Annotated in this window: 55 protein-coding genes (2 of these 55 running past the window's edge); 34 read left to right on the forward strand and 21 right to left on the reverse strand. The window is 63.1% G+C overall.

Going from position 1 to position 56,485, the window contains the following annotated elements; all coding sequences use genetic code 11:
- The 7 genes from V3587_RS15695 to tsaD form a co-directional block, all read left to right on the forward strand.
- Positions 1-381, forward strand: partial view of an NAD(P)H-hydrate dehydratase gene (locus tag V3587_RS15695; RefSeq protein WP_283376901.1) — the 3' end only. 1,053 nt of this gene lie to the left of the window's left edge; the window shows 381 of its 1,434 coding nt (coding positions 1,054-1,434); the start codon falls outside the window, past its left edge; the stop codon is at positions 379-381.
- A 55-nt stretch (positions 382-436) separates the two neighbouring features.
- On the forward strand, positions 437-1,639 hold the full coding sequence (gene alr / locus V3587_RS15700) for an alanine racemase (RefSeq protein ID WP_283376902.1): 1,203 nt from the start codon (positions 437-439) through the stop codon (positions 1,637-1,639).
- A complete protein-coding gene (locus tag V3587_RS15705) occupies positions 1,636-2,688 on the forward strand; it encodes an alpha/beta fold hydrolase (protein WP_235171745.1) in 1,053 nt (350 codons plus the stop codon). The genes alr and V3587_RS15705 overlap by 4 nt, the downstream gene beginning before the upstream one ends.
- On the forward strand, positions 2,678-3,169 hold the full coding sequence (gene tsaE / locus V3587_RS15710) for a tRNA (adenosine(37)-N6)-threonylcarbamoyltransferase complex ATPase subunit type 1 TsaE (protein ID WP_095968918.1): 492 nt from the start codon (positions 2,678-2,680) through the stop codon (positions 3,167-3,169). The genes V3587_RS15705 and tsaE overlap by 11 nt, the downstream gene beginning before the upstream one ends.
- Before the next feature lie 78 nt (positions 3,170-3,247).
- The gene (gene tsaB / locus V3587_RS15715; RefSeq protein WP_283376903.1) at positions 3,248-3,931 is read left to right on the forward strand and encodes a tRNA (adenosine(37)-N6)-threonylcarbamoyltransferase complex dimerization subunit type 1 TsaB; all 684 of its coding nucleotides are present in this window, start codon (positions 3,248-3,250) and stop codon (positions 3,929-3,931) included.
- Between the two features lie 10 nt (positions 3,932-3,941).
- Positions 3,942-4,436 carry a ribosomal protein S18-alanine N-acetyltransferase gene (gene rimI / locus V3587_RS15720; RefSeq protein WP_124566599.1) on the forward strand — a complete coding sequence of 165 codons (495 nt, stop codon included), beginning with the start codon at positions 3,942-3,944 and terminating at the stop codon, positions 4,434-4,436.
- Positions 4,433-5,470, forward strand: a complete 1,038-nt coding sequence (tsaD, locus tag V3587_RS15725; protein WP_200315738.1) for a tRNA (adenosine(37)-N6)-threonylcarbamoyltransferase complex transferase subunit TsaD — start codon at positions 4,433-4,435, stop codon at positions 5,468-5,470. The genes rimI and tsaD overlap by 4 nt, the downstream gene beginning before the upstream one ends.
- A gap of 18 nt (positions 5,471-5,488) precedes the next feature.
- Here the strand turns inward: tsaD and V3587_RS15730 are convergent, their stop codons facing one another.
- Complete coding sequence (locus V3587_RS15730) at positions 5,489-7,078, reverse strand: Hsp70 family protein (protein ID WP_166810881.1); 1,590 nt, start codon at positions 7,076-7,078, stop codon at positions 5,489-5,491.
- Between the two features lie 161 nt (positions 7,079-7,239).
- Between V3587_RS15730 and V3587_RS15735 the strand changes: the two genes are divergently transcribed.
- The gene (locus V3587_RS15735; RefSeq protein WP_095968922.1) at positions 7,240-7,800 is read left to right on the forward strand and encodes a potassium channel family protein; all 561 of its coding nucleotides are present in this window, start codon (positions 7,240-7,242) and stop codon (positions 7,798-7,800) included.
- A gap of 55 nt (positions 7,801-7,855) precedes the next feature.
- Here V3587_RS15735 and V3587_RS15740 read toward each other — a convergent pair whose 3' ends face one another.
- Positions 7,856-9,571, reverse strand: coding sequence for a TIGR03767 family metallophosphoesterase (locus tag V3587_RS15740; RefSeq protein WP_124566535.1), 1,716 nt, complete (start codon positions 9,569-9,571; stop codon positions 7,856-7,858).
- A 233-nt stretch (positions 9,572-9,804) separates the two neighbouring features.
- Between V3587_RS15740 and groES the strand changes: the two genes are divergently transcribed.
- Positions 9,805-10,104 carry a co-chaperone GroES gene (groES, locus tag V3587_RS15745; RefSeq protein WP_003940763.1) on the forward strand — a complete coding sequence of 100 codons (300 nt, stop codon included), beginning with the start codon at positions 9,805-9,807 and terminating at the stop codon, positions 10,102-10,104.
- 86 nt (positions 10,105-10,190) lie between these two features.
- The gene (gene groL, locus V3587_RS15750; protein ID WP_003940715.1) at positions 10,191-11,801 is read left to right on the forward strand and encodes a chaperonin GroEL; all 1,611 of its coding nucleotides are present in this window, start codon (positions 10,191-10,193) and stop codon (positions 11,799-11,801) included.
- Between the two features lie 76 nt (positions 11,802-11,877).
- Here groL and V3587_RS15755 read toward each other — a convergent pair whose 3' ends face one another.
- The 4 genes from V3587_RS15755 to V3587_RS15770 form a co-directional block, all read right to left on the reverse strand.
- Positions 11,878-12,615 carry an anti-sigma factor gene (locus V3587_RS15755; protein ID WP_095968924.1) on the reverse strand — a complete coding sequence of 246 codons (738 nt, stop codon included), beginning with the start codon at positions 12,613-12,615 and terminating at the stop codon, positions 11,878-11,880.
- A gap of 1 nt (position 12,616) precedes the next feature.
- A complete protein-coding gene (locus tag V3587_RS15760) occupies positions 12,617-13,285 on the reverse strand; it encodes a sigma-70 family RNA polymerase sigma factor (RefSeq protein WP_283376904.1) in 669 nt (222 codons plus the stop codon).
- 88 nt (positions 13,286-13,373) lie between these two features.
- The gene (locus V3587_RS15765; protein WP_007728616.1) at positions 13,374-14,039 is read right to left on the reverse strand and encodes a fasciclin domain-containing protein; all 666 of its coding nucleotides are present in this window, start codon (positions 14,037-14,039) and stop codon (positions 13,374-13,376) included.
- A 165-nt stretch (positions 14,040-14,204) separates the two neighbouring features.
- Positions 14,205-14,501: a WhiB family transcriptional regulator gene (locus V3587_RS15770; protein ID WP_003940939.1), complete on the reverse strand. Its 297-nt coding sequence runs from the start codon at positions 14,499-14,501 to the stop codon at positions 14,205-14,207.
- Positions 14,502-15,269: 768 nt separating this feature from the next.
- On the opposite strand from V3587_RS15770, the gene V3587_RS15775 reads away from it, so the two are divergent.
- The 3 genes from V3587_RS15775 to V3587_RS15785 all read left to right on the forward strand — a co-directional run bounded on the left by V3587_RS15775 (position 15,270) and on the right by V3587_RS15785 (position 17,644).
- On the forward strand, positions 15,270-15,968 hold the full coding sequence (locus V3587_RS15775; protein WP_080961146.1) for a hypothetical protein: 699 nt from the start codon (positions 15,270-15,272) through the stop codon (positions 15,966-15,968).
- Between the two features lie 175 nt (positions 15,969-16,143).
- A complete protein-coding gene (locus V3587_RS15780; protein WP_003940953.1) occupies positions 16,144-16,722 on the forward strand; it encodes a sigma-70 family RNA polymerase sigma factor in 579 nt (192 codons plus the stop codon).
- Positions 16,706-17,644: an anti-sigma-D factor RsdA gene (locus V3587_RS15785; protein WP_283376905.1), complete on the forward strand. Its 939-nt coding sequence runs from the start codon at positions 16,706-16,708 to the stop codon at positions 17,642-17,644. Before V3587_RS15780 ends, V3587_RS15785 begins: the two co-directional genes overlap by 17 nt.
- Positions 17,645-17,747: 103 nt before the next feature.
- Here V3587_RS15785 and V3587_RS15790 read toward each other — a convergent pair whose 3' ends face one another.
- Positions 17,748-18,152 (reverse strand): DUF5319 domain-containing protein, encoded by a 405-nt coding sequence (locus V3587_RS15790; protein WP_095968927.1) that lies wholly within the window; start codon positions 18,150-18,152, stop codon positions 17,748-17,750.
- Positions 18,153-18,396: 244 nt separating this feature from the next.
- On the opposite strand from V3587_RS15790, the gene guaB reads away from it, so the two are divergent.
- From guaB to V3587_RS15805, 3 genes are all read left to right on the forward strand, one after another.
- Positions 18,397-19,920, forward strand: a complete 1,524-nt coding sequence (gene guaB / locus V3587_RS15795; protein WP_020723641.1) for an IMP dehydrogenase — start codon at positions 18,397-18,399, stop codon at positions 19,918-19,920.
- Between the two features lie 27 nt (positions 19,921-19,947).
- The gene (locus V3587_RS15800) at positions 19,948-21,087 is read left to right on the forward strand and encodes a GuaB3 family IMP dehydrogenase-related protein (RefSeq protein ID WP_124566532.1); all 1,140 of its coding nucleotides are present in this window, start codon (positions 19,948-19,950) and stop codon (positions 21,085-21,087) included.
- A 173-nt stretch (positions 21,088-21,260) separates the two neighbouring features.
- Entirely contained in the window at positions 21,261-23,015 is a 1,755-nt protein-coding gene (locus tag V3587_RS15805) for a GMC oxidoreductase (RefSeq protein WP_124566531.1), read from the forward strand.
- A gap of 85 nt (positions 23,016-23,100) precedes the next feature.
- Here the strand turns inward: V3587_RS15805 and V3587_RS15810 are convergent, their stop codons facing one another.
- Entirely contained in the window at positions 23,101-24,858 is a 1,758-nt protein-coding gene (locus V3587_RS15810) for an Ig-like domain-containing protein (RefSeq protein ID WP_283376906.1), read from the reverse strand.
- Positions 24,859-24,909: 51 nt separating this feature from the next.
- Positions 24,910-26,679, reverse strand: coding sequence for an Ig-like domain-containing protein (locus tag V3587_RS15815; protein WP_283376907.1), 1,770 nt, complete (start codon positions 26,677-26,679; stop codon positions 24,910-24,912).
- 367 nt (positions 26,680-27,046) lie between these two features.
- Between V3587_RS15815 and guaA the strand changes: the two genes are divergently transcribed.
- The gene (guaA, locus tag V3587_RS15820; RefSeq protein ID WP_020969072.1) at positions 27,047-28,618 is read left to right on the forward strand and encodes a glutamine-hydrolyzing GMP synthase; all 1,572 of its coding nucleotides are present in this window, start codon (positions 27,047-27,049) and stop codon (positions 28,616-28,618) included.
- Positions 28,619-28,671: 53 nt separating this feature from the next.
- Here guaA and V3587_RS15825 read toward each other — a convergent pair whose 3' ends face one another.
- Positions 28,672-28,905 carry a hypothetical protein gene (locus V3587_RS15825; protein ID WP_020906937.1) on the reverse strand — a complete coding sequence of 78 codons (234 nt, stop codon included), beginning with the start codon at positions 28,903-28,905 and terminating at the stop codon, positions 28,672-28,674.
- Positions 28,902-30,296: a PspC domain-containing protein gene (locus V3587_RS15830; protein WP_283376908.1), complete on the reverse strand. Its 1,395-nt coding sequence runs from the start codon at positions 30,294-30,296 to the stop codon at positions 28,902-28,904. Before V3587_RS15830 ends, V3587_RS15825 begins: the two co-directional genes overlap by 4 nt.
- Positions 30,297-30,532: 236 nt before the next feature.
- On the opposite strand from V3587_RS15830, the gene V3587_RS15835 reads away from it, so the two are divergent.
- From V3587_RS15835 to V3587_RS15845, 3 genes are read left to right on the forward strand one after another with little or no spacing between them, the layout of a single operon-like run.
- Positions 30,533-31,813, forward strand: a complete 1,281-nt coding sequence (locus V3587_RS15835; RefSeq protein WP_283377081.1) for an ATP-binding protein — start codon at positions 30,533-30,535, stop codon at positions 31,811-31,813.
- Positions 31,810-32,469: a response regulator gene (locus V3587_RS15840; protein WP_003940972.1), complete on the forward strand. Its 660-nt coding sequence runs from the start codon at positions 31,810-31,812 to the stop codon at positions 32,467-32,469. Before V3587_RS15835 ends, V3587_RS15840 begins: the two co-directional genes overlap by 4 nt.
- A gap of 49 nt (positions 32,470-32,518) precedes the next feature.
- Positions 32,519-33,973, forward strand: a complete 1,455-nt coding sequence (locus V3587_RS15845) for an MFS transporter (protein ID WP_283376909.1) — start codon at positions 32,519-32,521, stop codon at positions 33,971-33,973.
- Here the strand turns inward: V3587_RS15845 and V3587_RS15850 are convergent.
- The 6 genes from V3587_RS15850 to V3587_RS15875 all read right to left on the reverse strand — a co-directional run bounded on the left by V3587_RS15850 (position 33,970) and on the right by V3587_RS15875 (position 39,549).
- On the reverse strand, positions 33,970-35,178 hold the full coding sequence (locus V3587_RS15850; protein WP_283376910.1) for an MFS transporter: 1,209 nt from the start codon (positions 35,176-35,178) through the stop codon (positions 33,970-33,972). The two genes, V3587_RS15845 and V3587_RS15850, sit on opposite strands and share 4 nt — an antisense overlap.
- 189 nt (positions 35,179-35,367) lie before the next feature.
- Positions 35,368-36,762, reverse strand: coding sequence for an ATP-binding protein (locus V3587_RS15855; protein ID WP_283376911.1), 1,395 nt, complete (start codon positions 36,760-36,762; stop codon positions 35,368-35,370).
- Positions 36,759-37,457, reverse strand: coding sequence for a response regulator transcription factor (locus tag V3587_RS15860; RefSeq protein ID WP_095968937.1), 699 nt, complete (start codon positions 37,455-37,457; stop codon positions 36,759-36,761). The genes V3587_RS15855 and V3587_RS15860 overlap by 4 nt, the downstream gene beginning before the upstream one ends.
- A gap of 75 nt (positions 37,458-37,532) precedes the next feature.
- Positions 37,533-38,174 (reverse strand): phosphatase PAP2 family protein, encoded by a 642-nt coding sequence (locus V3587_RS15865; protein ID WP_095968938.1) that lies wholly within the window; start codon positions 38,172-38,174, stop codon positions 37,533-37,535.
- 2 nt (positions 38,175-38,176) lie between these two features.
- Positions 38,177-38,761 carry a M15 family metallopeptidase gene (locus V3587_RS15870; RefSeq protein ID WP_283376912.1) on the reverse strand — a complete coding sequence of 195 codons (585 nt, stop codon included), beginning with the start codon at positions 38,759-38,761 and terminating at the stop codon, positions 38,177-38,179.
- Between the two features lie 110 nt (positions 38,762-38,871).
- Positions 38,872-39,549 (reverse strand): winged helix-turn-helix transcriptional regulator, encoded by a 678-nt coding sequence (locus V3587_RS15875; RefSeq protein ID WP_095968940.1) that lies wholly within the window; start codon positions 39,547-39,549, stop codon positions 38,872-38,874.
- 135 nt (positions 39,550-39,684) lie between these two features.
- On the opposite strand from V3587_RS15875, the gene V3587_RS15880 reads away from it, so the two are divergent.
- On the forward strand, positions 39,685-40,521 hold the full coding sequence (locus tag V3587_RS15880) for a class I SAM-dependent methyltransferase (protein WP_200315712.1): 837 nt from the start codon (positions 39,685-39,687) through the stop codon (positions 40,519-40,521).
- Positions 40,521-41,909: an FAD-binding oxidoreductase gene (locus V3587_RS15885; protein WP_283376913.1), complete on the forward strand. Its 1,389-nt coding sequence runs from the start codon at positions 40,521-40,523 to the stop codon at positions 41,907-41,909. Before V3587_RS15880 ends, V3587_RS15885 begins: the two co-directional genes overlap by 1 nt.
- 27 nt (positions 41,910-41,936) lie before the next feature.
- Here the strand turns inward: V3587_RS15885 and V3587_RS15890 are convergent, their stop codons facing one another.
- Complete coding sequence (locus V3587_RS15890) at positions 41,937-43,136, reverse strand: serine/threonine-protein kinase (protein ID WP_235171762.1); 1,200 nt, start codon at positions 43,134-43,136, stop codon at positions 41,937-41,939.
- Positions 43,137-43,363: 227 nt separating this feature from the next.
- Here V3587_RS15890 and V3587_RS15895 point away from each other — a divergent pair, with 227 nt between their 5' ends.
- The 7 genes from V3587_RS15895 (at position 43,364) to V3587_RS15925 (ending at position 50,681) form a co-directional block, all read left to right on the forward strand.
- Positions 43,364-44,242, forward strand: coding sequence for a hypothetical protein (locus V3587_RS15895; RefSeq protein WP_283376914.1), 879 nt, complete (start codon positions 43,364-43,366; stop codon positions 44,240-44,242).
- Positions 44,239-45,792 carry a DNA polymerase Y family protein gene (locus V3587_RS15900; RefSeq protein ID WP_095968945.1) on the forward strand — a complete coding sequence of 518 codons (1,554 nt, stop codon included), beginning with the start codon at positions 44,239-44,241 and terminating at the stop codon, positions 45,790-45,792. The genes V3587_RS15895 and V3587_RS15900 overlap by 4 nt, the downstream gene beginning before the upstream one ends.
- 165 nt (positions 45,793-45,957) lie before the next feature.
- On the forward strand, positions 45,958-46,803 hold the full coding sequence (locus V3587_RS15905; RefSeq protein ID WP_283376915.1) for an alpha/beta hydrolase: 846 nt from the start codon (positions 45,958-45,960) through the stop codon (positions 46,801-46,803).
- Positions 46,790-47,545 (forward strand): alpha/beta fold hydrolase, encoded by a 756-nt coding sequence (locus tag V3587_RS15910; RefSeq protein WP_124566516.1) that lies wholly within the window; start codon positions 46,790-46,792, stop codon positions 47,543-47,545. Before V3587_RS15905 ends, V3587_RS15910 begins: the two co-directional genes overlap by 14 nt.
- Before the next feature lie 67 nt (positions 47,546-47,612).
- Entirely contained in the window at positions 47,613-47,954 is a 342-nt protein-coding gene (locus tag V3587_RS15915) for a DUF6292 family protein (RefSeq protein WP_283376916.1), read from the forward strand.
- Positions 47,955-47,999: 45 nt separating this feature from the next.
- A complete protein-coding gene (locus V3587_RS15920) occupies positions 48,000-49,637 on the forward strand; it encodes a sulfatase-like hydrolase/transferase (RefSeq protein ID WP_283376917.1) in 1,638 nt (545 codons plus the stop codon).
- A gap of 87 nt (positions 49,638-49,724) precedes the next feature.
- A complete protein-coding gene (locus V3587_RS15925; protein ID WP_095968950.1) occupies positions 49,725-50,681 on the forward strand; it encodes a R2-like ligand-binding oxidase in 957 nt (318 codons plus the stop codon).
- A 9-nt stretch (positions 50,682-50,690) separates the two neighbouring features.
- Here V3587_RS15925 and V3587_RS15930 read toward each other — a convergent pair whose 3' ends face one another.
- Positions 50,691-51,329, reverse strand: a complete 639-nt coding sequence (locus tag V3587_RS15930; RefSeq protein WP_206029500.1) for an HD domain-containing protein — start codon at positions 51,327-51,329, stop codon at positions 50,691-50,693.
- Positions 51,330-51,454: 125 nt separating this feature from the next.
- Between V3587_RS15930 and V3587_RS15935 the strand changes: the two genes are divergently transcribed.
- Entirely contained in the window at positions 51,455-52,411 is a 957-nt protein-coding gene (locus V3587_RS15935; RefSeq protein ID WP_283376918.1) for a GlxA family transcriptional regulator, read from the forward strand.
- Here the strand turns inward: V3587_RS15935 and V3587_RS15940 are convergent.
- Positions 52,408-53,241, reverse strand: a complete 834-nt coding sequence (locus V3587_RS15940; RefSeq protein ID WP_095968952.1) for an alpha/beta hydrolase — start codon at positions 53,239-53,241, stop codon at positions 52,408-52,410. The two genes, V3587_RS15935 and V3587_RS15940, sit on opposite strands and share 4 nt — an antisense overlap.
- Positions 53,242-53,530: 289 nt before the next feature.
- Between V3587_RS15940 and V3587_RS15945 the strand changes: the two genes are divergently transcribed.
- Genes V3587_RS15945 through V3587_RS15960 form a run of 4 tightly spaced genes read left to right on the forward strand, consistent with a single transcriptional unit; the run spans position 53,531 to position 56,118 of the window.
- Positions 53,531-54,091: a TetR-like C-terminal domain-containing protein gene (locus tag V3587_RS15945; RefSeq protein ID WP_200315696.1), complete on the forward strand. Its 561-nt coding sequence runs from the start codon at positions 53,531-53,533 to the stop codon at positions 54,089-54,091.
- A gap of 8 nt (positions 54,092-54,099) precedes the next feature.
- The gene (locus V3587_RS15950) at positions 54,100-54,603 is read left to right on the forward strand and encodes a hypothetical protein (protein ID WP_283376919.1); all 504 of its coding nucleotides are present in this window, start codon (positions 54,100-54,102) and stop codon (positions 54,601-54,603) included.
- A 9-nt stretch (positions 54,604-54,612) separates the two neighbouring features.
- Positions 54,613-55,185 (forward strand): YdeI/OmpD-associated family protein, encoded by a 573-nt coding sequence (locus tag V3587_RS15955; protein WP_283376920.1) that lies wholly within the window; start codon positions 54,613-54,615, stop codon positions 55,183-55,185.
- Positions 55,186-55,215: 30 nt separating this feature from the next.
- Positions 55,216-56,118: a sucrase ferredoxin gene (locus V3587_RS15960; RefSeq protein ID WP_411742238.1), complete on the forward strand. Its 903-nt coding sequence runs from the start codon at positions 55,216-55,218 to the stop codon at positions 56,116-56,118.
- Positions 56,119-56,132: 14 nt separating this feature from the next.
- Here V3587_RS15960 and V3587_RS15965 read toward each other — a convergent pair whose 3' ends face one another.
- Positions 56,133-56,485 carry the 3' portion of a GNAT family N-acetyltransferase gene (locus tag V3587_RS15965; RefSeq protein ID WP_283376921.1) on the reverse strand. The gene runs 181 nt beyond the window's last position, so the window shows 353 of its 534 coding nt (coding positions 182-534); its start codon lies beyond the right edge, outside the window — the gene reads right to left on this strand; it ends in the stop codon at positions 56,133-56,135.

The raw sequence follows: 56,485 nt of genomic DNA on the forward strand, positions 1-56,485 counted from the left end.
CGATTCACACCCCTGGGCGACGACAGAATCGCGTCCACACGTGCTCTCGCCGAGCGCCTCGGAGTCACGGTTCTGCTGAAGGGCCGCACGACGGTGATCTCGGATCCCGGCGGTGAGGTCCTGGTCAACGACGCCGGCGGCTCCTGGGCGTCGACCGCAGGCTCGGGCGACATCCTCTCCGGTGTGATCGGCGCGTTGCTGGCGGCGGGACTGAGCCCTCTCGAAGCCGGGGCCGTCGGGGCGCGGGCTCACGCGTTGGCTGCGAATATCGCCGCTGCCGGCGATCAGAGCGATGTCGCCGGAGCACCGATTTCGGCTTCGCCCCTGCTGGGAGGTCTGCGCGAGTCGGTGCGGGTGCTTCGCTCTTTTGCCCTTGATTGAGGGTGTTCAAACCCGAACACGTGTCCGATTCTGCGTGGGTGGCAGGATTGTCGCCATGACGCTTGCCCAGGGAAGAGCACCGAAGGAGCCTGCCGAGGGGAAGGCGAGCCGACTCGAAGACGCAGTAGGGCCGCAGACGGAGGCAGTCGTCGATCTGGACGCGATCGCGCACAACGTGCGTGTTCTGCGTGAATTTGCCGGGGAGGCCGCGTTGATGGCGGTCATCAAGGCGGACGGATACAACCACGGCGCAGTTGCGGTGGCGCGGACGGCGCTCTCGGCCGGAGCCCGGGAACTCGGCGTCACCACCATCGCGGAGGCATTGGTTCTTCGCGAGGCAGGCATCACCGCTCCTGTCCTGGCCTGGCTGCATGGCGTCGACGCCGATTTCTCCTCGGCGATCCGATCCGATGTCGAGATCGGCGTGTCCTCGCCGCGACACCTGGCTGCTGTCGTCGACGCGGCACGGGTTCTGGGACAACCAGCGACGGTGACGCTCAAGGTGGACACCGGTCTCAATCGCAACGGCGTATCGAGAACCGAGTGGCCGAAGATGCTCGACGACCTCGCAACTGCCCGGGACGAGGGCACGATCAGGCTGCGCGGAGTGTTCTCCCATCTTGCGCACTCGGACGAACCGCATCACGACGTCATCGACATGCAGAAGCAGCGTTTGATCGACGCGGTTGCCGACGTCCGCGCTCGCGGATTCGAACCCGAAGTGGTTCATCTTTCCAACTCCGCCGCGACAGTCACCCGTCCTGACCTGCAATTTGACATGGTTCGGCCCGGAATTGCGATATATGGATTGTCTCCGGTGCCCGAACTCGGAGATTTCGGTTTACGACCGGCGATGACGCTGCGAGCGAAGGTGATTCTGGTGAAGAAGGTGGCCGCCGGAGAGGGCGTCTCCTACGGGCATCAGTGGGTCGCACCGCACGACACCACTCTTGCGCTGCTTCCCGTCGGCTACGCCGACGGTCTGTCTCGTTCACTCAGCGGCAAGTTCGAAGTGCAGTTGGGCGGTAAGCGTCGCCAGGCCGTCGGGCGGATCTGCATGGACCAGGTATTGGTGGACCTGGGGCCGGACGGCGACGGAGTTCGCGAAGGTGACACCGCGATCTTCTTCGGCAACGGCGATCAGGGCGAACCCAACGCGCAGGCCTGGGCCGACGTACTCGACACGATTCACTACGAGGTCGTGACCGGAATACGTGGACGCACTGTGCGTACGTACATCGGGGGAGGGACGTCATGAAGACTGCAGGAAAGATGAGCATTCTCGGTGGCCTGCTCAGCGCTGTGGCGCTCGGCTCGATGGCCGGCGTGAATGCATTCAAGACCGCGACGCGTCCGGGCCGGGAAATCTACGCGGACGAGGACTTCGACCTCATGACGCGCGACCGCAAGAGCACGGTGCGCACCGAGGACGGTGTCGAGCTCGCAGTTCGCGAAGTGGGGCCGGATGACGCTCCGCTGACAGTCGTTTTCGTGCACGGGTACTGCCTGAGTGCGCTGTCCTGGCATTTCCAGCGCCGCCAGCTCGAAGAGCGATGGGGCAACACGGTTCGAATGGTGTTCTACGACCAGCGCGGACACGGAGATTCGGGCATGCCGCGTTCGAAGAGTTGTACGGTCTCGCAGCTGGGCCGCGACCTCGCGACTGTCGTCGAGGCCAAAGTGCCCAAGGGACCGATAGTTCTCGTCGGCCACTCGATGGGTGGCATGACGGTGCTCGCGCTCGCCGGTCAGCGACCCGAATGGTTCGAGGGACGAGTCATCGGCGTCGGGCTGGTCGCGACGACGGCGGCCGGGCTGGCCGAGACCGGTCTGACCCGTAATCTGCAGAATCCGATCATCGACGGGTTCCGGTTGGCAGTGCGCACCTCGCCAGGAGTGGTTCAGCATGCCCGCGGCGCTGCGCGAGTACTGATCACGCCGATCCTGCGTGCGGCCTCGTACGGCACCGATGTCAGCCCGCGGTTGCATGAACTGTCGGACGGCATGCTCGACCGGACCTCGGTCGTGACCATCGTCAATTTCTTGCGGACGTTGGAACTGCACGACGAGTCCGCTTCCCTCGAGGTCCTCGCGAACACACCGGCAGTCGTGATCTGCGGCGATCAAGACATGATGATTCCGTTCATCAGCTCGAAGCGTCTCGCTGCCGATCTCCCCGAATCCGAACTCGTGAGAGTTCACGGGGCAGGCCATCTGGTGCAGCTCGAGTTCCCGGCGATCGTGACGGACGCGATCGACAAGCTCGTGCAGCGAGCGCAGGTAGAAGAGCGGTCCGATGTCGGCTGAGAACTCCACTGGACTTCCCGTGTCCGGACAGATCACGTTGGAAACGGCCGAAGATACCGAGGCTTTCGGCCGACGCTTGGCGGCGGGACTTGTTGCCGGCGACCTGGTGGTGCTGGACGGGCCACTCGGGGCAGGCAAGACCGCGTTGACTCGCGGAATCGGAGCCGGTCTCGGGGTGCAGGGCCGGGTGACGTCCCCGACGTTTGTCATCGCTCGCGAGCATCGTCCAGGTACCCGCCCCGGCGGCGGAGTTCCTGTCGGCATGATTCACGTCGACGCATACCGGCTGGGTGACAGCGGACCGCACGCGCTCGATGAACTCGATGCCCTCGACCTCGACACCGACCTCACCGATGCAGTGGTGGTGGTGGAATGGGGTGGTGACGTCGTGGAAAGGCTCGTCGAACGACACTTGCGAGTGCAGCTTCATCGGGAACCTGAATCTGATGTGCGGACGGCCAGCTGGATCTGGACGTCGTGAAACGGCGTTTGATGTTCCAGACGTCGTGACCCTCCCGGGCCGGAAGTAGTTCTTCACGTGCGGGTACCCTGAGAAATCGTGCTTGTTCTCGCAATTGACACCTCCACTCCGGCGGTCACTGCCGGAGTCGTCTCCCTGTCGGCTCCGTCACCGGACACCGAGTCATCGGACGCAGTGTCTCCGGACACAGTGGAGACGCTTGCCGTGCGTGTCACGGTCAATCCTCGTGCGCACGCCGAGGTCTTGACCCCTCACGTCCTCGAATGCCTCGCCGAGGCAGGGGTCACTCCGGCAGAGTTGAACGCCGTTGTCGTGGGTGTCGGGCCGGGGCCGTACACCGGACTGCGCGTCGGCATGGCGACAGGCGCTGCCTTCGGTGATGCCCTCGGTGTTCCCGTGTACGGCGTCTGCAGTCTCGACGCCATCGCGGCTGCGGTACCGACCACACAGAGCCTGCTCGTCGTGACTGACGCGAGGCGTCGCGAGATCTACTGGGCGCGCTATGCCGGAGGGGTGCGCGTCGAAGGACCGGCTGTGAATTCCGCCGGCGACGTTGATCCTTCGCCTTCGACGCTGATTGCCGGATCCGCTTCGCACGTGGACTTCTTCGATCTGCCCGTCGACCCGGCGGAAACACCGTCACCGGCCGGGTTGGTGACAGTCGCTGCTCGCGAGATTATGGCCGGCTCGGTTCCGGCCCCGCTGGAGCCGCTGTACCTCCGACGCCCGGACGCGAAGACCCTCGCAGAACGTGGCAAGTGAGACAGAGCAGATGAAGTACAGCATCGAGCCGATGAACGTCGATGACGCCGAACGGTGCGCGGAGTTGGAACGCGCGTTGTTCGCGGGCGACGGTCCCTGGAGCGCGCAAGCATTCGTTTCGGAACTTGCCGGCGCACATAATCATTACTTCGTTGCCAGAGAACCAGACGGTCACGTCCTCGGATACGCCGGAGTTGCCTTGTTGGGGGCGTCGCCGAACATGGAGGCCGAGGTTCACACCATCGGTACGGATCCCTCGACTCAGCGACTGGGAATCGGCGGCGCGTTGCTCGATGCGCTTCTGGCCCTGGCGGATTCACGGCAGTGCCCGGTGTTCCTGGAAGTGCGCACCGACAACGAGCCTGCCATCGCGCTGTACCGACGCGAAGGATTCGAGATCGTCGGAACGCGAAAGAAGTACTACCAGCCCAGTGGGGCAGATGCGTACACGATGAGACGGCCTGCCGTGCTCGGTGTCCGCGAAATTGAGGAGCAGCAAGCATGATCGTCATGGGTGTCGAAAGCTCTTGCGACGAAACAGGTGTCGGCATCGTTCGCTGGAACGGTGACGGAACCTGCGACCTGTTGGCCGACGAGGTGGCATCGAGCGTGGATCAGCACGCCCGATACGGGGGAGTCGTTCCCGAAGTGGCCTCACGGGCTCACCTCGAGGCGATAGTACCGACGATGCGCCGCGCTCTTGCGGCCGCCGGTATCGAGAAGCCCGACGCACTCGCCGTCACCATCGGACCCGGCCTGGCCGGCGCGCTGCTGGTCGGTGTCGCCGCAGCGAAAGCCTATGCGGCAGCATGGAACATCCCGTTCTATGCGGTCAATCATCTCGGTGGTCACGTCTCGGTGGACACTCTCGAACACGGCCCGTTGCCCTCGTGCGTCGCATTGCTGGTCTCCGGTGGTCACACGCACCTGCTTCACGTCGAAGATCTGGGCAAGCCCATCGTCGAGCTGGGAACGACTGTCGACGACGCCGCCGGCGAGGCCTTCGACAAGGTGGCCAGACTGCTCGGACTCGGCTTTCCCGGCGGACCGGCACTCGACGCTGCTGCGCAAGAGGGAGATCGGAACGCAATCGCCTTCCCTCGCGGCATGACGGGGCCGCGCGATTCGCGGCACGACTTCTCGTTCTCAGGACTCAAGACGTCCGTCGCCCGCTACGTCGAATCGAAAGAGCGCGCAGGCGAGACCTTTTCGATTCCGGACATCGCCGCCTCGTTCCAAGAAGCCGTTGCCGACGTCCTGACGATGAAGGCAGTGCGTGCAGCCAAGGACGTCGGGGTCGACACCTTGGTCCTCGGCGGCGGCGCCACGGCCAATTCACGTATTCGCTCACTCGCCGAGCAGCGCTGCGCCGAAGCCGGCATCACGTTGCGCATTCCGAAACCTCGACTCTGCACGGACAACGGCGTGATGATCGCTTCGCTGGCCGCCCACCTGATCGGAAACGGCGCAGGCCCTTCGGAATTGAGTGTCGCCACGGACCCGGGGCTGTCGGTCTCGATCAGCCAGTTGATGCGCTGAGAATCGACCGACCGAGAATCAACCGACTGGGACCGGTTCCCGATCCGGTGTGGTCGCGGGACCGGTTTCGGGCATCGAGGTATTCGGTTCACCGGGCTTAGTCGTCGGATCACCACCGCCGGGGGCCGTGATTTCGGTTTCGGTGGAACCGCTTCCAGGGTTTTCCGGCGTCGTCGGGTTTTCTCCGCCACTTTCGCCCGGGCCGATACCGCCGCCGGGGTTCGCCTCGGTCGGATCGACCGGAGGCGTCGCCTCGGTGTCCGGGAGCGTCGGCCACCACGCCGGTGGATCGGGCAGTGTGACTCCCGGGATGGTCGGCCAACCCGGTGAGGTTGGTGTGGTCGTCGGCGGCGTAGTTGTCGTCTCGGTGTCCGGGATCGGCGCAGGCGGAAGTGTGTACTGATGTGTTGTGTACGAGTGCGTGTCGTAGGGCTGCGAGTCGAACGGCGTTGTGGGATAGCCGTACTGCGGGAACGTGCTGCCTGCTACCGAAGGCAGAGGATCATGCGAGGGGATGATCGTCGATCCGGTGCTCGTCGTCGCTTCGGGGCTCACCGTCGTCGTGGTCGAACCGGTTCCGACAGGCGAGACCGCGGTGTCGTCGGTCGGCACCAATTCCTTTGCGCCGTAGCCGAGTACCAGTCCGCCGACCACGAGCGCACCGATCAAAGCGCCCGAGACCTTGGCGGTGGATCCGGAGCGCTGGTCACTTCCGGAGCCCAGCAGGGGGAAACGAATTGCGGTGATCGAATCTGCCAGGAGTGCAGCACCTTTGGTTGCCGCAGTCTCGGGCTCGACGATCTCGACCAGTGGGAGGTCGACGGCAGCGGCGACGGCGGACCGCACGGCCGGAATGTGTGCGCCACCGCCGATGAGCACAACGGCGCCGACGGGCCGCGGTGAGCCGTTCACGACTTCACGGATGAAGGTGACGGCGCGCTCGATATCCGGGGCGATGATGGCTTCGAACTCGTCGCGCGTGATTGCCATGGCGTCGACGGGAAGGTCGATGGTCACCTTGGTGGCAGTGGACAGTTGCTCCTTCGCGACGTGGCACCGGGCGGAAAGAAGTTCCGCGTCGGTGTACCGGCGCAGGTGCCCTGGCGCCTTCTCGGTCACGAAGTCGACCAATGCCCGGTCGATTCCGGCCCCCGCGAGGGCGTCGATGCGGTCGGAATGCAGAACTTCACCGGTGTGGTCGACGACGGACACCGTCAGACCCTGATCGCCGACGTCGACCTGAGCTGTCGTGTCGTACCGCTCGGTTTTCCCGGTCTCGGCGAGATACGCGTGTACTGCGGCAGGTTCAGGGATGGCACGGACCTGCTTCGGCGAGCGCGAGAGAGATGACTTGATGCTCGCGAGCTGGTCGTCGGTGCGATAGCTGACACCGATCGAGCGCGGCGCTTCAGATCCGTCCGTTACCTGCGTCGTCATCAGCTTGATGGATGCTCTGACGAGGTCACCGACGTTGGAATTGGCCTGATCCGCCGAGACGAAGCGAGTCTCGGCAGGCACGGCGCCTGGCGCGTTTGTGCTGGTATCGGTGTCGACGAGTGCTGAATAGACACCGGAAGATCCAGTGGAAATTCCCAGTGAACAACTCATCGCACACCTCCTCACAGTCAATACCGGTCAATGTTCAATCGACCGCCGTTATATGAACGTTACAGAAGGTTCGTGAGGATTGCTCAGTGCTTTTCGTCTCCGTGACGTCCTTTTCGGACCGAAAGGGTGGTTTTACCTGCGAAATTGTCGATCATTGATTCATGCGGAAAAAAGGCGATTCTCCCCACATCGACCGGGATCGACGACGCACGCTGATCCGGGGTGCACTGCTTCGACCCACGCTGACGATGATCGCCTTCGGATGTGCGTACTTCTTCCTGCCGTGGATCGATGTCCACACCGTGGGTGCGATTTTCCTCTTGATCGGTGGAGGAGCCGCGGTGCTTGCCGTAACGACCTGGCAGGTGCGTCGAATTCTGCGTTCCGATGTGCCTTCACTGCAGGCGGTCGAAGCAGTGGCGGTCGTGATGCCGACCTACTTACTCTTGGTGTCCATCACCTATTTTTCGGTCGAGCATGCGAGCGTCGGCAGTTTCACCGAACCGCTGTCGCGTATGGCGGCCCTGTACTTTTCGCTGTCGGTGTTCTCGACCGTCGGCTTCGGTGACATCGCTGCACAGACGGACCTTGCCAGGGGACTCGTGAGCCTTCAGATCGTCTGCAATCTGGTGTTGATCGGATTCGGAGTTCGATTCGTCGTTGCCGCAGTGTCGTGGGCGAAAGCGCACCGCTCGCCTTCGAGCGGACCAGAAGTCACCTAGGACACTGAAGTCGCCTAGGACACTGAAGTCACCCAGGACACTGCGGCACACGGAGTCATCGTCCGGTGTGGACCAACAATTCGACGTTCTGGTCGACGCCGGCACCCGTCAGCTTCGGGTCGCGGTGGATGTCGTTGAACGACAGTTCGCGGTACAGCGAGGCGAGTCCGGCCGCCGACTTGTCGCTGTAGTCGACAGAATTGGGGCTTTCCGCTTCGAAGAGCGTCGCAAGCAACGACACCGTTCCGTCGTGGTTGTCCGCGATCTCGATGATGCGCCCGAGCTGCGGGTAGTCGATGTGAGAGGCGGTGTTGATCTCCCAGAAGCCCTGCTCGGGGGTCGCGCCGGGCCACGGGGTGATCTTGTTCTCGTGGGTGTGTCCGTTGACCCAGGCAAGTACGTTCGGGAAACGATGCAGCAAGTCGAGAAGCTGTGAACCGCGCAGGCGCGGCTCGAGGACGTTCTCGGGGTCGGGAACGAGATTGTCCATCGTGTCGCTCGTGTGGTGACTGAACAGCACGAAATACGTGTCGCTGCGCGACTCCGTGACACGAGAGCCCGCGGCGTCGTAGTAGGTGCTGCTGCCGGCGCGCAGGGTGTTCTCGATCCACTGGAACTGAGCGGCGCCCAGCGAACCGTCGACAAGGCCTGCGCGGTTGGTGGAGTCCATGCTGATACCGACGACGCCCGGTGCGATCTGGAACGAGTAGTAACCGATACCGGTTTCTCCGGCGTCGGGAGCGAAACCGTGCCCGACGGGACCGGGACCGGTGTGCGCGGGGTCGAGATGTGCGGCGATGAACTGCCGGGGCGTGAACGGCGCGCGCGACGGGTCGGGGGTAACCTGGCGCGGCGGCGTCGTGAAGGCGGACAGGATTCCGGGAATCGCACTGGGATCGAACTTGGTGGCGACGTCGATCTGCTTGGCCTGCTCCGGTGAACCGGGCACCTCGAATTTGAGAGATCCCGTGTACATCGCTTCGAGCGGCGGGATGCCGCTGGGCACCGTGCCGGACACCGAATCGTCGTGGTTGCCGAACACGCAGTACCAAGGGGTGTTCAGGCCGGGGCTCGACACGGGAGTGAAAGCGGCACCGAAGAAGTCCGGGATCTCCGGGAAACCGGCCTTCTTGTACATGTCGAGCATCGGTGACTCGGGGTTCCAGTAGAGATCGGCACCCGAGTTCTGCACGCCCTCGTAGCGGTCCTTGGCACCGGTGTTGGCGACGACGGTACCGCCGTTGAGTGAGGTGAGGAACCAGTCGAGTTCGGCGAATTCCTTGTTGTCGGTGTTGTCGCCGGTGGTGACGACGGCATCGAAGGGGCGCGAGGTGTGCGGGCCACTGCCGATCGAATTGACGCGTCGGACAAGCGAAATCAACCCGTGCGCCGTCAAGGTCTCCTGGGGGCGGAACGCCGAGCCGGTGATCTGATGGACGTATTCGAAGCGCATGGGGGACTGGGCGTCGACGATGTGGACGTCGGTCAACTGCACGAGTGAGGCGAGCGCGGTGCGTCGGTCCTCGCGTCCCGACTTCGGCTCGGCCAACTCGCTGCGCACGATGTTCGCCCAACCGGGCCCGGCGGTGAGCTTGGTGTAGCCGCTGCTGCTGACGGGGGTGGACACGGACTCGAGAGTGGTGCCGGGACCGGACGTCGGAATGGTCGACGCGCCTGCGTATTGCAGGCCCCACGGCTTGCCAAGGCTGACCGCGCCGACGGCGCCGAGTCCGGCGAAGGTCAGAAAACTACGGCGATTGATGTTCGTCACGAAGTGAACAATAGGTGAACGTGGTGGACGGCTGTCCTGTTTCGCTCTGGACGAAGAGAAAAATGCGCCCAGTCCTTGAGGGTTGGCACTCTCACGTATAGAGTGCCAATTGGCGCTGATCGAGTTCCGGCACCCGCGACGACGGGACTGCAGTGACGCGCCGTAAACGGCATACCCAAACAGCTGTCCGAGGATCGCCTCGGACGCACATACCCCAAAGTGGAGGGCTCATCGTGGCGAGCGTCAACATCAAGCCGCTCGAGGACAAGATCCTCGTCCAGGCCAACGAGGCTGAAACGACGACGGCTTCCGGCCTGGTCATTCCTGACACAGCCAAGGAAAAGCCCCAGGAGGGCACCGTCGTTGCAGTCGGCGAAGGCCGCGTCAACGAGCAGGGCAACCGCATCCCGGTCGACGTCAAGGAGGGTGACACGGTCATCTACTCCAAGTACGGCGGAACCGAGATCAAGTACGCCGGCCAGGAATACCTGATCCTGTCGGCACGCGACGTGCTGGCTGTCGTCTCCAAGTAAGACACACGTGATCCGCCCCGGAGTCCACACAGGATCCCGGGGCGGAATGCGTTCACGCCCCGAAGATTCAGGAGCTGACAGAACAGATGTCCAAGCAAATTGCGTTCAACGAGACCGCACGCCGCGCTCTCGAAGCCGGAGTCGACAAGCTTGCCGACGCCGTCAAGGTGACCTTGGGCCCGCGTGGACGCCACGTCGTGCTCGCCAAGGCATTCGGCGGCCCCACCGTCACCAACGACGGTGTGAGCATCGCCCGTGAAATCGAGCTCGAAGATCCCTTCGAGAACCTCGGCGCACAGCTCGTCAAGAGTGTCGCCACCAAGACCAACGATGTTGCCGGCGACGGCACCACCACCGCGACCGTTCTGGCCCAGGCCATCGTCCGCGGCGGACTCAAGAACATCGCAGCGGGCGCGAACCCGATGGCTCTCGGCGTCGGCATCAACGCCGCAGCCGACAAGGTCGTCGAGGAACTGCTCGCCGCAGCCACCCCCGTCGAGGGCGAGAAGTCGATCGCTCAGGTCGCCACCGTTTCCTCGCGTGACGAGGAGATCGGCAAGCTCGTCGGCGAGGCACTCACCCGTGTCGGAACCGACGGCGTCGTGACGGTCGAGGAATCCTCCACCGTTGCAACCGAACTCGTTGTCACCGAAGGTGTGCAGTTCGACAAGGGCTACCTCTCGCCCTACTTCGTCACCGACATCGATGCGCAGAAGGCCGTCTACGAAGACGCGCTGATCCTGCTCTTCCGCGAGAAGATCAGCTCGCTTCCCGACTTCCTCCCGCTGCTCGAGAAGGTTGCTGAATCCGGCAAGCCGCTCTTGATCATCGCCGAGGACGTCGAGGGTGAAGTTCTCTCCACCCTGGTGGTCAACTCCATCCGCAAGACCATCAAGGCCGTTGCCGTCAAGGCGCCGTTCTTCGGTGATCGTCGCAAGGCATTCCTCGACGACCTCGCAGTCGTCACCGCCGGCACCGTCATCAACACCGACGTCGGCCTTTCCCTCAAGGAAGCCGGCCTCGAACTGCTCGGCAGCGCTCGCCGCGTTGTCGTCACCAAGGACGAGACGGTCATCGTCGACGGTGCAGGCACCGCTGACGACATCGCGACCCGCGTCGCACAGCTGCGTCGCGAGATCGAGAACACCGATTCGGATTGGGATCGCGAGAAGCTCGAAGAGCGTCTGGCGAAGCTGTCCGGCGGCGTGGCCGTCATCAAGGTCGGCGCAGCCACCGAAACCGATCTGAAGGAACGTAAGTTCCGCGTCGAGGATGCGGTCAACGCAGCCAAGGCAGCAGTTTCCGAGGGCATCGTCCCCGGTGGCGGATCGGCTCTCGTCCAGGCCGGTACGGCACTGATCGGGAATCTCGGCTTGACGGGTGACGAGGCCACCGGCGTTGCCGTGGTCCGTGAAGCCCTCAACGCTCCGTTGTTCTGGATCTCCAGCAACGCAGGCATCGACGGTTCCGTCGTCGTCAGCAAGGTCGCCGAGATGACCAAGGGCGAAGGCTTCAACGCCGCCACCCTCACCTACGGAAACCTGCTTGCCGACGGCGTCGTCGACCCGGTCAAGGTCACTCGCTCGGCAGTGGTCAACGCCGCTTCCGTCGCGCGCATGATCCTCACCACCGAGAGCGCCGTCGTCGAGAAGCCGACCGAGGAAGTTGCCGACACCGGACACGGCCACAGCCACTGATTCGCTGCTCGTAGTTTCGACAAAGAAGAGATCCCCCGCCGGATTCCGGCGGGGGATCTCTTCTTTCGTCTGGCGATCAGATGAGCGGGATCGTCGCGAACGGCTCGCTGGTGGGCTGCTGCGATCCGCCGGGCGGTTCGACCGTGAATGCCAACTTCGTGTTCGGGCCGATGCCGTCGAGCACCACCTGGGTAGTGGGTTTGACGTCGCCCGGAGCCATCGTCCCCATCGGGATCATCGTGGTGTCGTCGGTGTCGCCCGGCACCAGCCACATCTGGTAGACGGTATCCGGACTCGGGGGAGTCACATCGTTCATCACGAGGACTGCGGCGTCCTCGGAGGGCGAGAACAGCGTCGTGGCACTACCGCCGCCCGGGATTTCACGCGTCGTGGCATGAACGTCGGGTGCTGCCATGATTTCGGACGCTGCGTTCTGCGGCGGAGTGTTGTCGGACAGCGTGCGTCCGATTCCGATGCCGCCGACCAGGATTGCGACTGCGGCTGCCGCGGCAAGTGCAACGGTCCACGGACGTCGACGATTACGGCGCTCGGCCAGCGAGACGGGGGCGTCGGCAGCAGTCGTCTGTGCCGAGATCGAGGCGAGGACGCTACTACGCAGTGATGGCGGGGGCTCGACGGCGTCGACGACGGTCATCGCGGCCATGGTTTCGGCGGTGAGTCGGACCTGCGCGTCGAATTCGGCGCGGGTCGCGGAGTCCGAAGCGGCGAGGCGTCTGTCGACCTCACGGCGCTCGTCGAGGTCCAACGCATCGATCGCGTAGGCGTACGCGTAGTCGATCAGCTCTTCGTCCATCTCACATCACCCCCAAACATCCACGTAGGCGCAGTAGTCCGTCGCGAATTCGCGACTTGATCGTGGGAATCGCCACGCCGAGATCTTCAGCCACTTCGCGGTACGTTCGGCCGCCGTAATAGGCGAGAGTCACCGATTGGCGCTGAGTGTCCGTCAGCGTTTCGAGACAGTCCGTGACAGCACGATGCTCGTCTCTTCGCGTCACTTCGTCGCTGACGACGTCGAACTCGGGAGTGGCATTGGTGGTGTCGTAGAGAGCCTGTCGATCCGAACTCGACTGTTCGGAGCGCACGCGATCTACCGCGCGTCGGTGGGCAAGAGTCAGAAGCCAGGAGAGTGCGGACCCCTTGGCGGGATCGAAACTGTCGGCCGATTTCCAGGCCTGGAGGTAGACCTCTTGGACCGCTTCCTCGGAGAAGCCTGGATCACGGAGTACACGAAGAACCATGCCGTAGACGCGGGAGCTGGTTCGGTCGTAGAACTCGGCAAAGGCGTTCTGGTCGCCACCGGCGACGTTCGCGAGGATCACTGCCAGCTCGCGTGATTCCGCGATTCGAGCGGTGCGGGCCGCAGAGTTGTCCGTCGGGCATGCGTCGGCCGCATCCGACGCATGGTCTGGCTCGCTCACGAAGAGTTGTCTCGCTTCATCGCGTACAACCGTAGCGTGCATGTCCGGTTCTTTTCTCTTGGCCCGCCGTTGGCCGCTGTGCGCCTTTATTAACCGCGGGGGGTTAATAAAGGCGCACAGCAGGTGGGGACTACTGCGGCATCAGCACCGAATCGATGAGGTAGACGGTGGCGTTTGCGGTCTTGACTCCACCGCAGACGACAGTTGCGTCGTTGACCTTGATGTTGTCACCGGATCCGGTGACGGTAACCGTTCCGCCCTCGGCGGTGGGGTGCGTTCCGTCGATCGCGTCAGGGGCGATCTGGCCGGGAACCACGTGGTAGGTGAGGATCTTGGTCAGCGTGGCGCTGTCCGTCTTGAGGCTGTCGATCGTGGCGGGGTCGATCTTGGCGAATGCCGAGTCGATCGGTGCGAAGACGGTGAACTCGCCACCGTTGAGAGTGTCGACCAGGTTGACGTCCGGGTTGAGCTGGCCGGAGACCGCCGCGGTCAAGGTGGTGAGCAACGGATTGTTGGACGCCGCTGTGGCAACCGGATCCTGGGCCATTCCGCTGACCGATCCGGCGCCGCTCGGCACTGCGGCTGCATAGTCGGCACAACCGGCACCGACCAGATCGGAAGCAGGCTCCGCCATCGCGCTGCTGGGAGACATGCTCGATCCCATGGCAGAAGACGTCATGGCGGCGCTGGACGTGTCGGTCGACGAATCGTTGTCGTCGGAGGAGCAACCGACCACGCCGAAGACGGCGAAAGAGGCTGCTGCGGTGACTGCCAGAACTCGAGTAGAGGTGTTCATGGGTCTGCCTTCCTGAAGGGATGTGCTGAGGTGCACTGTCAGAAGGCATTCGGAGGCGGGCGTCGGTCGGATGGGTCGTGTCGGAAATTCTTTTCGACGGTGTCCCGTCCACACGCAAAAGCCCCCGAAAACTCTCGGGGGCCTAGTGCGCTCTACCTACGTGTATCAGGAAGCTATGCGGGTGGTGCGACGGTGGCGCGCGTGTAGTTCACGTTCGGTTTCCGACATTCCTCCCCAGATGCCGTACGGCTCGGCGACGGTCAGCGCGTGGCTGCGGCACTGCATCAGGACCGGGCACTGACGGCACATCTCTTTTGCGCGGGTTTCGCGCTGGGCACGTGCTCTACCGCGTTCGCCATCGGGATGGAAGAACATGGAGGAGTCGACTCCGCGGCACAGACCGTGCATCTGCCAGTCCCAGATGTCTGCGTTGGGGCCTGGAAGGTGATTCGGTGCAGGCATGTTGACTCCTTACTGCAAGCTCGCGTTGATCAACGAGCGGACCAAGTTGCCCGGAGGTTATCCGGGCCTTCTGAATCGTTCACGCTTGCTAACCGTAAGGGTGCTGAGTAAATCGCGTCAATAGGCTCGTTCAGTGGCGATCGGCATATATCGAAATGCGAGAGTTAACGAAGTATATATTTACATTTCGGGCCCCTCGTGCGTTGTTCTGCGCCGATGTCGAAATTGGGTCGATCGAGGTGGCGGCCGGCAAGCCTGGCAGCTCGAGATGCGAAACCCACAGATCAGGGATATGTTCGAGGCTGATCGCCCGGCGAAATCACTCGGTCATTCGGCTCGGTTTGCGTCATTTGTCCGATATTGCGTGGGCGGGGTTGCACTCCATTTCGGGACTTAGTGCCCAAGTTTCAACTAGGACATCCGTCCAATAAGTAATGCGCAGTTAACGTCACGGATATATGCCCGTTAAATATCATTACGAGTACATTTGGCAAATCTCAGTTGAATATCTGATTAACTCCGACAAACTTGCCTTTTCGTGTTTCGTGCGACTTTTGGCATCGTTGGTGTGACGCCGGTCGTGCGAATGTCTGCTCGTGCTGCTGCGATGATCAACCTGTGTCGACACCTGCGCGCCCTCAATCACCTGTGCCCAACGAAACAACTGCACTTCCAGGGTCCCTCGAGTCTGCCGCGTTCGGTGCGGATCCGGATCTCGACCGCCTCCCGGCGCCTTGCTCTACCCGAGATTGGTGGACAACGGCAGTAGTGCTGGGTGGTCAGGGCCACTACGCAAGAGCGCGGGCTGCATTGGATGTCCTCGATCGGCTCACGGCCGGGTTCTCGACGCACTCGGATCGGGTTCTTGCCTCTCTGTCTGCCAGCACGAGGGCGTCGTTTCTTCGCCAGAGCGGACGCCATGCACTCGCGTCCACGTGGGACGGGCGCGCACTGGCGATCGTCGGCGGCCTGGCAGGCGATCCAGAGGCTGCCTGTGACGCTCTGACCGGTCTGGCCGCAGACGCCCTCGGCTGTGGCAGGCTCCCGCTCGGCTGGCGCCTGCTGGCGCAATGTCGGGCGCGTCTGGATGCCGAGGGCGGGCTGTGGCGGCAGGAAATTCGGATCGAATGGGTCTCTGCTGAATTGGCGTTGGCGGGAGGCGACTTCGCTCGTGCCCGCAGACACGCAGAGCGCGCCGTCGAATTGTCAGCGGAATCGGAGTCTGTGCGGCACCGCGTGAAGTCGGATCTGCTGCGTAGCGCCGCGCTGACCGGAACAGACGCGAGCGCAGCCGTGAAGATGGCAGCAGATGTGTTCGCGCGGTGCCGGCAATACGGCCTGCTGCCCCTGGCCTGGGCGTCGTCTCTGTTGATCGAAGGTGTCAGCGGTGAGAGAACCTCACCGAGTGCCCGGGAGATCGGCGATCTGATTGCGATGCGTGGTGGATCACTCCTACCTTTGTCGTAACCACTCCACCGAAGTCTCCGGAGAACATTCCAGAAGGAGCTGTATCGATATCGCGACTGCTGGGCAGGCATGCGGAGACCAGTCGGTCCGGATGGTTACTCTTAGAGGGTTCCGCTGAGAGCGGGAGCACACCCGCTCGGGAGGTGCCACTGTAACGCCAGGATTTTCGCTGACGATGACAAATACGAGCGATGAGTTGGACACCGCGGTCGCCGCTGCTGCGCAGGGCGACCGTACAGCTCTAGCTTTGGTTCTGGAGAACATCCGACCGATGGTGGTGCGCTACTGCCGCGGTCGAGTGGGTGCGGCCGAGAGAGGACACCTGTCCGCTGACGACGTCGCACAGGAAGTCTGTCTGGCCGTGATGACCGCGCTGCCGCGTTATCAGGACCAGGGACGCCCGTTCATGGCCTTTGTGTACGGAATTGCCGCGCACAAGGTTGCGGACGCACATCGAAGCTCCGCCCGTAACAAGTCGGAGCCCGTTTCCGAAGTACCGGATGTAATAGCACTGGATGATGGTCCCGAACAGCGAGCTCTCGATTCGGAGTCCAGCAGACAGATGCACGAACTTCTCGGCACACTTCCGGAGAAGCATCGAGAAATCTTGATACTTCGCCTGGTGGTCGGGATGTCGGCCGAGGAAACGGCCGTCGCCGTCGGTAGTACCGCCGGAGCTGTACGAGTCGCTCAGCACAGAGCGATCGCGAAACTGAAAAAAGAAGTGACGAAAGCAGGTGAGAGCTTTGGCTAGAGACGAGGGGCATGACGCTTCGAATCTCGGTGATCTCGCCGACGACGGTACGCCAGTGGATTTGGCTGCGGTTCGGCGTGACGATGCGCTGATCGAATCCATTTCGAATGGTGGGCCGGTAGCAACCGATAGCACCGAACAGTACGAACTTGCGTTGATCCTCTCGCAATGGCGTGACGATGTCGTTGCGACTCCGATGCCCGAGGGTCCGTTGTTGGACGATGTCATCGCTGCAATCACAGCGACGCCGTCCGGCTTCTCCGATCGTCAGCGTTCACGTTCCCGTTCTCGATTGCGTGTGGTTCGTCCGATCGCCGCCGCTGCAGCAGTTGCAGCAGTGGTCTTCGGTGGCGCCACGGCGATGGCGTACGACGCCCAGCCCGGCGATGCCCTGTGGGGCGTCAAGCAGGTCGTCTTCGCCGACGAGGCCAACTCGACAGTTGCGAAGATCGACACGACTTCCGAGCTGGAAAAGGCCGAGCGGCTGTTGGCTGCCGGAGACATTCCTGCGGCAAAGATGGTGCTGGACAACGCAGCTCACCGTGCCGATGCGGTCAAGGACTCGCAGGACAAGACCGACCTCGTCGAGCGTTGGGGCAAGTTGATGACGCAGGTCCAAGAGACCACGTCACCCTTGGCGCCGCCCCCGACGAGTGCTCAGCCTGCTGCACCGTCGACCTCGATCACGGCGATTCCTGGCTCCTCGGTCAAGCCGGTCAGTCCACAGGGCCCGGGCGGACCGACGAGTTCGACCAAACCGGATCCGGGAGTACAGCTGCAGTCGCCGCCCACCTCGGTGTCCTCGGCGCCGCCGACCTCGTTGCCGACAACAACCACGACGACAACGACCACCACCACGACAACGACGTCTCTGGCGCCTGCCTCGTCGCCGTCCGGTGATTTCTCGTCACCGCCGCCCTGAGATCCCAGACCTGATCGGCATCGTTCCGATCTGAGTTCATACGAAAGTGGCCGACAAGCAATTGCTTGTCGGCCACTTTCGTATGAACTTGGTGAGGTTTCGCTCAGCTGTCGAAACCGTCGCCGTGCATCGCCTCGTTCATCGACGCGTCGGCGTATCCGCGGCAGTAGTCCCACGTGACATATGCCTCAGGCATCGGGTCGTAGGCGGGCTCGTGGGGGCGGACGGTTCCGTCCACGAGGAGCTGCAGCAGGTTTGCGCGCAGCATGTCCCAGTCGTGGTAATGATCTTGTTGGCAGTCCTCGCAGCACACTACGAGACCGCGGATGCCGCGGTGAGCGAGGAGTGCCTCGTAAACGGCGAGGTCAGCGAGATCCTCCTCGACCGCTTGGCGTTCATGGGAGTCGAGTGGTTGACCCGGCTCGATGGCATCGAGAGCCGCGGAGGGGTCAGCTGGGTCGCCGGCGAAGGGATCTGGCGGCAGACCGGGGGGCAGTTGATCACGCACAGCACCACGGTACGCAGGTCAGGGGGGTCAGCGCCACTTGTTACGCGTACCCGCAGCGTGGGTGGGATGGTTCGGACCTTTGAGTGAGCCGATACCATGGTGTGCAACGCCGGGAAAAGGTGCCAGGAATTTCTTTCCGTGTAGGCGCCTTCTATCCGATATCCAGCTTTTCGTAATCCGTTTCGAGGCGGCTGCTACAGCGGTCGCCCTGGGCGAATCTAGGTCCATGGAGGGTCCTGACCGCATGAGTAGTTCTGCAGGACATGTGCACACCGGAGGAGACGACCCCAACAAGGTCGCGATGCTGGGACTGACATACGACGACGTGCTGCTGTTGCCTGCCGCGTCCGACGTCATCCCGAGCCAGGTCGACACGTCCAGTCAACTGACCCGCGACATCCGTCTGCGGATTCCGTTGGTCAGCTCTGCGATGGACACTGTCACCGAGTCGCGCATGGCCATTGCGATGGCGCGCGCCGGCGGTATGGGAGTTCTGCACCGTAACTCGTCCGTCGAGGTTCAGGCAGGACAGGTCGAGACCGTCAAGCGCTCCGAGGCCGGCATGGTGACCGACCCCGTCACGTGTAAGCCGACCGACACGATGGGTGAGGTCGACGCGAAGTGCGCTCGCTTCCGCATCTCGGGTCTCCCGGTCACCGACGACGCCGGCCAGCTGGTCGGCATCGTCACGAACCGTGACATGCGTTTCGAGGTCGACCAGAATCGTCCGGTCGTCGAGATCATGACCAAGATGCCGTTGATCACCGCTCAGGAAGGCGTCACCGCGGACGTAGCACTGGGCCTTCTTCGTCGGCACAAGATCGAGAAGCTGCCGATCGTCGACGGCAACGGCAAGCTCACCGGTCTGATCACGGTCAAGGACTTCGTCAAGACCGAGCAGCATCCCGACGCCACCAAGGACCGTGACGGTCGACTGCTCGTCGGCGCTGCAGTCGGTGCCGGCGATGACGCCTTCCAGCGCGCGATGGCGCTCACCGATGCCGGTGTGGACGTACTCGTGGTGGACAGTGCGCACGGGCATTCGTCCAACGTTCTCGACATGATCGCCAAGCTCAAGCGTGAACTGGGCGAGCGGGTTCAGATCATCGGTGGCAACGTCGCTACGCGCGCGGGTGCTCTGGCACTGGTCGAAGCCGGCGTCGATGCCGTCAAGGTCGGAGTCGGCCCTGGTTCCATCTGCACCACTCGCGTCATCGCCGGTGTCGGCGCCCCTCAGGTCACGGCCATCCTGGAAGCGGTTGCCGCGTGCAAGCCGCTCGGTGTGCCTGTCATCGCAGACGGTGGACTCCAGTTCTCCGGTGACATCGCGAAGGCTCTCGCCGCGGGTGCGTCGACGGCCATGCTGGGCTCGCTCCTGGCCGGTACCGCTGAATCGCCCGGCGAACTGATTCTGGTCGGCGGCAAGCAGTTCAAGAGCTACCGCGGCATGGGGTCGCTCGGCGCGATGCAGTCGCGTGGCGAGGCCAAGTCGTACTCCAAGGACCGGTACTTCCAGGACGACGTACTTTCCGAGGACAAGTTGGTTCCGGAAGGCATCGAAGGACGCGTTCCGTTCCGTGGCCCGCTCTCCCAGGTGACGCATCAGCTCACCGGTGGTCTGCGCGCTGCCATGGGTTACACGGGGTCGGCGACGATCGAGCACCTGCAGAACGCTCAGTTCGTCCAGATCACGGCGGCCGGTTTGAAGGAAAGCCATCCGCACGACATCACGATGACTGTCGAAGCACCCAACTACACCGCTCGTTAGCAACCAGTACACGAGAAAGGGGCGCGCGTGCGCGACCTCGTTGAGATCGGCATGGGTCGAACGGCCCGACGTACCTACGAGTTGGACGATGTGAACATCGTTCCCTCCCGGCGAACCCGTTCGTCGAAGGAGGTGTCGACTGCTTGGCAGCTCGACGCTTACAGGTTCGACATTCCCGTCCTCGCACATCCCACCGACGCGTTGGTCTCGCCGACCTTCGCGATCGAGCTGGGTAAGCGCGGCGGCCTCGGTGTCATCAACGGTGAAGGCCTGTGGGGCCGTCACCCCGATGTCGAGGAGAAGCTCCGGCGTCTCGTCGAGATCGCCGAGAAGGACGGTGGCGTCGACGCGGCCATCCGTTACCTGCAGGAGTTGCACGCGGCGCCGCTGCAGTCCGGTCTTCTGGCCGCTGCGGTCGCGCAGGTCCGTGATTCCGGGGTCACCACTGCCGTTCGCGTCAGCCCGCAGAATGCGCGCGCGCTGACACCCGAGCTGATCAAGGCCGGAATCGACCTGCTGGTCGTCCACGGCACGATCATCTCGGCGGAGCACGTCGTGCACACCGAGCAGGAACCGCTCAACCTCAAGACGTTCATCTCCGAACTGGACGTTCCGGTTGTCGCGGGTGGGGTCAGTGACCACCGCACTGCGCTGCACCTGATGCGTACCGGCGCTGCCGGTGTCATCGTCGGATACGGCTCCACCGAGGGTGCAACCACCACCGGTGAGGTCCTGGGTATCGGGGTTCCGATGGCCACGGCCATCGCCGATGCTGCAGCAGCCAGGCGCGACTACCTCGACGAGACGGGTGGACGCTACGTCCACGTCATCGCCGACGGTGACATCGCAACGTCGGGTGATCTGGCGAAGGCAATCGCCTGCGGTGCCGACGCTGCTGTTCTGGGCACGCCGCTGGCGGTGTCCGCCGAGGCGCCGGGTGGCGGCTGGTACTGGCCGTCCGCTGCGGCTCATCCTTCGGTTCCGCGTGGAGCGCTTCTTCCGGTTTCCTACGGTGAGCGTCCGAGCCTGGATCAGGTTCTGAGCGGTCCTTCGGATGATCCGTACGGTTCGCTGAACTTCGTCGGTGGTCTCCGTCGGTCGATGGCCAAGGCCGGATACTCCGATCTCAAGGAGTTCCAGAAGGTCGGATTGACCGTCCGCGCGTAGTTTGTACCGTTCTGTGGCCCCGGTTCTTCGTGAACCGGGGCCACAGTTCGTTGTGCAGGACTTTCTCCCGTTCCTGATACTTGTGGTTACGCTTATGAGGCCCCTTGTGGTGGTAGTCACAAGGGATAGGTGCATACTGGCGGGTAACTACGGTTCACGGTGGAGGTGTCCTGATGGGCAAGCAACGGGCAACGGACTACGACGTACTGATCGTCGGATCCGGGTTCGGCGGAAGCGTGAGTGCGCTTCGTCTCGTGGAGAAGGGCTACAAGGTCGGCGTCATCGAAGCCGGCCGACGGTATGCCGACGAAGATTTCGCGAAGACCAGTTGGGATCTCAAGAAGTTCCTCTGGGCTCCGAAACTGGGTTGTTTCGGCATTCAGCGCGTACACCTGCTGCGCGACTGCCTCATTCTCGCGGGCGCGGGTGTCGGCGGTGGATCGTTGAACTACGCCAACACGCTTTACCAGCCGCCGGAGCCGTTCTTCCAGGACAAGCAGTGGGCTCACATCACCGACTGGCGCAGTGAACTCACGCCGTACTACGAGCAGGCTCAGAAGATGCTCGGCGTCGTTCAGAATCCGCACATGACGCCCGCTGACGAGATCATGAAGTCGGTCGCCGACGACATGGGCGTCGGTGACACGTTCATCCAGACGCCCGTCGGCGTCTACTTCGGTGAGCCGGGCAAGAAGGCGAAGGACCCGTACTTCGGCGGCGTCGGACCCGAGCGCACCGGTTGCATCGAGTGCGGCGAGTGCATGACGGGCTGCCGTCACGGAGCGAAGAACACTCTGCTCAAGAACTATCTGGGCCTTGCCGAGACAGCCGGCGCCGAGATCATTCCGATGACCACCGTGTCCGGACTACGCGAGGCTCGCGACGGTTCGTGGGACGTGTTCACCGAGCGAACCGGTGCATTCGGACGCAAGAACCGCCGCACCTACACAGCTGCGAACGTCATTCTCGCGGCCGGAACGTGGGGCACTCAGCATCTGCTCTTCGACATGAAGGACACCGGAGCGCTGCCCAAGCTCTCCGACAAGCTCGGCGAGCTGACTCGAACGAACTCCGAATCCATCGTCGGCGCAGGCAAGTACAAGGTCGATCCTGCTCTCGACCTGACCCGCGGAGTGGCGATCACGTCGTCGTTCCACCCGAGCAGCGACACCCACATCGAGCCGGTCCGCTACGGCAAGGGATCGAACGCGATGGGCCTGTTGCAGACCTTGATGACCGATGGCGGCGGCAAGACACCCCGGTGGATCAAGTTCCTCGGTGTGGTCGCGAAGAACCCGTACCAGATGTTGCGCATGTTGACGGTCAAGGACTGGAGTGAGCGCACGATCATCGCGCTCGTCATGCAGAACCTCGACAACTCCATCACCACGTACACGAAGAAGGGCCTGTTCGGTCGACGCAAGGTCACCAGCAAGCAGGGCCACGGTCAGCCGAACCCGACTTGGATTCCGGAGGGTAACGAGGCGACGCGTCGAGTTGCCGAGAAGATCGACGGCGTCGCGGGCGGCACGTGGGGCGAGATCTTCAACGTTCCGCTGACGGCGCACTTCCTCGGCGGTTGCGCTATCGCGTCGGATTCCGATCACGGCGTCATCGATCCGTACCACCGGGTGTACGGCTACCCGACGCTCAGCGTCGTCGACGGTGCAGCGGTCTCGGCCAATCTCGGCGTGAATCCGTCGCTGACCATTGCCGCCCAGGCCGAGCGCTCGGCCTCGCTGTGGCCGAACAAGGGGGAGACCGACCTGCGTCCCGCCCAGGGCAGCGGCTACGAACGCTTGGCACCGATTGCACCCAAGTCGCCCGTCGTGCCGGCGTCGGCTCCGGCCGCGCTGGTTCTGCCGATCGTGAAGATCACCGGCGGCAAGACGGCCACTGCTGTTCCGGTGGAGCCTGCAGCCGGATAGTTCACCGAGAACCGAAAAAGGGGCGTGTCGTCGAGGATTCGACGGCACGCCCCTTTTGCAGTTTCAGATCGTCGGCCTCACCTTGTCAGCCACCCAGCGATCCGAAGAGGGTGCCGAGGTCGAGGCTGCCGGTTCCGCCGCCGGGTCCGCCGTCGGTATCGCCGGGGACAGTCAGGGTCTGCGGCGCGGATGCCGAGGACGTGTAGCCCGCAGCGCCCACGAATTCTGCAGTGACACTGTAGGTCCCGGAGTTGTAGAACGTAGCCGGTACCGTTGCGACACCGTTGACCACATCGACCGGTCCACCGATGAGGGTGTCACCGACCTTGAACTGGACCTTGCCCGAGGCTCCGGCCGGATCGACCGTTGCCTTGAGCGTCACCGGGGTGTTCTTCTGAACAGTTCCGACGGCGTCGAGGACCGTGGTCGTCTCGACGTCGGCCGGAGCCGGAGTCGTCACACTGACCGGGAATGCCGGGGCAGCGGACGGCGCGAATCCTGGTGAGCCCGTGAACTTCGCGACAACCTTGTGCGTTCCGGTCGAGGCGAAGGTGTACGGAGCGATGGCAACTCCGTCGGTTCCGACCGTGGCACTGACCGTTTCGGTGCCGTCGACGATGAAGTCGACGGTGCCGCCGGTACCCTGCGGATCGACCTTGGCGGTCAGATTGACGTCCTGTCCGACCTTTGCGGTCGACGGCGACACCGTGGCCGTCGTGGTCACGGCGTCCGGCGGTGCATCGGTCGTGACGGTCACGATCTTGGCCGACGCCGACGTCGACGCCAGGAACCCGGGGGCGCCGCTGTAGCTCGCGGTGATGGAGTGCGGTCCGTCCTCGGTGAAGGCCGGGGAGATGCTGGCCGATCCAGCCGTTACCGGCACCGCGTCTCCGAGGGGGTTGTCGCCGTCGAAGAACTGGACGGTTCCACCGGTCGCGCCGCCGCTCACGTTGGCCGACAGAGTGACGGGGGTTCCGTTCTTGGCATTGGCCGGTCCGACCACCGTGGTGGTGGTTGCCTTGTCCGCCTCGATGATCCGCGTCGTGGCGAGGGGGCCTGCGCCGCTGTTGAGCGGACCGTTCTCGGCGTCACGCGGGGTGCATCGCGTGGGTGCCCAGGCGGTGATGACCAAGGTGGCCTTGGGGAGGAACGTGAGGAAGTTGCGATCGTTGTTCCACGCTCCTGCGCTGCCGCCGGTGCGTACCTTCATCGCGACGTCCCCTGAATCGCCGGCCTTGAGAATTGCCTTGACCTGGGGGAGCTGGAACTGCGTGTAGCCGTCGGCGTTATTGGAACCGTCGACGTTCTTACCGGTCGCCTTGACGACGATGCCGCCCTCGGAGTTGATGCTCGAGCTCGGGCTGTTTCCGATGACCTGGTTGTTTCCGGAGAGGCGCAGAATCGTTCCGTTGGGATCGACGTTGCCGTTCTCGTTGACGCGCAGGATGTTCGGCGCGACACCGCTGAGCCCAGCCGAAGTACCGGGGACGATGGTGGCTTCCACCAGGGTGGCGTTCGCGGGAACATCGACGTCGACCTTGATACGGGAGACGTTCTGGACGGTGGCCCCCGAAGCGGATCCAGGGAAGGCGATGGGGCCGGGTTGGATGGTGACCTCGAAGGTCTCACCGGCTCCGACGCTCTCCGGTGCGTCGACGATGACCGAACCGGACTGGGACTGCGTGGTCGGACCGGCGACAGCGGACGGGGTTGCGAGGCAACTCGTTCCGAAAGTTGTCGTCACCGGTGCTGCTGATGCGGGGATTCCCGCGAGTATGACGCCACTGGCGAGTGCCGTGGCGGCGATCGGCGCCGCGATGCGGCGTCTGGAATACACGAACATGGATTCTCCTGAGCTTGGTACGGGAGTGGTGTCCAAAGCTGATGTGGGGGACTAGCTTCCGAAGAGCGGGACCAGGCCGCTCAGTGAACCGGTGTCCAGGCTTCCGGTGCCGCCGCCGTCGGTCGGTGCGGTGCCGACCTGCACGACCGTCGGGCCGGAGACGGAGTTCTTCCAACCGGCGTCGCCGACGAAGTTGGCAGTGAGGCCGAACGTTCCCTCGTCGTCGAAGGTGTGCGTGAGTGTCGCGACGCCGTTGACGACGGCAACGGGTGCACCGATGGGCGTCGTGCCGGACTTGAACTGGATCATTCCGTTTGCTGTTCCGGGTGCAACGGTGGCCTTGAGCTGCAATGCCTTTCCGACCTGAGCGGCGCCGCTGACAGTCAGGACCGTCGTGGTGTCCGCGCGGGCAGGCTCGGGATCGGTCACGTTCACCGTGAACGACGTGGACGTGGAGCCGACGAATCCGGTTCCGCCGGAGAACTCGGCAACCACGGCTGCGGCACCGGCTGACGCGAAGGTGTGCGGGAGGATCGCGACGCCGTCACCCGTGCCGACCGGTGCGGTACCGACCTCGGTGCCGTCGACCTTGAACGTCACGGTTCCGCTGCTCGGGATGGGGGAGACGGTGGCCGAAAGGTTGGTCGGTTCACCGACCACTGCTGTGAGCGGTTCGACAACTGTGGTCGTGGTTCCCCAGTCGGGATCGCTGACGTCGAGTTGAGTTGCGGTGGACACTGAATCGCCGTAGCCGGCCTCGCCGGTGAAGACTGCGGTGAAGATGTGCGTGCCGGAAGCGTCGTAGCTGCGGGTCAGGGAAGCCGTTCCGTCGACCACGGCCACCGGTGCGCCGAGGTTGGTGTCGCCGTCCTTGAACTGCACCGTGCCCACGGCGTTCGCCGGTGTGACGACGGCGCTCACGGTGATGCTGTCACCGACCAATGCGGCGTTCGGAGCCGAGATCGTGGTGGTGGTGTCCGCGGAGACGTCGACGGTCTGGACTCCGGAGGTCGAGCTGTGGAATCCCGGACCGGCGTTGTAGGCGGCGGTAATGTCGTGGGCGCCGACGCTGTCGAAGGTGTGGGAAAGGGTGGCGCTACCGGTGGCAACCGGGACGGGTGAGCCGATGTCGTTTCCGCCGTCCTTGAACTGGACGGTGCCCGTCGCGTCGGACGGCGCAACTGTCGCGGTCAGGTCGACAGGAGTGCCGACCTTCGCCGTTGCCGGTGCAACCAGTGTGGTCCCGGTGGCGACAGACGGGTCGACGACCTGGACATTGACGTTGATCGGGTTGAGGCCCTGCTGCGTGCTGAAGGCGTTGACGTCGAAGAGCATGCCGCTGTCGTACGTACCGAAGGCCGTTGCGACGGGGACCGTGTAGGTCGCTTCCAGTGTCACGGATTGGTTCTTCTTGACGACGAATCCACCGACCAGGAAGGTGCATCCGCTCGAGCACTTCGCGGAGACTCCGCCATCCGATTCGTTGCTGATGGTGGCCCGGGTGGTCACACCCAGGTAGGTGGCCTTGGCGCTGCCCGGCACGAGGACGAATCCAGCGGGCGGGATGTCACGGATCTTTGCGATCGACCGTTCGATGCCGCTTTCGTTGTGCTTGATCTCGGTCTTGTACGTGACGGTGTCGCCCGGGTGAACTGCCGCGTTCCCGATGACACTCTTCGTGAAGATCAGGTTGTCGGTCGTGCCGGTGAAGCTGGTGGGCGGAGCTTCGTCAGCAGTGGCCGGCGTGCCGAGGACTAGAAGTCCGGCGGCAGCCGTCACAGCCGCGACAGGTATGGCGAGTCGTCGTATGAATCGACGCACAGGTCCTCCTCGAGGTGAGCGCCGTTCGGCGGCGCCGGCCGTTTGCGATCGTGATCCTGATCACTTGACGGGCGAGATTACCTTTACTGGACGTTTGGTTCAGGCGAATCGGTCAAACGTCCAGAAAATTCACCCTTCGTCTATTTCGGGCCCTGGCCTGCGATGATGTCGCTGATTTGATTGCCGAAGCTAAGGTGCGGGTGATTGGGGCGTCGTTGACCTGGACGGTGGTCTAGATCAGCGCGAGGTCGCCTCGCAGTTCTGAGAGTCGGCCTGTGTAGTGACGTACCTCGCGCTCACTCGGTCGAGGAGCGGGCCGAGTCCATGCATGCGCAGAAGCGCTGGCCGCGGCGATTAGACTGCACCTGTGGCAGATATCGAGCAGCAGAGACCAGTTCTTGTCGTCGACTTCGGAGCGCAGTACGCGCAGTTGATCGCACGGCGAGTTCGCGAAGCCAAGGTCTACTCGGAGGTGATTCCGCACACCACGACCGTCGAGGAGATCGTGGCCAAGAACCCCTTGGCTGTTGTGCTCTCGGGTGGGCCCTCGAGTGTCTACGCAGACGGTGCTCCCAAGCTCGATCCCGCACTTTTCGATCACGACATCCCGGTTTTCGGAATCTGCTACGGATTCCAGGCCATGGCAGGCGCCCTCGGCGGCACCGTTGCCGAGACCGGCACCCGTGAATACGGCCGTACCGACATCGCGGTATCCGGTGGGTTGCTGCACGACGGACTTCCCGCGACGCAGCCGGTGTGGATGAGTCACGGCGACGCTGTCACCGAAGCGCCTTCCGGCTTCGAGGTGACCGCGACCAGCGATGGCGCTCCCGTCGCGGCGTTCGAGGATCGCGCCCGCAAGCTCGCCGGTGTGCAGTACCACCCCGAGGTTCTGCATTCGCCGCACGGTCAGCAGGTCCTGAGTCGCTTCCTGCACGAGATCGCCGGTATCCCGGCAGCGTGGACGGCGTCGAACATCGCCGATGCGCTGATCGAGCAGGTTCGCGAGCAAGTCGGCGACGGACACGCCATCTGCGGTCTGTCCGGTGGTGTCGACTCCGCTGTCGCTGCGGCTTTGGTTCAGCGCGCAATCGGCGACCGGTTGACGTGTGTCTTCGTCGATCACGGTTTGATGCGAGCTGGTGAGCGCACGCAGGTCGAGCAGGACTTCGTCGCGGCAACCGGTGCGCGCCTGATCACCGTGGATGCCGCTGACACCTTCATCGGTGAGCTGGCAGGGGTCACCGATCCCGAGACCAAGCGCAAGATCATCGGCCGCGAGTTCATCCGCAGCTTCGAAGGCGCAGTCAGTGATGTTCTGGGCGAGAACGCATCTCACGGTGCGACCGTCGACTTCCTGGTCCAGGGCACGCTCTACCCTGACGTCGTGGAGTCCGGCGGCGGCACGGGAACCGCAAACATCAAGAGCCATCACAACGTCGGCGGACTGCCGGAAGACCTGCAGTTCAAATTGGTCGAACCGCTGCGTCTGCTGTTCAAGGACGAGGTCCGTGCAGTGGGCCGCGAACTCGGCCTGCCGGAAGAGATCGTCGGACGCCAGCCGTTCCCCGGTCCCGGACTCGGTATCCGCATCATCGGTGAGGTCACCCGCGATCGCCTCGAGATTCTGCGTCAGGCAGATTCCATTGCGCGCGAGGAGCTTACGTCTGCAGGCTTGGACGGAACGATCTGGCAGTGCCCGGTGGTTCTCCTCGCCGACGTCCGCAGCGTGGGCGTGCAGGGTGACGGCCGGACGTACGGTCATCCGATCGTGCTGCGTCCGGTCTCGAGTGAAGACGCGATGACCGCGGACTGGACCCGTCTGCCGTACGAGACCCTCGAGCGCATCTCGACTCGAATCACCAACGAGGTTGCGGATGTGAACCGCGTAGTCCTCGACGTGACGAGCAAGCCGCCGGGAACTATCGAGTGGGAGTAAAAACAACTGTGCGCCTTTATTAACCCCCCGCGGTTAATAAAGGCGCACAGCAGTTACTTTCGGTTGCGCCGATTCGGCAGAATCACCAGCAGTAGTCCTGCCACGACGGCGGCACCGACGAACAGCCAACGGAATTGAATGTTCGCTGCCGGCGCCAGGGAGAACGGCCCGACCAACGCCCACACGCTGACCAACAGTGCGGCCAGTCCTGCGATCAGCAGAAGTGCCGAGGGGCGCTTGGATTCTCGGGTCTCGTCCTGGTCTGTCGTCTCGTCGTACTCGCTCATGATTGCGTCACCTTCAGACTGCCGAACGTGGCTTTGGCGTTGATGGTCAGTGTGGGCGAATCCGGTCTCGCTTCACGACCCGGGTGTACCCCGCCGTCGAGGCAACCGGATCCGTCACCCATGACGACGGTGCAACTGTTCTTGACGTTGACGGTTGGCGGCACCATGACGGTGAACTCGCCGAACGACGCCGCGACGTCGATGGTCTTGTCCTCGGTGAACGTGACCCCGTTGAGGTCGAGAGTGAAGCTGCCGAAGGCTCCCGAGTACGACGGATCCAACTCGGAAGCTGTTGCCGGAGCCCACCTTTGCTCACCCGAGGCGTCGAACTCTATGGGGTAGACCAACGAGGCAAGCAGTACGAAGCCCACGAGCGGCCCGGTGACGACCAGCAGGCCGTATCCCTTTCGGAAGAATGCTCCGAGAATCAGACCGATGGCGATGACGGCCAGTCCGACCGCGCCGACTCGGCCAGGAGTGAACCAGTCGTTGCCGGTTGCCGCGCCCGCAGCCCCGGTGACGGCGGCGACGATGATCGCGAGTCCGAGCACTGTCAGCGTCCAACGCGAGCGACGCTTACGCGGTGGCAACGGCAGCAGCGGCGTGGCCTTGACTGCCGGGTCCGGGAGATCCCAGGCGAACGGAGCAACACCGAGCGGATCCCAGGAGGGCGGTGTGACGGCGGCCTCGCCGATCACCTCGGTCGGATTGGTGGCGGCCGAAGCGCTGGGGTCCTTCGACAGGTCGATCGTCGGATGACCGGCCTGGGATTGCGGTGACTGCTGCGACTGTTCGACCGGCCGTTCCTCGGGCACGTAGCTGTCGGGGAGTTTGGTGTACGGCGTGTACACGGGCGGCTGATTGGGTGCGAAGTATCCGGGAGTGAACGGACCAGGCGTGAATCCGGTTCCTGCATACGCGGTACCCGCGCCGACGTACGGCGACGTGTTCTGCGGCAGCGCAGGCGGGACGGGCGCTCGCTGGTAGAGCAGCCACAGGCCGCCGACCATCAGGATCAGCCCGATCAGTCCGGAGCCACCCAGACCGACGCCGACGGGCCCGACGGTCGTGGCCGCGATGGCGAGAGCCACCAACAAGACGATGGTCTTGGTACTGGAGTCGGAACTGTGTCCGCGGCCCATCAACGACTGAGCGGGAGACGATCCGTCACCGGCGCGGGCGAGCACCAACCAGCCCGCGAGGTAGAGAAGGATGCCTGAGCCGCCGAAAATGGTGGAGGCGACAAAGGCCACGCGTACCAGAATGGGGTCGATGCCGTACCGGTATCCGATTCCGGCGCATACCCCGGCCACGTGACCTTGTGCCGGCAGACGCACGGGGCGGGTCCGCCACAGATCCTGGATCTGTTCTTGGAAAGTCGGATTGTTCATGAATCAATCCTGGCTTCCGGGGCGGCCTCCGCGCATCAGGGCCAACCCTGATCTTTGTGGTGATCGCGGGTGAGGGTGGCGCCCTGATTCAGGGTTGGACCCTGATGTGTGTCTGCGTGGTTCGTGCCAGTATCGACTATGTGCAATATCTGTCAGCTCCACCGTTCGTGAGCGGTCCCGCTCCCGGGTTTCCGGGAGGCCCACCCGTCAACGGGGTACCGGCGTCTGCCGTACCCATGAAGAAGGGTGTGCCCATCCCGGGCGGCGTTCCGCTGCTAAAGTTGGAGCGACGCGCTGGCGGTCGAATCGTCGCCGGTGTCGCGGGCGGTATTGCCGATCATCTCGGTATCGACGTCCTGAAAGTGCGAGTGGCTTTCGCGATTCTGGCGGCGATGGCCGGGTCCGGCATCGTGATTTACGGCGCTCTCTGGATCTTCACCTCCGCCGGCACGGACACGCAGAAACCGTCCGCAGCCGAGCGGCAGAGGGCGTACGGATTGATCGCCCTCGGCTTGGGCGGCGCTGCTGCGTTGTCCTGGTTGTTCAGTGGCACGGCTGGTTCGGTGCTCGCGCCGTTCTTCGTCGTCGCGATCGGTGCTGCCTTGGTGTGGCGCGAGTTCGATTCCGACGGTCCCCGTACTGTCATCGGCTTGCCGCAGCGGCCTACCGTTCTCACGTGGGCGCGGGTGGTCGGGGGAGCCACCTTGATCATTTTGGGTCTTGGCGTTGTCGTCCTTGCACAGGTCGACCTCGAAGCACTCCGCTCGTCCCTGTTGGCCGTGGTCGTGACGCTGATCGGTGTCGGTTTGTTGACGGTGCCGCTGTGGCTGCGGATGTGGAGAGCTCTCGGCGCCGAGCGTGCGGCCCGCATTCGCAACGACGAACGTGAAGAGATCGCGTCGCATCTGCACGACTCCGTACTTCAGACGTTGGCTCTGATTCAGAAGCAGTCCGACAACCCGCAAGAGGTGGCGCGCCTGGCCCGCGGCCAGGAACGCGAACTGCGCAAATGGTTGTTCAGTGGCGGCGACATCGATCACACGAGCCTGACGGAAGGCCTGAAGATCATCGCCGGTGAAGTGGAAGACCAGCACGGTGTCACGGTCCGTCCCGTCACGGTCGGCGACGTACAACTCGAAGGTGAAGGCGTGGAGAACGGCCTGCCGAAGGAGGCGTTCACCGCGCTCCTCGGTGCGACGCGTGAAGCTCTCGTGAACTCGGCAAAGCACTCGGGGGAGATGGAAATCAATCTGTTCGCCGAGGTCGAGGGCGACCAGGTCAGTGTGTTCGTTCGTGATCGCGGCGTCGGATTCGACGTCGACGCGGTGCCGGAGGATCGCCAGGGGCTGGCCAAGTCGATTCGTGGCCGCATCGAGCGGCGCGGTGGCCGCGTCGTGGTTCGATCCGACATCGGAAAGGGCACCGAGATCCGCGTGCACATGCCGCTGGGTGACTCTGCTCTAAAGTGGGACCAGACTGCTGACCGTGTCGACAACCCCGAGGAACAGCCCCAGTGACTTCGCTTGCGCCGCCCCCGTACCGCGTATTTCTTGTCGACGATCATGCAGTGTTCCGCTCCGGGGTGAGGGCGGAACTCTCGCGCGAGGCAGACATGGACGTCGTCGGTGAAGCAGGTGGCGTCGCGGAGGCGATCGCGGGTATCAACTCGACGAAGCCGCATGTCGTTCTGCTCGATGTCCACATGCCTGACGGTGGCGGAGTGGCAGTTCTGCGCGGAATCGATTCCGGCCCGGTGTGCTTGGCGCTCAGCGTTTCCGATGCCGCCGAAGACGTGATCGCGGTAATCCGCGGCGGTGCGCGCGGATACGTGACCAAGACGATCTCGGGATCCGAACTTGCCGAGGGCGTGCGACGCGTTGCCGGTGGTGACGCGGTGTTCGGGCCGCGCCTGGCAGGCTTCGTGTTGGACTCCTTCACCGGACGCTCCAATGCGCCGGAGCCGCAACTCGATCCGGAACTCGACTCGCTCACTCCGCGAGAACTCGAAGTGCTCAGATTGCTGGCACGTGGGTACACCTACCGTGAAATCGCCGAGGACCTGGTGATTTCCGTGAAGACCGTCGAGACTCACGCATCGAACGTTCTGCGAAAGACTCAGCAGTCCAATCGCAATGCGCTGACGCGTTGGGCACATCGCCGCCAGATCGACTGAATTTCCGCGCGCTCTTTCGCGATTGCGCGTGAGGGCGCACCATGGAGCGATGACGGAACCACTGGCGCTCGCGTCGAGACGTGGGCGTTGGGTTGTCGCCGCCACCGTTCTCGGCTCCAGCATGGCTCTTCTCGACGGCACCGTCGTCAACATTGCTCTGCCGCACATCGGTGAGGACTTGGATTCCGGTGTCGCCGGACTGCAGTGGACGCTCAGCGGCTACACCTTGGCGTTGGCATCGCTGATACTCCTCGGTGGCGCTCTCGGTGATCGGTGGGGTCGGCGACGGGTATTCGTGTGGGGGACGGTCTGGTTCGCGGTCGCGTCGTTGCTGTGCGGAATAGCACCAGACATCACGTTTCTGGTGATTGCACGGATCCTGCAGGGAGTGGGGGCTGCGCTCTTGACGCCTGGCAGCCTTGCCATCATCTCCGCGTCACTTCGCGAGGAGGACCGCGGCGCGGCCATCGGCTTGTGGTCGGGCTTGGGTGGCGTCGCCGGCGCTGTCGGTCCGCTTTTCGGTGGTTGGCTGGTGGAAGTGGCGGGATGGCGATCTGTGTTCCTACTCAATATTCCGTTGGCGATCGTGGTGGTGTGGGCAGCGGTGCGCCACGTGCCGGAGAGCCGCGACCCGCATCCGCCCGAGCACCTGGACGTGGTCGGATCTGCCTGCACAGTAGTCGGTCTCGGTGCGCTGACGTACGGGCTGATCGAAGTCAACCCGATAGTCGGGCTGGTCGGGGTGCTCGCGCTGTGCCTGTTCGTTGTGGTGGAACGTCGATCGCCGAGTGCGTTGGTGCCGCCGTCCCTGTTTCGTTCGCGGATGTTCGTTGCGGCCAATCTGGTGACCCTTGCGGTCTATGCGGCGCTGGGCGGTGTGTTCTTCCTGCTCGTGCTGCAATTGCAATTGGTTGCGGGGTACTCGCCGGTGGCTGCCGGCGTCGCAACGGTGCCGATCACCTTGGCATTGCTGCTGTTGTCTTCGCGCGCGGGCAGTTACGCGCAGACTCACGGACCGCGATTGCCGATGACGGTCGGGCCCGCCGTTGCCGCGGTGGGGTTGGTGTTGATGACGCGGATCGGCCCGGATGCGTCGTACCTGACCGTCGTGCTGCCGGGAGTTCTGGTGTTCGGGCTCGGCCTGGCGGTGATGGTGGCGCCGTTGACCGCCGCGGTGCTCGGCTCGGTGCCGGTGGAGCAGTCGGGAATCGCGTCCGGTGTGAACAATGCCGTTGCCCGGACGAGTCAACTTCTTGCCGTTGCCGCCCTGCCGGCCTTAGTGGGGATCGACGCCGAGAGCCTGGTCGATCCGACGAGTTTCTCCGACGGATTCCGATACGCGATGTACATCTGTGTGGCGCTGCTGTTGGTTGGTGCCGTGATCGCCGCGGCGCTGATCCGTGCTCCGATTGTGGAGCCGGTTCAGGAAGCGGATTCGGTTGCCTGCAAGCCGCATTGCGATCTGACGGGTCCTGCAGTGCAACCGAATCCGATCGCGGACTAGACGCTGATGTCGCGGTCTCGGCTGGGCACCAAGGGGATTGCTGCGGCCGGAAATGCCGCGACTATCGCGAAGGCGAGCGGGTAGCCGACCGCGCCGATCAGCGCACCGACCACCGGGCCCACTGCTGACGCGGCAATGAACTGCCCGGTGTTCTGTGCGCCCAACGCTTTTCCTTGCCATTTCGGCCCGGCTGCCTCGGCGACGGATGTGAACGCCAAACCGTTGTCGGCGACACTGACGGTGGTTGCCAGCAGCAGAATCAGGGCGGGAACGCCCCAAGGCGCTGCGTCGGCCGCCGCCATTGCCAACATGACCGCAGATGCAGAGACGGCAACCAACCGCAGGGGGCCTACTCTGCTTCCGGCACGATCACTCCAGACGCCGACGACGATGCGTCCGAGTGCGCCCACGAACTGGGAGATCCCGATCAGGAGTCCCGCAGGCGCAGCATCCCATCCTTGTTCGCTGATCAGCCAGACCAGACCGAACGTAGAGAGGGTGAACTGCGGAAACACCAGCAGTGCCGAGACGACGTGGATGCGCCAGAGGAACCAGTTCGAGCGATAGGGGTTGACCGTCTCGACCGGGATATCGGTGGGCTGCGCCGCCGGTCGCGGGGGATTGACCAATGCGGTAGCGCAGATCAGGGCGAGAACGCCGTTAAGTGCTACCGACAGGCCGACGGCCCAACCGATGCCGACGTTGGCGGCGAGGGTCGGGATGGTCAGCGACGCAATGGTCACGCCCAAGGGCTGTGACATCTGCCGGATACCCATGGCGAGGCCGCGCCGATCCTTGGGGAACCAGCCGACCACAACACGTCCACTGGCAGCGTTGGTGCTCGCCGCGGCCATGCCGCCCAGCAGGAACGCGATCCCGAGGAGGGCGTAATCGTCGGTGGTTGTCGCCGCCAGCGCAGCGATCGCCGTCAACGCGAGTCCGATGGAGATGACCCATTTCTCACCGAATCTGTCGGCCATCGCGCCCCAGGCCACCAGCGTGAGAACCATGCCGAAAGTGGGTGCAGCGGCCAGGGTTCCGGCCTGCGTCAACGAGAGGCCGTGCTCGGAATGCAGTAGTGGGATCAAGAAGGCGGGGGTGCTGACGAAGACGGTGCCTGCTGCCTGGGCGGCGACGCCGATTCCGAGCATCGTCCACGCCTTGGGGGAGACGGCCGTCTTGTCCAACCGCGACGCCTGCGTCATGGTGCCCTCCGATTTCTACGCTGTTCGACGATGCCGACGCTACTCGCGTAGTTTCACATGTTGAAACCAGAATCCCACTATTTGGTCGGATGTGGGCGGTCTGGGGTGCGAGGTGCCCACCCCTTTTCGAGCGAACGGTACGACGATCGCCTTGGGTGCGCTGAAAGGTACGTTCGCTCGGGAAGGGGGTCAGCGACGGGGCAGGCGAACCGTGAAGACCGTGCGCCCGTCCACCTGGTCGACGCCGATGGTGCCGCCGTGCAAATGCACGTTCTCGACGGCGAGGGAGAGTCCGAGTCCGCTGCCCTCGCTGCGTCCGCGCGCGGTGTCGACCTTGTAGAACCGCCGAAAGATTGCCTGCCGATCTTCGGGTGAGATGCCGGGGCCGTGGTCGACGACGGTGATGACGGAGAAACCGGGTTCGACACTCAACTCGATGCGAACCGGGGGCGCACCGTGGCGCAGTGCGTTACCGACGAGGTTGGCGACGACGATGTCGATTCGGCGCGAATCCACTCTGGCACTGACGTTTTCAAGTGCGCGGAGTTCGACGGTTTCGATCCAGCCGCGGCTCTCGAGTGTGCGCTCGGTCAATTCGACGAGGTCGACGTCGTCGAGGACGAGACGCGCCTGTTGTGAGTCGTGGCGAGACATTTCGATCAGATCTTCGACGAGTCGAGTGAGTTTGCCGATCTCACTGCTCACGATGCGCGCGGCAGCGGCGGCGTCCGGCGGAAGATTAGGGATCTCTTCGCGGAGGATCTCACTGACGGGCACCAGTGCGGCGAGCGGCGTTCGAAGCTCGTGGGAGACGTCGGCGACAAACCTTCTCGACTGCTCTTCCGATTCTTCGAGCCCACGGATGACCGCTTCGTTGCGAGCGACCATGTTGTTGAACGTTGTTGTGACCTGCGCAAGTTCGGCTACTCCGTCTTCGGGGAGCCGGACGCTCAGGTCGCCGTCGGCGGCGCGGGCGGCGGCCTCGTCGAGGCGTTTGAGTGGGCGGACAAGCGTCGACGCGATCCACAGCCCGAGCAGACCGCTCACCAACACACCGGCGGCGAGGGTGAGACCGACAGCTCGAAGCAGGTCGTCGAACTTGTCCTGCACTCCTACCAGCGGCCGGATGGTGACGGCTTTGACCAGTGTCTCGTTGTCGTAGCCGTCGTCTGCAGTCATGTCCACGACATTGACCGACATTCCCAACATGATGCGCTGGGAGTCGAGTCTCTCGAAGCGGATCAGTTTGGGACTGTCCAAACCCTCTTCGAAGCTGGGTGGGATCGTTGCCGCATCCACTGATCCTTGACGGATGACTTCCCCGTCGACGATCAGAGTCATGTCGGACTGGAAGATCTGGTCGAGGGTGTCAGGTGTCAACCCGTCTACCGGCGGTCCGTTGCTGTACTGCAGTTCGTCGCGAAATTGTGCCGTCGCAACGTCCTGAGCGTTGGAATAGATCCACGACCGCGCCATGAACGAGACGACGCCTGCGGTTGCCCCGGCGATGATCACGACGATTGCGATGAACACGAGCACGAGCCTGGTCCGCAGACCGTCGACCTGAAGCCAGGTCGGTCTCATCGGGCTGGGCTGGTGTTGAAGCGATACCCGAACCCGCGCACCGTTTCGATCACGGTCGGTGTGGCTGGGTCGTCCTCGATCTTTCCGCGCAGTCGTTGCACCGCTGCATCGACGATTCGGGAGTCGCCCAGGTATTCCTGGTCCCAGGCTGCGGACAACAACTGCCGGCGGCTGAGGACCTGCCCTGGGTTCTCGGTCAGTGCCAGTATCAGTCGGAGTTCGGTGGGAGTCAGGGTCAGCAGCGTTCCGGCCTTGCGGACCTGCAATGACGAGCGATCCAATTCCAGGTCGCCGAATGTCTCTGCACCCGGCGCCGCATCCGGACGTGTCGTTGCTGGTGCCGAGCGCCGCACGACGGCTTTGATCCGAGCGTCGAGGACACGCGGACTGGCCGGTTTGACGACGTAGTCGTCGGCACCGGCCTCGAGGCCGGCAACAGTGTCGATGTCGTCGGATCTGGCGGTCAGGATGATGATCGGGATGGAACTGCGAGTGCGGATGCGTCGACAGATCTCGTAACCGTCGGCTCCTGGCAACCCGAGGTCGAGTAGGACGAGGTCCGTGGCACCGAGGGCGTCGTCGAAATCGCCGTTACCATCGGGGCGATGGCTGACGTTGTGCCCGAGTCGGTTCAGCCCCAACGTGATTGCCTCGGCCACCGCTGGATCGTCTTCTATGAAAAGAATGCTCACCATGCGCTCACCTTGGACTCGCCATGATCAGGGGCCTTCTGCGGTCGGAGGAATCTCGGTCAGCCAAGGGTACAGGGGTCACACTCTCGAGAGTCGCTCGTTGCCCGAGTCCGCCAACACCGCGTGCCGTGCGACGCTGGTGTTCAACGGAAATGCCGACACAGCAAGGGTGTAGCAGCCGACGAGCAGTAGCGCACCGATCACGTCACTCGGCCGGTGCCATTGCAACACGACTACCGAGATCGCCGTTCCGATAGTGAGCAGCGCGCCGTTGACTGCAACGACTGCCCGCCACCTCGAGGGCGTGACGAGCACGATCGCGCAGACCAGAGCAGCGATGGCCGTCAGAGTGCCGCTGGGGAAGGAATTGTGCATCACCAGACCGTTCAGGTCCGGTCGATCCAACGATTGTTTGAGAACCCAGGCCGTCGTGATGGGACCGAGGGTCACGACGACGACGCGTAGGGCCAGCGCAATCGGGTTGTTGCGCAATGTGATCATGAGCGCCACGAGCACTCCTCCCACTATCAGTATCGGAGTGACGAGGCCGATGAACTCGGTGGAGAAGACACCGAGGCCTTCTGAGGTGGCCGCGCCCACCATGAGTTGTTGGTCGACGATCTGGCCACCGGTCGTGTTGACCGCCAGTTCGAACTCGATGACTCCGAGGATCAGAAGTGCCAGTGCGGCAATCAGTCTCGATGGTTTGACTCGTGTCATGATCAGCCTTCCGCTCTCTCGTCCGAAGGGTTGCTCAATTGGGGCGGGCATTCCCCGCCGGGAGTGGTCGCCAACTCGAAATGCCACATCTCGTTGGCGTAGGTCTGACAGAGGCCGTAATCGCTGCCGTGCTGGATGAGCCAGTCGTCGGCATCGGTCGGTCCGATGTCGACGGCCTGTCCGCTGACATGCTTCGACAGACTCGGGGAGTGCACCCACTTGGACGCTTCGTCCACGCTGCCGTACTTGACGACGGCTTCGTCGAACAACCGCTGTTGATACGCAGCGGATCGCCAACCCGAACTGACGTGCATGGCAACCCCGGATGCCCGTGCGTCGGCCGCTGCCGACTGCAACGCCGCGAGTAGGGCGGAATCGAGACGGGCCAGAGCCGGCACGTGAGTGTCCTGCACGCTGATGCCGCCCTCGATCTCGCCACCTGCGGGCCCTGAATCAGGCTGAGTGGCAAGGTAGTTACCGCTCTTGGGCTTTGCTTCTTCCGTGTACGAGCACGCGCTGAGCGTGAGCGTACCGAGTGCGACTGCACCGAGTGCGACGAGGCGGATGATTCCGCGATGGCTGGGCATACGACAGAGACTGCTCGGTCAGTGTCACCGACAGGTGGTCACCGTTCGTCGACGGTGTCACGGTCTGCAACAGCTCTGTAACAGGACGGAACGGTGCTGGTGAGGATGTGTTAAGCAGGGCGCGGAATCGATGCGAAAGTCGACAGTTCGAACCACGAAGGCAAGCTGCGACGCAATGCTGCGGGCCCCGAAATGGTGACGTCGCCGGACCGTATGGCGTCCGACCAGGTCAGGTTACCGCGCCAGATCTCGGTCATCGGTCGCAAGCCTGCGGCGACCGACACTGCGACGTCGAAACCCGGATCGATATCGCACATGTCTACTTCGCCGGAATTGATGACGAGCCACCAGTGTCGTGAATGTCCACGCACTCCGGAGAAAACGAACTGCACCACGGTCTTGCCGTCGGGCACCACGGAGTGATCCACGCGGCGATGCATGTCCCAGAGCAGCAGTTTCGGATCCAGGTCTTCGTCGCCCAGCTCGCCGATCCACCGGGTACCCCAGATGCCGAGAGCTTCGACCACAGGCCGCAGTTCGCGGCCGGCGTCGGTCAGACGATAGCTGACGACGCAGTCGGTTTCTTCTCGCTCGACGATGCCGGCAACTGCAAGTTGGTGCAGTCGCGTGGAGAGCAATGTCGGTGACATTCGCGGAAGTCCGCGCCGGAGATCGTTGAAGTGCTCGCTTCCCATCATCAGTTCGCGCAGGAGAAGCAGTGTCCACCGCTCGTCGAGTAGCTCCATCGCCTTGGCGACGGGGCAGAACTGGTGGTACGAGGACCCCATCTCTCGATCGTAGGCCTCTGGGATGCTCCGGTACAGATTTCGTACTGGAGAGGGGCGAACAGCCGTCGTAGCGTCGAAGTAACGGCATCGACGTTTGTCGGCTAGAAGTACGAAAAAGATTGAAGGAGAACCGTAATGAGTGAATCAACGGGAACGCTCGGGCTGGATCGCGAGCTGAAGGCCAAGCACCGGGCCATGTGGGGTCTGGGTAACTATCCGGCGGTAGCGGCGCAGGTCATCGCGGATCTCGGGCCGGTACTGGTCGGCGAGTGCGGCGTGCAGGAAGGTGATCGCGTGCTGGACGTCGCGGCGGGGTCGGGCAATGCGGCGATCCCGGCGGCCGCATTGGGTGCGCAGGTGATCGCCACCGACCTGGCTCCGGAATTGTTCGTGGCCGGAAAGGAGGCCGCTGCGCTCGCCGGCGTCGAACTCGATTGGCAGGAAGCAGATGCCGAGGCTCTTCCCTTCCGCGACAACGAGTTCGACGTGGTGCTCTCGTGTGTCGGCGTGATGTTCGCGCCGCATCACCAGCGCGCCGCGGACGAGCTTCTGCGAGTGTGTCGATCCGGCGGAAAGATCGGGGTGCTGAGTTGGACTCCGACGGGGTTCATCGGCGAGATGTTCAAGACGATGAAGCCGTACGCACCGCCGCCGCCTCCCGGAACCCAACCGGCGCCGTTGTGGGGTGACGAGAACCATGTTCGTGATCTGCTCGGCGATGTCGTCACCAGGAAAAACGTCCTGCGTGTGGACAGATTCAGTGGGCCGGAAGATTTTCGTGACTTCTTCAAGAAGAACTACGGCCCGACCATCGCGGTGTACCGGAACATCGCCGACGACCCGGCGCGGACGCAGGCGTTGGATCGAGATCTGCTCGAGTTGGCGAAAAAGTACGGCAGCGGAAGCGAGCCCTTCGCGATGGAGTGGGAGTACCTGCTGGTCACCGCGACACCCGACAAAGGAGGTGTGTGATGACGACGGTCGAGTTCGCGCCGCTGAAATCGGCGGTCACAGGTTCTGTGTTCGGTCCCCGAGATCCGGAGTACGACGACGCCAGATCGATCTGGAACGGACAGATCGATCACCGGCCGGCGGTGATCGCCAGGTGCAGGTCGGCGTCGGATGTGTCTGTGGCACTTGCATTTGCCAGAGCCCACTCGTTGGAGGTCTCGGTCAGAGGTGGCGGGCATTCCTACCGAGGCACGTCGGTGTGTGAAGGCGGTGTGATGATCGATCTCAGTGCGATCAACGTAGTCAGCGTCGCCCCGTCCGCGAAGCGAGCCAGGGTCGGTGGTGGTGCAACGATCGCCGACCTCGACACGGCGACGCAGGAACACGGCTTGGCAGTGACCGGCGGGGTGATCAGCGATACCGGAGTCGGTGGCCTGACACTGGGCGGTGGCATGGGGTGGTTGACGCGCACGCTCGGCCTGGCGATCGACAACCTGGTGTCGGCAGAGGTGGTACTTGCCGACGGTTCGATCGTGCGAGCCTCCGAGAACGATCACAGCGACTTGTTCTGGGCACTGCGCGGCGGTGGCGGAAACTTCGGGGTGGTCACCGAATTCGAGCACCGTTTGAGCGAGATCGGTCCGGAAGTGCATCTGGGACTGTTCTTCTGGGGGATGGAGGACGGACCCGCAGCGCTTCGTCTGTGTCGCGAGGTGGTGCCTGCCCTGCCGAGAAATGCCGGTGCGATGGTTGCCGTCAGTTTGTCCGCGCCACCGGCACCGTTTGTCCCGGATCAATTTCACCTACTGCCCGGCTACGCCTTGCTGGTAGCCGGTTTCGGATCGGAAGAGGAACACTCGAATGCGATTGCGCCGATTCGAGAGGGCTTGCCGACGCTTTTCGAGTTCGTCACCCCGCTCCCGTACATCGGGTTGCAGTCGATGCTCGACGAATCGGAGCCGTGGGGTGCGTACGCCTATGAGAAGGCTTTGGATCTGGTGGATTTCTCCGACGACGTGATCGATGTTCTGACCGAACAAGCGGGCAAGAAATCGTCGCCGATGTCCTTCATGCCGATCTTTCCGCTGCAGGGAGCTTTCACTTCCGTCGGCGAGGACGACACTGCGTTCGGTGGTTCTCGCACACCGCATTACGTGTGCAATATGACGGCGACGGCAACCGATGCCGGGACGCTGGAATTGGACCGATCGTGGGTGCGTGAGACCTGGGAAGCGTTGTGTCCGTTCTCTTCCAACCAAGGCGGGTACGTCAACTTCATGACCGATGTCGACGAGAACCGGGTGCGAGCTTCCTACGGCGCGGCAAAGTACGCGCGATTGTCCGCGGTAAAAGCGAAGTACGACCCGGACAACGTGTTTCACCTCAACGCGAACATCCTGCCTGCGTGAAGCTTGTGCTCAGACCGTGAACACCGGTCAGACAGTGAACACCAGAATGACGACGATCAGTGCGGCCAGGATGATGACGGCAACCATGCCGGTCATGGCGAGGGGAGCCCAGGCCACTACCTTGTCTCGGGTGCTGGCATCGGCGGGGCCGGTCGGTATCCGCGGCGGCCAGGAGAACATGTCCATCGGACTGGGAACGTTTCGCAGAGGCGTGTTCTGTTGCACTGCAGGAAGTCCGGTGATCGTGGAGCCGGTCAGGCGATTGCGACGGTGTGGGTCGGCGAGTTGTGTGGTCCGGTGCGCCCAGGCCGGTACGGCACCCTCGGACGAGTAGACGGGAGCGTCGATCAACTGCTCGATCGTGCCGCCGCCTGTTGCGGCAGCGGCGAGTGCGTCGCGTGCCTGAGCCATCGTCGGCCGGCGGGTGGGGTCGGGTTCGAGGAGTTGAAGAAGAACGTCGGTGAGGGGTCCGGACTTGGTGGGGCGGTAGATCTCGGCCTTGGCGACCCGGTGCAGGAGGGCGATGGCGTCGGAGTCGATGCCGAAGGGCGGTTGACCCTCGATCACGGTGTAGAGCGTCGACCCGAGTGAGAAGACGTCACTGGCCTCGGTGGGATCATCGCCGCGGGCAACTTCGGGTGCGAAGTACGCGGGAGTGCCGGTGATGACCTCGTCCTGGGAGTCGGACACGTCGCTCTTTGCGCGGGCGATGCCGAAGTCGCTGATCTTAACGGTGCCGAGGGACTTGCCTCGATCTGCGATCAGGATGTTGCCTGGCTTGATGTCGCGGTGGACGATGCCGGCGGCGTGCGCTTCGGTGAGTGCCGCAGCGATCTGTGCGCCGATCTGCGCGACCTCGAGCGGTGGCAACGTGTCGGCCAGGTTCATGGCCTGGGCGAGGCTGCGGGCCGGGAAGTACTCCATGACCAACCACGGTTCGCCGGACTCGATCGCGACGTCGTACATGGCGATGGAGTGGGGATGGGTGAGCTTTGCGGCGTTCCTGCCCTCGCGCAATGTACGTTCGCGGACCTCTTCGGCCGTTTCGGTGTCGAGGCCTTCCGTGCTTGTGACTTGTTTCACCGCGACGTCACGGCTGAGGAGGGTGTCGCGGGCCAGCCAGACGGCGCCCATCCCTCCGTCGCCGATCTTGGAGCGGAGTCGGTACCGCCCCGCCAGCAGGTATTCGGGCCCGATGCCCCTCCCGGTCTGCTCCTGAGCTGTCACATCTCAAGGTTAATGGATTGATGCCACTGTGACGCTCGAGGCTCCTGTGAACTGGGATTTTTGCTCTGCTTGACGTGTCGGGGGTGACACGGTTTACTGAAAACAGTTCGAAAATATGTTCGAAATTGCTGTTCGTTGGATGCATGTCAGACCCGACTTCCCCGCGGTTTGCCGGCTGGTTATGGATTGCTGCCGAGTGAGTTTTTCCGGTGTTCCGGAGGATGGGGATGACCGAGGTGACCGAGTTGGTGGAGCTGTCGGCAGATGCGGCGGGATTGTCCCGTCAGGATCGGCTGGCGCAGCTCCGCCGACAGATCGCGTCCATTCCCTCTCGGGGCGATACGTCGTTCTCTGGACCGAGCGTGTCGGTGGCTGGTGTGTCCGTCGCTGGTGTTTCCGAGACAAGTGCAGCAGCGTCCGAGAGTGTTGCGGACAGGGACAGGCCGGTCGTGGACCGCGCGCACAAGGCTGGTGTTCTCCCGGTGCCGGAAGGTATCGGGGCATTGTTGCCGCAGGGTGGTTTGGTACGCGGAACCGTGGTGTCCGTCGACGGCGCGGCATCTTTGCTTTTGGGATTGGTCGCGTCGGTGACGGCGTCCGGAGGGCATGTGGCAGTCATCGGGCAGCCTCGACTGGGATTGCTGGCGGCGTACGAGATGGGTGCGCAACTGGAACGTCTGGCACTCGTTCCGGCGCCAGGGCCGGATCCGGTCGAGATTGCCGCTGTGCTGCTCGACGGTATGGATCTGGTGATTCTGGGATTGGCGGGTGCATCGGTATCCCCGTCGCGTGCTCGGGCGGTAGTGGCACGCGCTCGAAGCAAGGGCTCGACTCTTGTTGTCACCGAAGGTCACTGGGACGGTGCTGAGGTTCGCTTGGACGCTCGGGTTCATGGTTACGGTGGGTTCGGTCAGGGCCGGGAGTTGGGGCGTGGTCGGCTCAATTCCCTGAGCCTCGCGGTTCGTGCTCGGGGGCGCTCGTTCCAGCCCCGGACCACGCGTCTGGACATCTGCAGTTCAGCCGGGCGGGTCGAGTGGGTACCTTCTCGGCCGGTAGAGGGTGTGGTGTCGCAGGATGTGATGTCGGAGCAGGTGGTGTCACTGTGAGCAGAGTTCTGGCGTTGTGGTGCCCGGATTGGCCGGCGGTGGCAGCGGCAGCACTTGCCGATCTTCCGGCAACACATCCCGTCGCGGTCACCTCGGGTAACCGTGTGATCGCATGTTCGGCGACGGCTCGTGCGGAGGGTGTTCGCCGAGGCCTACGACGACGCGAGTCGCAGGCCCGCTGCCCGGAACTGTATGTGGCGACGGCAGATCCGGAACGCGACGCCAGATTGTTCGAGCCGGTGGCCGCGGCCATCGATGCGGTGGCACCGGGCGTCGAGGTACTCCGTCCTGGTTTGTTGGTGCTCAGCGCACGAGGTGTCAGTCGGTACTTCGGTTCGGAGGAAGCCGCGGCGGAACGATTGGTGGATCAGGCATCTGCTGCGGGCGTCGAGAGCCAGGTGGGGGTGGCGGATCAACTGTCCACCGCGGTCATTGCCGCGCGCCGGGCAGCGCTGGTGCCGCCGGGGGAGGGAGCACGGTTTCTGGCGCCGCTACCCATGCCGGAGTTGGCGGCCGAGCCCAGCCTGTCTGCACCGCATCGCGGAGAGTTGGTGGATCTGCTGCGCAGGCTCGGGATCAGGACCATCGGTGCTTTCGCGGATTTACCGGCAGTGGACGTCGCTTCGCGTTTCGGCGCTGATGCGGTGCTCGCGCATCGTGCGGCGCGTGGTGAACCCGAGCGGCCACCGTCGGCGCGGACGCTTCCGCCGGATCTGGAGGTGGAGCAGCATTACGATCCGTCGATCGAGCGGGTGGATGCCGCAGCGTTTGCCGGGCGCGCGTTGGCAAGTCTGCTGCACGACAAGCTGTCCGCCGCCGCAGTGGCGTGCACCCGTCTGTCGATTTCGGCCAGCACGGGTAACGGTGAAAATCTTTCTCGGACTTGGCGTTGCGCCGAACCTCTGACGCCGGAGGGAACGGCCGATCGAGTGCGATGGCAACTGGACGGCTGGCTCACCGGGCGCAGTGAGACCCGGCCGACCGCAGGTATAGCTGTGTTGCGTCTGGAACCGGTGGAGGTGGTCAGTGCCGGTGCCTTGCAGTTGGGGCTGTGGGGCGGTGTCGGCGACGAGGAGGAACGAGCCAGGCGAGCATTGGTGCGTGTGCAAGGTCTTCTGGGCGGCGAATCGGTTCAGGTCGGTGTCCTGAGCGGTGGGCGAGGGCCCTCGGAGCGAATTACCTTGTTGCCCTTGGGTGACGAGCGGGTAGCTGCTCACGATCCGACAGCCCCGTGGCCGGGTCGTCTGCCGCAACCGTCTCCGGGGTCGATCTTCGTCGACAATCCCAAGGTGTGGCTGGGGGATGCGGCCGGCAACGCCGTGTACGTCACCGAGCGCGGTGTCTTCAGTTCGCAGCCGGGAAGGCTGAAGTGGGGGAGTAAGGAATGGGCAGTGCAGGGATGGGCCGGGCCCTGGCCGGTGGACGAGCGATGGTGGGACGCAGCTTCGGCACGCACGGCGGCGCGGGCTCAGGTTCTGCTGGAGGAATCGCGGGCGTTGCTGATGATCTGTGAAGGCGGTGGATGGTCGGTGGAGGGTGTGTACGAATGAGCTCACAGGTATAGCCAGCTGTACCGGCCATGGTCGAGTCGGCTGTACGAACAGTAGGGGCGTTGGCACCATCGCCATGCCGACGTTCGGATCCTAGCGTTGACGACATTCGAAAACTCACTGTTGCAATGATTCTCGTCGTTGTAACTCTTCACGAGGAGTGTCATGAAAACGCCGGGCCGAGCTGACGTTTCCGGAACCGATCGACTTCACTACGCGCTGACGGAACTGCACGACGCACAACTTCTGGCGTACGACGAGTCCGGCGAAGGCCGGATCGTGGAGGTGTTCGGCGATGTCGCCACAGCCGAGCACATCGTCATCTTCGTCCCGGGTAACGACAACGGACTGGGAAACTACTTCGACGAGAACCGTCCGACCGGACCACGCGCGAGCGGGTGGACACTGGGAAGGATGCTCCGAACGCTCGGGCGGAACGACCACGTCGCGGTGATCGTGTGGGTCGGATATCGGACCCCGTGGGGATTTCTCGAGTCGTTCTCGCGGACACTCGCAGAACGTGGTGCGATCGATCTGGCGCGATTGACTCGCATCCTGCCTCGTTCGGCGCATGTGACGCTCGTCGGACACAGCTACGGGGCCGTGGTGTGCGGACTCGCCCTCCCGTCGGCGCGAGTAGACGATTGTGTGGTGCTCGGGAGTCCGGGCATGGGGACCAGTTCTCGCGAAGACCTGTGCTTTGCCGGAAATCTCTGGGCTGCTCTGGGGCCCTCGGACTGGATCCGGTATTTCCCGCGCGTGAAGATCGGTCGCCTCGGGTACGGTCCGTCTCCAGTACGGGCGCAGCACGGAGCCTTTGTTTTCGGCACCGGTTCCATTCGAGGGCATTGCGGATACTTCGCCGACCCAAGCGAGTCGCTGCGCAACATCGCGAGGATAGGGCTCGGTCGCTACGACGAGGTCACGCAGCCAGGGGAGTTGCCACCTCGGCTGACCGCGTCAGCAATTCGCGAGGACAGGTCTATCCTGGGAACTCGTGAGTGTCGCTAACGTACGAAGTGCCGGCGGGGTCCAGATCAGCTACCGCGATTCCGGTTCGCATCCCGGTGTCGCCGATCTGCCTCCGGTAATCCTCGTGCACGGGATGGGCGGCGACAGCGGTACCTGGGACAAGTTCGCGCGGACCTTGCGATCGCGCAACCGACGAGTTGTCTCGGTCGATCTTCGCGGCCACGGACGGAGCGCTCGGGCGTCGTCGTATCTCTTCGACGAGTTCGCCGACGACGTCATGGACGTGTGTGATCATCTCGAACTCGACCAGGTGGATCTGGTCGGTCATTCGCTCGGCGGGCACGCGGCGTCGTTGATCGCTCAGAAACGCCCCACGGCGGTGCGGAAGTTGGTCATCGAGGAAGCGCCGTTGCCACTACGCGCAGGTGACCCGGAACAGGTGTTCGCGAGGAAATTGCCGAGTGTGCCAGAACTGTGGCACGCCACAACAAGTTTGGTGCGGCATCCGCGCGCGGCGCTGACGTTCGATCGCTCGATGACGCGATCCGCGCTCGAGCAGTTCCGCCGACCGGATCCGCAGTGGTGGGATCGGTTGTCGCTCATCGAGGCTGACATGTTGTTCCTGCGTGGAGGTCTGGGCGGGATGGTGGACCCCGTTCGCCTCGACGCTGTTGCAGCCACCGTCGCACGCTGCGAGTTGGTCTCGTTCCGTACCGGACACAGTGTCCACCGCGACGGTCATCGCCAATTCGAATCCGTTGTGTTGCCGTTCATTTCCTGAAAGCGCAATACCCGATCGGTCCCGCCGCGTACCCATCCGAAACGTGTGTGGCACCGAATGTACTTCCATGCATACCAACGGCAACGACTGGTCCGCACACGAATACGTCGACGCGGTAGCACGATCGGTTCACGGCGAGACTGTCCGATGGACACAGGCGCCGAGCATGGATGCGGTGATCGTCCTTCCCGTTCATGCCAGAAACCATCCGGGGAAGACCGCAGTTCTGCTCTGGAATCACGACTTCGGTTGGTCGTGGGGCGTCGAGGAGTCCGACGTGCGAAGGACGATTTCGATAGTCGACACCCTCGGCATCGGCCGGACTCCGGATCCGCTGCGCTGTGCGGATCGGGTTATCGAGCTGATCAGCGCCCAGACAGTTTGCTCGCGCATGTGTAGCGAACACTGATTCGGTCAACTCTGGGGCCACAACGCCTCCGAGAGGACGACGCCCGTGAACCCAGAGAACGTTCCAGCCCCGCTTTGTCATTCATTGCCGCGCCGGACGTTCCTCGGTGGCGTCGGTGCTCTTGTCCTCGCCGGAGTGGCAGACGTCGCAACCGGCGCGGCGAGCGCGGCGCCGGTGAAAGCAGCGCCCGCCGATCGGTTTCCGCAGAAACCCAACATCGTTGTCATCATCACCGATCAGGAGCGCCGGCCGATGTACTGGCCGCAAGGCTGGGCTGATCAGAATCTGCCCAACCGCAAGAGGATTGCCGATCACGGGCTGACGTTCGACCAGGCAGTGTGCAATACCGCGATGTGCTCGCCCAGTCGCAGTACGTTCTTCACCGGCCTCTATCCCGCGCAGCACGGGGTCACCAGAACCCTCACCGAAGGCGGCACTGTCTCACCCACCGAGCCACAGTTGCAGGTCTCCGAACAGAACATGGCAAAACTGCTGGCGTCGGCGGGCTACAACGTTCAGTACCGGGGGAAGTGGCATCTGAGCAAAGGCGTCGAGGGTGGTGATCCGACAAGTGACGATGTAGCGGGATTCGGCTTCGAAGGGTGGATTCCCCCCGACGCGGGTCAGGACACCAATCCGGACCACTTCGGTGGCGGCTGCGCAGACCATGATCGCCGTGTTGCCGAGGAGGCAGTCGATTTCCTCTCCGGACCTGCCGTCACCTCCGGGCAGCCTTGGGCGCTGATCGTCTCGTTCGTCAATCCACACGACGTACTCGCGTACCCCCAGACTTGGAATGCGATGAACGGAACGTGCGACAACTATGGATCGGACGCGCCCGGCGCCTTCGAGCAAGGAATCGACTTACCACCCACCTTCGACGAGATCCTGGCACTCAATCACAAACCGACAGCGCAGGTTCAGTCGGAATTGCTGCTCGCAGCCGGGCTCGGACCGCTGCTCGGGCCCGATCAGGCGCGCAACTACATCAACTTCTACGCCTACATGCACAAGGTGGTCGACGAGCACATCGGCAGCGTGCTCGACGCGATCGAAGCCACTCCGCAGATGCTCGACGACACGGTGATCGTTCGCATGTCCGATCACGGGGAGATGGGGATGAGCCACGGAGGTTTGCGGCAGAAGGTGTTCAACGCCTACGAGGAAACACTGCGCGTTCCACTGGTCATCAGCAATCCCCTGCTGTTCCCCGAACCTGTTCGGACCGACGCCCTGGCATCGTTGATCGACGTGATGCCCACTCTCGCCACGCTCGCCCAAGCGCCGGCGCGTGAATCGTGGAACTTCCTGGGTACCGATCTGACACCGGTCATCGTCGACGCCGCCGCCTACCCACAAGGTCCCAGCGCGCAGGTTCAGGACACAATTCTGTTCACCTACGACGATCAGAACTGTGCGACGCCCGACGGTCAGAACATCGTCACGCAGCCCAATCACATCCGCTCCATCCGGGAGAGCCGATGGAAGTACACGATGTACTTCGATCCTGCGGGAGTTGCTGCGCCGCAATACGAACTGTACGACTTACAAGCCGACCCCTTGGAACTGAACAATCTCGCCAATCCGCTCAACATCGGCTCGTATCGGCCGGATCTGGCGGCACAGATGAATGCCAAGCTCTTCGCAGTGATGGAGACGAAGGGCGTTTCTCTGAAGGAATAGATCGAATTTCGTCAAAACTGATTCACGTTTCAGTTCTGCGGGCATGCTGATGGGGCATCTGTCTTCGGTTCGGGAAGAAGGAATGTCATGACTGTCACCTCGCCGGGGCGAGAAGGTTTCAGTTCTCTTCGGTCGGGAGGGTTGAACTGGGATTCGTTCCCACTCCGATTGTTCACCAAGGGAAATGCCAAATTCTGGAACCCAACCGACCTCGATTTTTCGCAGGATGCCCGTGACTGGCAGGAGCTGACCAGCGAACAACAGCGCAGCGCCACCTTCCTGTGTGCGCAGTTCATCGCCGGTGAAGAAGCCGTCACCGAAGACATTCAACCGTTCATGAAAGCGATGTCGACCGAGGGGCGATTCGGCGACGAGATGTACTTGACGCAGTTCTGTTTCGAGGAAGCCAAGCACACCCAGGTCTTTCGGCTGTGGATGGACGAAGTGGGTCTGACCAGTGACCTGCATTCCTACGTCGCCGAGAATCCGTACTACCGGCAACTGTTCTACGAGGAGTTGCCGTCGTCGCTACGCATTCTGGAGACAGATCCCAGCCCGGTCAACCAGGTGCGTGCCAGCGTCACGTACAACCATGTCATCGAGGGCAGTCTGGCGTTGACGGGCTACTACGCCTGGCAGAAAGTCTGTGCGACACGCGGGATTCTGCCGGGGATGCAGCAATTGGTGCGAAAGATCGGCGACGACGAACGACGGCACATGGCGTGGGGAACGTTCACCTGCCGCAGGCACGTCGCCGCCGACGATCACAACTGGGACGTCGTCCAGCAGCGGATGGGCGAACTCATGCCCATGGCACTGGGAATGATCAACTGGGTCAACGATCAATTCGAGGTGCAGCCGTTCGGTTTGGACAACCAGGAGTTCCTCGAGTACGCCGCAGACCGTGCGCAACGCCGACTTTCGGCGATCGAGTCCGCGCGCGGGCGCGACGTCGCCGAGATCGACCTCGACTATTCCCCGGAGACTCTCGAGGAAAAGTTCGGGGAAGAAGATGCCGCTGCGATGAGTGAGGCAGCCGGCTGAACTCGAATTCTATTGGGGCCAAGCCGAGTTCTGGATGACCTCGACGAAATCGATGTGCCGAAATCCCGGTACGAAATGCTCGAGCACGTCACCGTTGACCGTTCCGAACGTGCTCTCGGGGCGGTGCTTGAAGCCGTCGGTGAAGGCTTTCAGAATCTGATTCTTGAAATCCGGACGGGGGTGGGCCGCGGTGACGGCGTCGATGTCGGTCTGGTCGAGTTCCTTGTACCCGATTCCGAGTACGTCGGTCTCCACGCCCGCTGTCACCAAGGCGATTTCGGGCTCCAGTCGCGAGGGTACCTCTGGCGTCGTGTGCAGAGCGATGCTCTCCCACACTGTGCGGATGTCGGTTTCGTCGACTCCGTAGCCGGTGAGGAATTGTCGCGCTTCGTCTGCTCCGTCCAATTCGAATCGTGACGTGCTGTCCCGGAATTTCTCGGTGAGACCCAGGTCGTGGAACATGGCACCGACGTAGAGCAACTCGGGGTCGGCGTGCAGACCCAGACGCGTTCCTTGAAGTGATCCGAAGAGGAAGACGCGTCGCGAGTGGTGAAACAGTAACTCGGATGCCGTATCTCGTACCAGGTCGGTGGCGTCGGCAGCCATCTTCGAATCGGGGATTTTCACACCGGCAATGATCGTGTTCATCGGTACCTGCTCTGCTCGTCGCTGCTGCGAATTCTCGGTCCATCCCAGTGTCGGTCGAGCACGCACGCGGTCGCACCCTGATCTCGGCCATACTGTCCACAGATCAGGACGAAGGAGAGCGCATCGTGACCGCAGGGCATCGAGTTGCCGTCCTGGTGTTCGACGGCGTCAAACTGCTCGACGTCGCAGGTCCGAGCGAGGTGTTTGCAGAGGCCAATCGCGGCGGGGCGAACTACGAGTTGGTGATCTGCTCGGTAGGTGGGCACGATGTCGACTCGTCGACCGGGATGCGCATTCCGGTCGACTGTGACGTCGTAGATTCCGGTTCCTTCGACACGTTGCTGGTCATGGGTGGTGACGTGTTCCCGTCCACGCCGGTGAGTCCGGAACTGCGTGAGGCGGCGAGTGACCTGGCAGGGCGGTCGGATCGGGTTGCCTCGATTTGTACCGGAACATTCATCCTTGCAGCCAGTGGATTGCTCGACGGACGCCGCGCAACCACGCATTGGCAGCACACGGCGACGTTGGCGCGTGCCTATCCTCAGATCACGGTGGTTCCCGACGCCATCTTCATCGAGGACGGCACGGTGTTCTCGTCTGCGGGCGTGACCGCCGGGATCGACCTCGCGCTCGCATTGCTCGAGCGTGATCATGGTGCAGAAATGGCTCGACGCGTCGCGCAGCTTCTGGTGGTTTTTCTCCAGCGTCCAGGTGGGCAGTCACAGTTCTCACCGTCGCTGAGCGGGCCGCGGCCACGAGTGCCGGCTCTTCGCGCAGTGGTCGATGCGGTGGCAGCGGATCCGGCGGGGGAGTACTCGGTCGACGGACTGGCTGCCCTGGCGCACCTGAGCCCGCGGCACCTGACGAGGCTCTTTCGCGAGGAGCTTGATACGACGCCGGCCAAATACGTCGAGTTGATCCGTTTCGATTCCGCGAAGGCGCTTCTCGATGCCGGCCACTCGGTGACCGATGCCGCGCAGTTGTCGGGATTCGGCAGCTCGGAATCCTTGCGTCGAGCATTTTCGACGCATCTCGGAATCTCACCGCAGGTGTACCGTCGTCGTTTTCAAGCATTCGGCTAGGACTGGCTCTCGTGCTTTCCCTGTGGTGGGTTCATACCCTGCTTGTCGAGCCAGGCCAGGCTGTAGTCGGCGATCTCACGCCAGCCGTGGTCGATGGTCAGTGAGTGACCCCGATCGCCGAAGACCTTGTATTCGTTGACCGTCGGCGCCTTGGCGTACTTCTTGAACGAGCTGTCCGAACTGGCTTTCGGTACCGTGCGATCCTTACCGCCGCCGATCATCAGCAGTGGCCCGCGGCGGGCGTTGAAATCCACTGCAGCGGGGCTGTGGGGTGCGAAGTTGGCGAGTGCTGCCTCGAACAACGGTCGTCCGGGGGCGGGAATTGCATACTGTTCGAACAAGGCGTCGGACTCGTCCCTGGACACGGCGCTGGCGAAGGATTTGTGGAACGATTTTCTGTTGTGTGAGTAGGCCTTCCGGTAGTTGCCGGGGTTGGACAGGACAGGGAACACGCTGCCCAGTTGAACGAGAGGAAGTTTCAACACACCTTTGGGCTGAGCGGGGTCGATGGCAATTGCCGCAGTCGCCAACTCCTGGCCCAGCAGTTTCTGGGCGATCAAGCCTCCGAACGAGTGCCCGATCACGATCGGTGGTTCGTCGAGATCTGCGATCACCTTTGCGTAGTGATCCGTCACGTCCTCGATGCCGTGTCCCGCGATGTCCTCCGGATGTTCGCGCGTCTCACCCACCGTCGACGCATCCCCTGGCCATCCGGGTGCCATCGTGGCGTACCCCTGCGCATTGAAAAGCTGCGCCCAGGGATCCCACGTGGTCGGGTGCATCCAGAGTCCGTGGATGAACAGAACAGTCGGGTTGGACTTGGGCGACATGCGCGCTCCCCGCTATCGGACCGATGATCGATACGGGATGCCCGCTTTCTTGCAACCTCACTCGTCGGTGATCAGATCCGAGACGACGTCATTGTCAGTCGTCCCGGATCAGGCGGCAAATGACGTATATGGCAAACCATGTCATCGCGACCGACGCGAGAACGAATAGAACTTCGAAGAACATGATCATGTAAATCGCCACCTCGCTGGTAAGGGATTGCTCACATTCGAACATATCGCAAGTTCTTATTGCGATATGACTGGGTGGCACGGTTGGCACAATGAGGTCATGAAGCAAAGGGGTCGAGCGGTCCGAACGGCCGTGATCGAAGCGACTGTGCGGAAGGTTGCTGAACTAGGACCGCAGTCAGTGACGATTGCCGCCATAGCGGTCGAAGCGGACGTTCATCCGACGTCGATTTACCGCAGATGGGCGACGGTCGACTTGCTGGTCGTGGATGCTCTTCGCGAGTTCACCGATGCAGGTTTGCCGATACCTGACACTGGGACACTCTTCGGCGATCTTCGAGCTTTTGCTCGACGCCTGCAGGATTGGCTCGCGACAGATACCGGATTGGCACTGGCCCGCACGGGCGTGATGCCTACCGACGACGCGGAAATCTTGGCTGCGCGCGCACAGTTCTGGCGGGCTCGATTCGATGCGGCAGCGGTAATGATCGACCGCGGGATCGAACGCGGCGAGATTTCAGACGGCACTGATCCCGATACTGTTCTCACGGCAATAGCTTCGCCGATCCGGCTGGCAGCGGTTTCCCAGAACACCGAGCCTCGTATCGACATCGACAAATTGGTTGCACTTGTCGTCGGCGTCGATCCAATAGTGAAATGATCGATGACATGGCACCAACTGGATCTGCGAAGGCAATGGCACTGTGGACCACCGCTTTTGTTGTCTCACAAGCGAATATTGCTCGCTTACTCGGGCCGGTGGCTCCCAAGGTCTTGGACGTGCAGACAGCATTTTCCGCTCGTCGGTACATCGAAATCTTGGACTCCATGGATGCGGAGGCCGCGTCGCGATTTCGTAGTCACTACTACCCCGACTTCGTTCATCCCGCGATCTACGCGATGGCTTTGCGGTCAGCAGGCACACGGCTCGGCGAGCGGGTGCCCCTATCGCCCTCAACTCGGCGCGCGCTGGCCGTAGCGCCCGTGCTGTCAGCGGCCGGCGACTACGTCGAGAACGTGGTCGGACTCCGTTTCCTCGATCACCGCGACAGCATCACCGACTCGAGGGTTCGCGCCGTCTCGACGGTCAGTATTGGCAAATGGGTGCTCGCACTTGGAACTCTCGGATATTTGTCGCAGGGTTTTGTCAGAGTATGGGTATCGCGAAAATGAGGAGCACTGATGGCAGTCGAACTCGGTACCGAATACTTCTCTGACGGAGGAGAGTTCCGTCGATGGCTGTCCGAGAACCATGAGGCAGTCCCCGGGCTCTGGCTCAAGATGGCCAAGAAGAACTCGTCACACAGTTCGATCGACTACGACCAAGCATTGGACGTGGCGCTGTGCTTCGGCTGGATCGACAGCCTGTCCCGGCGAATCGACGACGATTTTTTCGTGCAGAAGTTTTCGCGCCGCACTGCGCGGAGTCCGTGGTCCAAACGCAACGTCGAGATAGTCGCCCGTCTTGATGCTGCAGGATTACTCGAGCCATCCGGCATCGCCGAGATCGAGAAGGCCAAGGCAGACGGCCGCTGGGATCGCGCGTACGAGGGAGCAGCCAAGGCCGAGGTGCCGAAGGACTTTCTCGATGCTCTTGCAGAAAACCCGAAGGCTCGCGAGTTCTACGCGACGCTCAATTCCACCAACCGGTTCACCATCGCGTACCGACTGCAGGAGGCAAAGCGTCCGGAGACGCGAACCCGGCGGATCGAGAAGTTCGTGAACCAGCTTGCCGAGGGCAAGAAGTTCTACTGAGCTGACTGGGACGGCTGATCGACTTTCAACGTGGCTGACACAATAGGGCTCGTGATCGAAGCCGAGACCTGTTCCGCGTTGTCTGCTGTTGACGAACCGCTGGCAGGCAGTGCTGCCGTCGTGCGGGGTTGGGTGTGCCTCGAATTCAACGCAGCGTGGGGTCGTGACGTGCTGGACGGAACAGCCTTGGGGGAGGAGCTTGCCGCCGAGCTGAGTCGGCGAGCCGACGCTGCCGATGTACGAATCATGTTCATCCGTCGACCCGGCCGCACCGATCCGTTGACTGATGGACACACCGTCCTGCTTGCGCGCTCCGATCCGAGCGACTCATGGTGCGAAAGGTTGCGCATCGATTCACCGATGGATCTACTCGACGTCGATTTCTCCCTGCTGGATGGGCCGCCGCCAGGATTGGGCGAGCAGGTGACCGAGCCTGTCGTATTGGTCTGCGCTCACGGCAAGCGCGACCAGTGCTGCGCTGTGTTCGGCAGACCGATTGCGTCAGCGTTGATGTCGTCCTTCGGACCCCAGGTGTGGGAGTGTTCTCATACCGGCGGACACCGATTTGCGCCGTCGATGATCTTGCTGCCGAGCGGCAATACATACGGTCGTCTGTCTGCTGATGAGAGTGTCACGGCCGTAGAGGTGGCTTCGCGAGATCAGGTCCATCTGCCGGGCCTGCGTGGACGGAGTTGCTGGCCTCCTGCGGGGCAGGTTTCGGAAATCGCTGTGCGACAACAAATCAGCTGTGGAATCGACGACTTGGCTGTCGTAGAGCAGGCGGGTGACGGTACGTGCGTCGTCGCACATGTGGACGGCCGGCGGTGGGTGGTGGAGACGGCGGTCTCCGAACTCGTGCCGCGTCCACCGAGTTGCGGTGCGGCTCCCAAGCCGGTGAGGCCAGTTGTCGTCACGTCGATTCGAGACCTGTGATTCTCGGACTGTAGTCACAGTTCTTTGGTCGTGAACAGCAGGTCGCCGTGGATTTCGTCCGCTTCCACACGGGCGGTCTCGAGGAACTCGAGTTTTGCCATCACTCGACGAGACGCTCCGTTCCAGTCGCGGACTGTAGCCCAAAGACGTCGATATCCCGATGACTGTGCCCAATGGAGGACGGCCCAGGAGGCCTCGGTCGCGTATCCCTGACTCCATGTCCTACGAAGAAACTCAAATGCCAGTTCAGGCTCTCCGTCGGATCCACGCACAGTGTCAATCAGTCCGCAGTAGCCGATGACATCGCCGAATACTTTTCGTTCCACTGTCAACAGATTGAGTTCGCGGGAGCTACTGCGAATCTGGT

Origin of the sequence: Rhodococcus sp. IEGM 1306, from assembly GCF_036541985.1 — a bacterium.
GTDB lineage: Bacteria > Actinomycetota > Actinomycetes > Mycobacteriales > Mycobacteriaceae > Rhodococcus_F > Rhodococcus_F qingshengii.

What these genes read in the sequence shown, in the direction of transcription:
- V3587_RS15755 (WP_095968924.1), bottom strand. Translation starts at nt 12,615, where the DNA reads ATGGACGAAGAGCTGATCGACTACGCGTACGCCTACGCGATCGATGCG.
- V3587_RS15830 (WP_283376908.1), bottom strand. Translation starts at nt 30,296, where the DNA reads ATGAACAATCCGACTTTCCAAGAACAGATCCAGGATCTGTGGCGGACC.
- V3587_RS15845 (WP_283376909.1), top strand. Translation starts at nt 32,519, where the DNA reads ATGACGGAACCACTGGCGCTCGCGTCGAGACGTGGGCGTTGGGTTGTC.
- V3587_RS15835 (WP_283377081.1), top strand. Translation starts at nt 30,533, where the DNA reads ATGAAGAAGGGTGTGCCCATCCCGGGCGGCGTTCCGCTGCTAAAGTTG.
- V3587_RS15905 (WP_283376915.1), top strand. Translation starts at nt 45,958, where the DNA reads ATGAAAACGCCGGGCCGAGCTGACGTTTCCGGAACCGATCGACTTCAC.
- V3587_RS15865 (WP_095968938.1), bottom strand. Translation starts at nt 38,174, where the DNA reads ATGACACGAGTCAAACCATCGAGACTGATTGCCGCACTGGCACTTCTG.
- V3587_RS15930 (WP_206029500.1), bottom strand. Translation starts at nt 51,329, where the DNA reads ATGAACACGATCATTGCCGGTGTGAAAATCCCCGATTCGAAGATGGCT.
- tsaD (WP_200315738.1), top strand. Translation starts at nt 4,433, where the DNA reads ATGATCGTCATGGGTGTCGAAAGCTCTTGCGACGAAACAGGTGTCGGC.
- V3587_RS15870 (WP_283376912.1), bottom strand. Translation starts at nt 38,761, where the DNA reads ATGCCCAGCCATCGCGGAATCATCCGCCTCGTCGCACTCGGTGCAGTC.
- V3587_RS15915 (WP_283376916.1), top strand. Translation starts at nt 47,613, where the DNA reads ATGCATACCAACGGCAACGACTGGTCCGCACACGAATACGTCGACGCG.
- V3587_RS15765 (WP_007728616.1), bottom strand. Translation starts at nt 14,039, where the DNA reads ATGAACACCTCTACTCGAGTTCTGGCAGTCACCGCAGCAGCCTCTTTC.
- V3587_RS15860 (WP_095968937.1), bottom strand. Translation starts at nt 37,457, where the DNA reads ATGGTGAGCATTCTTTTCATAGAAGACGATCCAGCGGTGGCCGAGGCA.
- V3587_RS15885 (WP_283376913.1), top strand. Translation starts at nt 40,521, where the DNA reads ATGACGACGGTCGAGTTCGCGCCGCTGAAATCGGCGGTCACAGGTTCT.
- V3587_RS15925 (WP_095968950.1), top strand. Translation starts at nt 49,725, where the DNA reads ATGACTGTCACCTCGCCGGGGCGAGAAGGTTTCAGTTCTCTTCGGTCG.
- V3587_RS15760 (WP_283376904.1), bottom strand. Translation starts at nt 13,285, where the DNA reads ATGCACGCTACGGTTGTACGCGATGAAGCGAGACAACTCTTCGTGAGC.
- V3587_RS15955 (WP_283376920.1), top strand. Translation starts at nt 54,613, where the DNA reads ATGGCAGTCGAACTCGGTACCGAATACTTCTCTGACGGAGGAGAGTTC.
- V3587_RS15770 (WP_003940939.1), bottom strand. Translation starts at nt 14,501, where the DNA reads ATGCCTGCACCGAATCACCTTCCAGGCCCCAACGCAGACATCTGGGAC.
- V3587_RS15875 (WP_095968940.1), bottom strand. Translation starts at nt 39,549, where the DNA reads ATGGGGTCCTCGTACCACCAGTTCTGCCCCGTCGCCAAGGCGATGGAG.
- rimI (WP_124566599.1), top strand. Translation starts at nt 3,942, where the DNA reads ATGAAGTACAGCATCGAGCCGATGAACGTCGATGACGCCGAACGGTGC.
- alr (WP_283376902.1), top strand. Translation starts at nt 437, where the DNA reads ATGACGCTTGCCCAGGGAAGAGCACCGAAGGAGCCTGCCGAGGGGAAG.
- V3587_RS15780 (WP_003940953.1), top strand. Translation starts at nt 16,144, where the DNA reads ATGACAAATACGAGCGATGAGTTGGACACCGCGGTCGCCGCTGCTGCG.
- V3587_RS15855 (WP_283376911.1), bottom strand. Translation starts at nt 36,762, where the DNA reads ATGAGACCGACCTGGCTTCAGGTCGACGGTCTGCGGACCAGGCTCGTG.
- V3587_RS15735 (WP_095968922.1), top strand. Translation starts at nt 7,240, where the DNA reads ATGCGGAAAAAAGGCGATTCTCCCCACATCGACCGGGATCGACGACGC.
- V3587_RS15880 (WP_200315712.1), top strand. Translation starts at nt 39,685, where the DNA reads ATGAGTGAATCAACGGGAACGCTCGGGCTGGATCGCGAGCTGAAGGCC.
- V3587_RS15825 (WP_020906937.1), bottom strand. Translation starts at nt 28,905, where the DNA reads ATGAGCGAGTACGACGAGACGACAGACCAGGACGAGACCCGAGAATCC.
- V3587_RS15850 (WP_283376910.1), bottom strand. Translation starts at nt 35,178, where the DNA reads ATGACGCAGGCGTCGCGGTTGGACAAGACGGCCGTCTCCCCCAAGGCG.
- V3587_RS15945 (WP_200315696.1), top strand. Translation starts at nt 53,531, where the DNA reads ATGAAGCAAAGGGGTCGAGCGGTCCGAACGGCCGTGATCGAAGCGACT.
- V3587_RS15730 (WP_166810881.1), bottom strand. Translation starts at nt 7,078, where the DNA reads ATGAGTTGTTCACTGGGAATTTCCACTGGATCTTCCGGTGTCTATTCA.
- guaB (WP_020723641.1), top strand. Translation starts at nt 18,397, where the DNA reads ATGAGTAGTTCTGCAGGACATGTGCACACCGGAGGAGACGACCCCAAC.
- V3587_RS15805 (WP_124566531.1), top strand. Translation starts at nt 21,261, where the DNA reads ATGGGCAAGCAACGGGCAACGGACTACGACGTACTGATCGTCGGATCC.
- V3587_RS15950 (WP_283376919.1), top strand. Translation starts at nt 54,100, where the DNA reads ATGGCACCAACTGGATCTGCGAAGGCAATGGCACTGTGGACCACCGCT.
- V3587_RS15810 (WP_283376906.1), bottom strand. Translation starts at nt 24,858, where the DNA reads ATGTTCGTGTATTCCAGACGCCGCATCGCGGCGCCGATCGCCGCCACG.
- groL (WP_003940715.1), top strand. Translation starts at nt 10,191, where the DNA reads ATGTCCAAGCAAATTGCGTTCAACGAGACCGCACGCCGCGCTCTCGAA.
- V3587_RS15895 (WP_283376914.1), top strand. Translation starts at nt 43,364, where the DNA reads ATGACCGAGGTGACCGAGTTGGTGGAGCTGTCGGCAGATGCGGCGGGA.
- tsaE (WP_095968918.1), top strand. Translation starts at nt 2,678, where the DNA reads ATGTCGGCTGAGAACTCCACTGGACTTCCCGTGTCCGGACAGATCACG.
- V3587_RS15940 (WP_095968952.1), bottom strand. Translation starts at nt 53,241, where the DNA reads ATGTCGCCCAAGTCCAACCCGACTGTTCTGTTCATCCACGGACTCTGG.
- V3587_RS15705 (WP_235171745.1), top strand. Translation starts at nt 1,636, where the DNA reads ATGAAGACTGCAGGAAAGATGAGCATTCTCGGTGGCCTGCTCAGCGCT.